Below are 56,443 nucleotides of genomic sequence, written 5' to 3'. Positions count from 1 at the left end.
GCCGTGGGTAATGGAAGGCGGACGCGGCGTGGCCAGCTTGCGTTAGCTGCAAGCGTTACGGCATTCGCAAAATGCGGCGATGAACCGTTCCAGCGGGCTCGACGTGGATAAAGACCTCAGCGCCGGGGAATAGCTCGTCGATGGCGTCCTCGATTCTGTCGGCAACAGTGTGCGAGTGCAGCACTGTCCACTGGCCGGGAACATCCATCGTGAGATACACCAAGCGGTTGCGGCCCGAAGCAACGGTACGACGCGACGTGATCTCCACGTCATGACGCTCCTCCAGTTCGTTAAGGAGGGCATCAAGCTGCGCATGCTCTTCCTTAGGCAGGGACTCCGACAACAGGGAGCTCAGTGATTCTTTGAGCAACTTGTAGCCAGTCCACAAAATATTGAGGCCCACGGCAAACGCGATGACTGGGTCGAGCCACAACCAATCCGTGAGGCTGACCGCGCCGATGCCGAGGAGGACGCCGACGGACGTCCAGACGTCGGTAAGCAGATGCTTTCCGTCCGCCTGCAAAGTGGCCGAACGATGCTGCCTGCCCGCGCGCACAAGCAGAAGGCCCACGCCCAGGTTAAGTAAGGAAGCCACGAGCGACAGCAGGAGGCCAAGCCCAGGTTGCTCCAGCGGCTGCGGATCCAGAAGTCGGCGAATGGCTGTGTAGATAATCATCGCTGCAGCGACGAAGATCATCACACCCTCGACCAGCGCGGACACATACTCGGCCTTGCCGTGACCGAACTGATGGTTCGCATCGGCCGGCTTTGCCGCAATTTTGATAGCCACAAACCCCACAACGGCGGCAACGAGGTTAACGCCGGATTCGAGGGCGTCGGAAAGAAAGCCCACAGATCCCGTCACCGCGGCAGCGATGACCTTGAGCGCAATCGTGGCCACTGCGGTGGTGATAGAGAGCTTCATAAAGCGCTCGAGCAGTAGTTGCTCTGAGCTAAGAGAAGACAACTAAAAACTCCTTCGGTTCGGGTGCGGACCGAAGGTCTCGTTCACGCCGCAGGCAATGCAAACGCTGGCTGGCCGGGCGGAAAAGCCAGTATGTCGACCAGGCATCTCGGAAAGTATCCGAGGGAACTACTCCCCTTCAGGAATATCTAACAATATAGAGGCCTTACGGCGGAAGCAAGACGCAAAAAGCCGCAGGTTGCGCGCCCGCGGCTTTACTAAACATAAGGTTTAGTGCTGGCTCTCTGCGAATTCCTCAACCAACTTAGCGTTGAAGGCTGGGAGATCGTCCGGGGTACGGGAGGAAACCAGACCCTGGTCGCAGTGAACCTCTTCGTCTACCCAGGTAGCGCCGGCGTTACGCAGGTCGGTCCGCAAGCTGGGGAAAGAAGTAAGGGTACGGCCCTTGAGCACATCGGCATCGGTCAGGATCCAAGCACCGTGGCAAATAACGCCCAGCGGGAGATCCTGGGTGACGTGATTGCGCACAATTTCTACAGCGGACTTGTCCAGACGGAGCATATCCGCATTACCGGTACCACCTGGCAAAATGATGCCGTCGAATGGAGAAGCCAGCCTAACGCGATGTTGACGAGTTCGCTACCCCCGGAGAGAACTCGCCTACCACGTCGCTACACTCGATCGCTTTCGCGTTGGGTGCGCGAGTAGCATGTCGACCGCCCCATCATCACCAAGCAGTTCCTAGCTACTCCTTAGGGACATCCTTACGCTGATTCCCCAGATAGGCGTAAGCAGCGGCTATCAGAGCCTGCGTCGCCGTGGTGAGCGTCGGCTGCAGCTCCGGCGCAAAGCGCGGATTGTGGTTAGGAATTGATGCGCCATCGGTACGCCCGCCAAAGCCCCAGAAACAATAGGGAGCGCCGAAGGCATCGGGGATGCGAGAGAAATCCTCCGAGGCGGTCCACGGCTCCATGTCGAGGACGTTGTCGCTACCCAGAACTTCGATAAGCTGCGCGCGCACCTTTTTGGTCACGTCTTCATCGTTGACGGTAAGGGGGTAATTATCACTCTGCACAAACTCTGGCTCGCGCGGGGACATCGCTGCCCGGCACTCCGCCTTAACAATGCGGTGAATTGCCTCTACGATTTGAGCCCGGACGTCTTCGTCATAGGCACGGATGTTGATGCGCAGGGTGGCCGCATCCGGAATGATATTGGCTTTCGAGCCCGCCTGCAGGGCGCCAACAGTCAACACGGCGAAGTGGTGGGGGTCGACCTCACGGGAGACAATTGTCTGCAGCCGCAGAACGATGGAGCTGGCCAGCACCACCGGATCGACGCTGAGGTGCGGCATCGAGCCGTGAGAACCGTGGCCATAGACCGTGACGGTGAGTGAGGTCGCTGTAGACAAGACCGGGCCGGGCGCAATCAGCACGCTACCGGCGGGAGCATTCTTATCGATGAAGATGTGCTGACCAAAGGCCACATCGGAGGTGGGGACTCTATCGGTGAGGCCCGCATCCACCATGGACTGCGCGCCCTCAGCGGTCTCCTCGCCCGGCTGGAATAGAGCGACGAATGTACCGGACCACGCATCGGTTGCTTTCGCCAGCGCTTCCGTGGCACCCAACAAGGCGCTCACGTGGGCATCGTGGCCACAAGCATGCATTGCCTCGCCCGAAGCGGAGTAGTCCAGGCCGGTGTCCTCTGTGATGGGCAAGCCGTCGAAATCGGCACGCTCTAGGACAGTCGAACCTACGCCGTTGCGGAGGATGCCGACGACTCCCCCGCCGAATTCCAGCACCTCGACTCCTGGAAATTCCCGGAGCTTATCCGCGATAACACCGCGGGTGCGCTCCTCCTCCATGCTGAGCTCAGGATGCTGGTGCAGATCCTTGTACAGGGCCTCTTGCCACTGCGTGGCCTCTGCTGCGCGGTCTAGGATGTGGGCGATACTCATGCCCACAGCCTACGCGGAGTGGTGGCTAACTAGCCGCCGATCTTGAAATCGCAGACGTCGCCGTCCTGCATGATGTATTCCTTGCCTTCTTGGCGCACCTTGCCGGCGTTGCGGGCCTCTGCCATGGAGCCAGCGGCGTCTAGGTCATCGAAGGAGACGATTTCGGCCTTGATGAACTTCTTCTCAAAGTCGGTGTGGATAACACCCGCAGCCTGCGGAGCCGCGGAACCTTGCTTGATGGTCCACGCGCGGGCTTCCTTCGGGCCTGCGGTCAGGTAGGTCTGCAGGCCGAGGGTGGCGAAGCCGGCCTTGGCCAACGTCGCCAAGCCAGGCTCTTCCTGGCCCACCGACTCGAGCAGTTCCAGTGCCTCCGCCTCATCGAGCTCAAGGAGGTCGGTTTCGGTCTGGGCATCGAGGAAGACGCATTCCGCAGGGGCGACGAGCTGGCGCAGCTCCTCCTTCTTGGCGTCATCGGTAAGCACGGCCTCATCCGAGTTGAAGACATAAAGGAAGGGCTTCGCGGTCATGAGGTGCAGCTCGCACAGGAGGGATAGGTCGATCTCGTCGCTCTTGGAAGCAGCGAAGAGGGTGCGGTCATCTTCCAAGATGGCCTGGGCCTTCTTGGTCTCTTCCACGGTCTCGGCCAAATCCTTGTTCTTGCGGGCTTCCTTTTCCAAGCGCGGCAAGGCCTTCTCGATGGTCTGCAGGTCCGCGAGGATGAGCTCCGTATTGATGACAGAAATGTCGTGTGCCGGGTTGACTTCACCGTCGACGTGGATGACGTTTTCATCAGCAAAGGCACGCACCACCTGGCAGATGGCATCAGCCTCACGAATGTTGGCAAGGAAGGCGTTACCCATACCTTCACCCTTGGAAGCGCCTTCCACAATGCCGGCGATATCCACGAAGGACACGGTGGCCGGGAGGATGCGCTCGGAGCTGAAGATTTCCGCAAGGCGGTTAAGGCGGGAATCGGGAAGCTCAACGAGGCCGACATTGGGCTCAATCGTGGCGAACGGGTAGTTCGCCGCCAAGATGTCAGAACGGGTCAGGGCATTAAACAAAGTGGACTTGCCCACGTTGGGCAGGCCGACGATTCCAAGTGTAAGACTCACGGGGCCAATCCTAACGCACCCCGGATCTTTTGAGGCAAGATGGTGGGGTGAGTTCTGATCAGCCATCCCCCAACGCCTCTTCCTCTGAGTTCGCCGCCGCGGAGGCAGCGCTCGGCGGGCGTTTCGATGACTCCGTCGATGCTGCTTCGCTGAAGGCTGTCTCTCCGCACCCTCCCGGCAACCAGGTGGATCGTTCTGTGGTGGTCGGCGAGGTCATCAAGTCCACATCGCTGTGGGCACTGCGCCTGACCATCATTGGGATATTCCTTTATGCCTCCTTCCGCATGCTGGGCAACTTCTGGCGCGGCATCCTGCCCGTTCTCATTGCGCTGATTATTTGCACTGTGCTTGCTCCCATTGCCGGTGCCATGCGGCGCAAGGGACTACCCTCAGCCCTCGCTGCGGCAGTGACCATTCTGGTGTCTTTTACTGCGGTGGGCACTCTCTTTATGTTCATCGCACCGGACTTCGCGCGGCAGTCCCAGACGCTATATCTGCAGACTGTCGAAGGTATTCAGCGTTTGCAGCTATGGGCACAGGGCCCTCCGCTCAACCTCGACGCGGATGAGATCGGCGGCTATATCGATGAAATCGCCCTGTGGCTACAGCGCCAAGCAGGGTCCATCGCGGGCTCGGTATTCACGGGCATTGGCACGGCGACCTCCATCGTGGTCACGCTCTTCATCATCGTGGTGCTGACGTTCTTCTTCCTTAAGGACGGCCACAACTTCCTGCCCTGGCTGCGCCAGGCCACGGGACGCCGGACCGGCTGGCACCTCACTGAGCTGCTGACCCGCGTGTGGTCCACGTTGGGCGGTTTCGTACGGGCACAAGCAGTGGTCTCCGCCGTTGATGCTGTCTTTATCGGCCTCGGCCTGGCACTCATCGGTGTACCTTTGGCGATGGCGCTTGCCATCATCACGTTCATCGCCGGATTCATCCCCTTTGTCGGCGCGATCGTGGCCGGCGCACTATCCGTGACCATCGCGCTGGTGTCTTTGGGGTTCACCAAGGCGCTGCTCGTGCTGGGCCTAGTACTGCTGGTCCAACAGCTCGAGGGCAACGTGCTGTCCCCGTGGCTGCAGTCGAAGGCCATGAACCTGCACCCGGTTATCGTGTTGATTTCCGTGACCGTGGGTTCCGCGCTCTTCGGCCTCATCGGTGGTTTCCTCGCCGTCCCGGCCGCAGCGACCATCGCGGTGGTCTACCGCTATTTCCAGGACATGATGATGCTCCAATCGGGCGAAAGAACTGCCGAGGACTTGGAGTTTTCGACCGTCGCTGGTTTCCTCATCGGGCGCTACACGCAGCAACAGGGTGATCACAAGCGCGAGCAGTGGCTGTCCATCCCCGACCACGCCGCACCCGAAGGCGCAGCCGAAGACGTCACCCACAACGGCACGAGCCCTCTGGACCAAAAGATCGACGCGAATGTCGACGTTGATGCGGATTTCAGTGAACGCGATGGAGGAGCACGAGCGGGAATCAAGCGCGCAATTAGCGCTCTCGAACAGATGTTGCAATCAAAGGATAAAGACTAATTCTTCATGTCCGGGACGCATGCCATGATGGCAGGCATGACGTCTTCCCTACCCATAGTGCTCCTATTCCTCGGCCTCATCATTGGAGCCGCATTGGGCTGGCTAGCCCGCGCTTATTCAGCGCAGTCCGCCCAGCCCTCAGAGGAGCACCGCGCCCTGCAAGAGTCCCAGCGCCGCCAAGCAGAGCTCGCCCCGCTGGAGAAAGCCATGGACCGTCTAGGACTACAGCTCCAGGAAATAGAGGAAGATCGAGCGACCTCACTCGCAGCACTCAGCAGCCAGGTCCAGGCGGTAACTCGGACCTCAACACGCCTGTCTGATCGCACGGACAAGCTGGTCGGCGCGCTGCGCTCCCCCAATGTCCGCGGGCGGTGGGGCGAGGTACAACTAGAGCGCGTCGTTGAGCTCGGTGGCATGCGCAAACACGTGGACTTTGATTCCCAAGTCAGTGCCCGCATCAACGGATCGCTGGTACGCCCTGATCTGGTCATTCATTTGGCAGGAGGGCGCAGCATAGTCGTGGATGCAAAGGTGCCCCTCAGTGCCTACCTCGACGCAATGGAGACCGAGGACCCGGAGGAGCGGGCAGGCTATCTTCGCCGCCACGCGCACCTCATGCGTTCCCACGTGCAGGCACTGGCGTCGAAGGACTATATCGAGGCCTTCTCCCCCACGCCACAGTTTGTGATCCTCTTCGTCCCCGCCGATACTTTCGTCGACGCTGCCCTGTCTATCGACGCCGAATTGCTGGAATTCGCCTTCGAGCGCAACGTCGTCATCGCCACCCCAAGCACCCTCTTTGCTCTCTTGCGCACCGTCGCGGTGAGCTGGCAGCACGAGGAGATCTCCGACAAGGCCCGCGAAGTCCAGCGTTTGGGTCGCGAGCTTTATACGCGCTTGAACACTCTTAACGAGCACTACGACAAGGTAGGCCGCGGACTCGAGCGCGCGGTGGAAGCCTATAACGCAAGCTTGGCCAGTTTGGATTCTCGCGTCGGGGTTACGGCGCGGCGGCTCAAGGAGCTGGATGTTCCAGCCCGCGTTGACCGCCTGCCGGTGGAGCCGCGCAGCGTCGGTTCTTGGCCGCGGCGCGCCCAGAATGAATAACGTTTTGGTCACCAACCCCGGTAAGCTTTCTGGGCGTGTCTGTAGCCAAAAATCGTCGCCGCCCTCGCCGCCGCGGGATGCCGCTTAGCCGAGCACTCCTCGTCGCGCTCGTCGTTACGCTTGTGGCCTTGGCGGTCTCCGGCGCTCTGGGCAGCGTGGGGCTGCCCTTCGCCCTGATTTTTGGACTCGGTTCGCTGGCTGTCACCTGGTTGGTGGAAACTCGCGGCCTCTACATGACGGTGATTTCCCTTCCGCTGCTGTACGCATTAGGAACCGTGGGCGGCGGGTTCATCAATTCCACCGCTGGATTGCCGGAAGGTGCCTCGCCCTTTTCCAAAACCGCGATTCTCACCACGGCTTTCCCACTACTGCAGCATTTCCCGGTGCTCATCGTTACGGTTGTGGCCTGCGCGCTGCTCGCGGTTCTGCGCCTGTGGCGCAGCGATAGCCACGCGAAGAACCTTGAGGCTGAAGCTCAAGAAAAGCGCCGCGCCGAAGCTGCCTCCGATCGCCGGAGCCGCTCCGAGCGCCTGTCCGTAGCAGAACTGCTTGCCCGTGAAGCTACGAGCTCGGGCCGAGTCCGTGAGCGCGACCGCGAAGAACGCCGGCGGCTTCAAGCCGAAGAACGCGCGAAGCGCCGACAGGCTTCCCCCAAGGCGGATGAGCGAGAGGACTTCCGTCGCGCCGCCGCTGAGTCAGCAGAGAAGGCGCGGCGTGCACGGGAGCGCTCCCAGCGGTCCTCCCAGCCGCTGGAAGAAAATCTCTACGACGAGGATTAACGCGCAGTACGTGCCGGACGCAGTTCGCGTGGCAGGGAGAAAGTGATGGTCTCCGTGGACGTCGTCACCTGTTCAACATCGTTGTAGCCGCGCTCATCTAGAAACTCCAGCACTTCACGGACCAGCAGCTCAGGCACGGACGCACCACAGGTCACGCCTACAGTGTTCACGCCTTCCAGCCAGGCCTCGTCGATCTCCGAGGCAAAGTCCACCAGGTGTGAAGTCTTAGAGCCCGCCTCCAAAGCAACCTCGACGAGGCGCTTGGAGTTCGAGGAGTTCTCGGAGCCCACAACAATCATGAGATCGCATTTCGGAGCAATGGCCTTGACCGACTCCTGGCGATTCTGCGTGGCATAACAAATGTCATCTGATGGCGGGTTCTCCAAGTGCGGGAAGCGCTCGCGCAGCTTGTTGACGATCTGGATGGTTTCATCCACCGACAAGGTGGTCTGGGACAGCCAGATAAGCTTTTCCTCATGCAGGAAATCGGGCAGCTTGTCGACGCCCTCCAAGCCATCCACCAAGTGGGTAACGTCCGGGGCCTCACCGGCGGTGCCTTCGACCTCTTCGTGCCCCTCGTGGCCGACAAGGAGGATCTGGTAGCCATCGCGCTCAAAGCGCTGGGCCTCCTTGTGAACCTTGGTCACCAGCGGGCAGGTGGCGTCGAGTGTGAGCTGCTTGCGCTCTTGTGCCTCCTTGCGCACGCTCGGCGCGATGCCGTGTGCAGAGAACACGAGATGAGCGCCTTCGGGGGCTTCGGAAGCCTCCTCCACAAAGATGACACCACGCTTAGCCAGGGATTCAACAACGAACCGGTTGTGCACAATCTGCTTGCGCACGTAGATCGGGGCGCCGTACTTCTCCAACGCCTTTTCCACTGTCTCAACAGCACGGTCCACGCCGGCACAGTAGCCGCGGGGAGCCGCCAGGAGCACCTTCTTTGCAGTTTCAGTCATGGCACCCACAGTATCGAAAGTCACGCACATACTGTAGTTCCCGCCCAACCAGCTTGGCCGGTGACACCGGATGTCCGGCGCGCCTCCTAGACTGAGCCATACACTGTTCGGAACAGACCCCAACGAGAAGACCGCTCAAGAGAAAGGACTGCGCGTGAACCAACCGGCCAATTCCGCGGAGACACCGTGGCCCGTCGGCAAGGTCAATGACCAAGTCAAAGGCTGGATCGAGCGTCTCGGCTTCCTCTGGGTGGAGGGGCAAATTACCCAGTTGAACATGAAGCCGACGTGGAAGCTCTCCTATATCACGTTGCGTGATGTCGAGCAGGAAAAGTCTGTTCAGTTGACATGCAACACCTCGCTCATCCGCAATGCTCCCTCACCGCTCAAAGATGGCGACCGCGTCGTGGTGTACGGCAAGCCTGCCTTCTACGCTGGGCGCGGAAGCTTTTCCCTGTGGGTGACCGAAATCCGCCACGTCGGCATCGGAGATCTCCTCGCTCGGGTGGAAATGTTGCGGCAGAAGCTGCGCCAGGAAGGCCTGTGTGATCCCTCGCGCAAGTTGCCGCTTCCCTACCTGCCCAAGAAAATCGGCCTCATCACCGGCCGCGGCTCCCACGCCGAGCGCGATGTCCTGTCTGTAGCACAGGACCGCTGGCCGGCGGTCCAGTTCAACGTCATCAATACTGCAGTACAGGGAGCCACGGCTGTTACCCAGGTGATTGACGCTCTACGGACCCTCGACGCGGACCCAGACGTAGATGTCATCATCATTGCACGCGGCGGCGGTTCAGTGGAGGACCTCCTCCCCTTCTCCGAGGAGGCACTGCAACGCGCCGTGGCGGAGGCCCGCACCCCTGTCGTTTCCGCCATCGGCCACGAGCCGGATCACCCGGTGCTTGATGATGTCGCCGATCTCCGCGCCGCTACCCCCACCGATGCGGCCAAGCGTGTCGTACCCTCCGCCGCCGAGGAATACGCGCTGATCTCCGAAGCACGCTCGCGCATGGCGGCAGCGCTGCGCGGCTGGGTGGACCGAGAGCGCCGCGGACTCGAAAACATCCGCTCCCGCCCGGTTCTTGCAGATCCGATGGTGCCTATCAACGCACGCCGCGAGGAGCTGGAGCGAAATCTCGCGCTGATCCGCCGGGTGATGAGCCATCATCTGGACCGCGAAACCAACCAGGTAGCCTCATTGCGTGCTCGGGTCTCCGCCTTAGGCCCCTCGGCCACCCTCGAACGCGGCTATGCCATCGTGCAAGTCCTTCCGCGCGATGGCAGCGGTCCGGAGGTCGTCACGAGCTACACGCAATCACCACCGGGTTCGCAGCTGCGTATACGTGTGGGCGATGGCTCGATCACCGCTGCTGCAATGGCTTCTCAGGCCGCAGATTAAACAGAACAGTTAATAGTTAAGACGGAACATACAAGAGAAAGAAGATACTTCACCTCATGACTGACACGATTGGCGCCGGCCAGCCCGGCCAGGACGCGTTCCCGCCGGTGGAAGAGCTGAGCTATGAGCAGGCTCGTGATGAGCTCATTGAAACAGTGAAGATCCTCGAGCTAGGACAGATGGGATTGGATGAATCCCTCAAGTACTGGGAGCGCGGCGAGGCCCTAGCTAAGGCCTGCGAGGCGCACCTCGACGGTGCCTCGAAGCGCGTAGAGGAGGCCCTCCGAAAGAACGCAGAGGGCACCGATAGTGCAGCTCACAACGAAGAAGCAGGAGAAGACTAAATGAAGATTTACGGCTACCCGGGAGATCGCGTGGACTTCGTCTCCAAGTCAGGCGGAGCAGGGTCCATGGTCTTCGGTGATTCGCGCCAGCTCGCTGAAGAGTTCTTCGGCCCCCCGCACACCGCGAATGGCGAAGAGATCGGCTACTTCTCCGGCTCCATTGTTCTGCGCTTTAGTGAGAATAAGCTCAGCGAGATTGCCCTCTTCCCCGGCAAGTCCCTCCATGAGAAGGTAGATGTATACCTCGGCAAGACGCGTTTGAGCGGCCTCGATCCAGAGTCCCTCACCAGCGCCGCTGGAGATTCGGTCGAGGTGGAATGGGACGGAACCACACTGCAGAGCGTAACCTTCCGTTAATCAGCGGAACCTAGTCGCTGATGACGCTTCCATCCTCAGCGATCTGGAGTGGCTCGGCCTCAGTAAATGCGGTCAGGGCCGCTTCATAGTCGGCATCGGAGGCAGAGCCGGTGAGGACGAGGCGGGCATCCCCCAAGTCGGTAATCCACAGCGGGCGCACGTCTTTGTCATCGCTACTGAGAATTTCCACGTCCTGGCCCGCTACCTCGCGCCGCTCGGAGTTGGCACGATAATTGGAGTCATAAGCCCCGGGGACATCGCCAAGCGCCAGCTGCGTCTGCACTGACTCAACATAGCCATCGTTAGTGGTCAGCCAGCTCACCACAGCACCAGATTCGCCACCCATCTGCTTGCGCCGCGCGGCTGTGGGCTGCCAGCCCTCCGGCATATCCGGCTCCCTAATGACAGCCCCGCTGCCGCGCGCTTCCATCTCCAAGAAGGTAGCGGCATCCACGTTCTGCACGGGCCCCGACTTTTCGGGGTTGATTGAGCACAGTCCCGTTGCCCCAACCGCGAGGAACATCATGATGAGGATGACGCCCACCGTCAGGGTGATATCGCGCGCGTCCTCAAAAATCTTTGGTTTATCTTCAGATGCCACTCGCCTAGTATGTCACGCCTGCTCCACCACATGCGACAGCGGCCTCCTACCTGCCCTTTTTGGCAGCAATCACCCCCTCATCCCACTTCTGGGGGAGGCATTCGGGCTTGAAACCGGAAGAAAAGTGGAAGAATGGAATATGTATTCCGGGTTGTCCCCCACCCCGGGCCGAGCCACCTGAAAAGAAAGGGACTAATCAAACATGTCTGACAACACGTCTTATATCCCCGACCGCAACCTAGCCATGGAGCTGGTGCGTGTCACCGAGGCGGCAGCACTCGCCTCGGGTCGCTGGGTTGGCCGTGGACAGAAGAATGAAGGTGACGGCGCCGCGGTGGATGCTATGCGCAAGCTCATCAACTCCGTCGAGATGAACGGTGTCGTCGTCATTGGCGAAGGCGAGAAGGATGAAGCCCCGATGCTGTTTAACGGCGAGAAGGTCGGCACCGGCCAGGGCGCCGAGATGGACATCGCCGTCGACCCAGTTGACGGCACCCGCCTGATGGCTGAAGGCCGCCCGAACGCTATTTCTGTCATCGCCGCTGCCGAGCGCGGCACGATGTACGACCCGTCCGCGGTCTTCTACATGAAGAAGATCGCTGTCGGCCCCGAGGCAGTCGGCGCCATCGACCTCAATGAGTCGGTGGAGTGGAACGTGAAATCCGTGGCCAAGGCCAAGGGCATCAAGCCAGCTGACCTGACCGTCGTCGTTCTCGACCGCCCGCGCCACGATGACCTTATCCGGGAGATCCGTGAAGCCGGTGCCAAGGTTCGCCTCATCATGGACGGTGACGTCGCCGGCGCCATCGCCACCTGCCAGGACAGCAACTCCATCGACCTCATGATGGGCATTGGCGGCACCCCGGAGGGCATCATCACCGCCTGCGCTATGAAGTGCATGGGCGGAGAAATTCAGGGCAAGCTATGGCCCAAGGATGAGGAGGAAGCCGAGAAGGCTCGCAAGGCTGGCCACGACCTCGACCGCGTCCTCACCACCAACGACTTGGTGTCCTCTGAGAACTGCTACTTCGCCGCTACCGGTGTGACCAATGGCGATATGCTCCGCGGTGTCTCTTACCGCCCGAACGGTGCCACCACCCGCTCTCTGGTTATGCGCTCCAAGTCCGGCACCATCCGCTACGTCGACTCCATCCATAAGCTGGCTAAGCTGCAGGAATACTCCGTGGTCGACTACACCAACCCCCACGATAAGGAAAGCTAGTTCACTTTCCTAGGAAGAGTGCTACGGTGGCCATGAATGCCGTGCCACGGCACACATAATGAACCCAATAAAACTCATTTCACAGAAAAGGTGAATCCATGACTGAATACCGCATTGAACACGACACCATGGGCGAGGTAAAGGTTCCGGCAAACGCCCTGTGGCGTGCCCAGACCCAGCGCGCCGTGGAGAACTTCCCAATCTCCGGCCGTGGTCTCGAAGATGCGCAGATTCGCGCTCTCGGCCTCCTGAAGGCTGCCTGTGCTCAGGTGAACAAGGACTCCGGCAAGCTGGACGCGGAGAAGGCTGACGCCATCATCGCCGCCGCCACCGAGATTGCAGAGGGCAAGCACAACGATGCTTTCCCGATTGACGTCTTCCAGACCGGCTCCGGCACCTCCTCCAACATGAACACCAACGAGGTCATCGCCTCCATCGCCCACAAGAACGGCGTGGAGATTCACCCGAATGACCACGTGAACATGGGTCAGTCCTCCAACGACACCTTCCCCACTGCAACCCACGTTGCGGCAACGGAGGCTGCAGTAAATGACCTCATCCCGGGCCTCAAGGTCCTGCACAATTCCCTGCTGGCCAAGGCCAAGGAATTCGCTGATGTAGTTAAGTCCGGCCGTACCCACCTAATGGACGCCACCCCGATCACCCTGGGCCAGGAATTCGGCGGCTACGCTCGCCAGATCGAGCTCGGCATCGAGCGCGTTGAGGCCACCCTGCCGCGCTTGGGTGAGCTGGCTATCGGCGGCACCGCTACCGGTACCGGCCTGAACACCGACGCTGAGTTTGGCGGCAAGGTCACCGAGGAGCTCAAGAAGCTCACCGACATTGACCAGCTCTCCGAGGCCAAGAACCACTTCGAGGCCCAGGCTGCCCGCGACGCCCTCGTCGAGTTCTCCGGCGCCATGCGCACCGTTGCTATCTCCCTCAACAAGATTGCCAACGACATTCGTATGATGGGCTCCGGCCCACTCACCGGCCTTGCGGAGATCCATCTCCCGGATCTGCAGCCGGGCTCCTCCATCATGCCGGGTAAGGTCAACCCGGTTCTGAGCGAGGCCGCCACCATGGTGGTCAGCCAGGTCATCGGCAACGACGCCGCTGTTGCTTTCGGCGGCTCCAACGGCCACTTCGAGCTCAACGTCTACATCCCGATGATGGCCCGCAACGTTCTCGAGTCCTCCCGCCTGCTGGCTAATGTTTCCCGCGTCTTCGCTGAGAAGTGCGTTGACGGCATCGAGGCCAACGAGGAGCGCATGAAGAAGTTTGCGGAGTCCTCCACCTCCATCGTCACCCCGCTGAACTCCAAGATCGGCTACGAGAACGCCGCCAAGGCAGCTAAGCACGCATTGAACGAGAAGATCACCGTCCGCGAAGCCGTCATCGACCTCGGCTTCGTCGACGGCGAGAACCTCACCGAAGAGGAACTCGATGAGCGCCTCAACGTTCTCACCATGACCAACCGCGACCGCGATAACTTCTAAATTCGCTTTCGCCCACGCCGCCGCCCTTCGCACCACCTCCTTGAGGTGGCACGCAGGGCGGTTTCGCTGTTTTCTCATCCGCCCTGCGGGGCCAACAACAAGGTCGGGGCAGCAACTGCCCGATCTGCCAAAACCACCGCTCATGACTCAAGATCTGGCAATAACTTCGTCAACTAGGGCAGTTTTGGGCTTGAGAGTTCCTTTCCAAGCCATCACTTCGCGCCCTTCGCGCTCACGGCGAGCCTTAATCAGCCACAGCGCATGCTGCTGGTGAGCGCGAAGGGTAGGGTTGCTACCATCTGCTCCCCCCTTCCTGTGCGCTACGCCATAAAGAGCTCCCCGCCCTCACGAGAATCACCATCATTGCACTTGGTGCAAACTTGCACCGGGTGTAGGATTGCACTCCGTGCAAGAAGAACTGTCATTACGCGAGCAAAAACGCCTGAAAACTCGCCTGCGCATAGAGGATGCTGCCACCCTCTTGGTAGACGAGCATGGCTTTGCCTCCGTCACGGTGGAGGAGATTTGTGAGAAGGCCGGAATTTCCCGGCGCACCTTCTTTAACTATTTCGATTCCAAGGACTCAGCCGTCTTGGGCAACCCCAGCCAAGAGTTCTCCCAGGAGCAAAAGAGCTATCTGCTCGATACTCCTACGGAGAACCTCTTTAAGCTGGCCGTAGGTCTCATCAAGGAACACCTCAATGGGCAGCACGCCAATAAGGAAATTGCTGAACGACGCCGCCGTATCTCCCGCGATGCGGACGCAGCGGCGGCGTCCTTAAGCAGAAAGCGTGCCAAGTCTAACGAAGTACTTGAGCTTCTCACCCAGCGGCTAGAGAAGGAGCCAGCGTTAAAGACCATGCCGGATGTCTCCCCGCACACGGAGGCACTACTCATTGCTGTCACCATCCGTGAGGCTTTTTGGTTGGCCACCACCTCGCCAGACTTCAGCTGTGATATCCCCTTTGAGCAGCGCTTTAACTCCGCACTCGCACTCATCAACAACTATTCGAAAGGACTGTCATGGTAGCTACCGCGAAACCGCCAGTGGCCAACACTGACAATGGCAAGCCGGAAAACAACCTTGCCCTCGTCTTCTCTGCCCTCGTGCTCACCATGTTGATGAGCTCCCTGGGGCAGATGATCTTCGCGTCCGCTCTTCCCACCATCGTCGGCGAGCTCGGCGGTGTCGACCACATGAGCTGGGTTATTTCCGCCTTCCTGGTCACCATGACCATTGCTATGCCTATCTCCGGCAAGCTCGGTGACATGATGGGCCGCAAGTGGCTCTACATCGGCGGTATTGCCACCTTCGTCATCGGGTCCGCCGTGGGCGGCTTCGCCAATTCGATGAATCTGCTCATTATTGGCCGTGCCATTCAGGGCTTCGGCGCTGGTTTCATGATGATCTCCTCCCAGTCCATCATCGCGGAGGTCACCACGGCACGTGAGCGCGGTAAGTTCATGGGCATCATGGGCGGCGTTTTCGGCCTGTCCTCCGTCCTCGGCCCAGTCCTTGGCGGCTGGTTCACTGATGGACCTGGCTGGCGCTGGGGTCTGTGGATGAATATTCCCCTTGGTCTGCTCGCCATGACCGTGTGCGTGCTCGTTCTGCACCTGCGCGTCGGCGATACTGATCTGCGTAAGTTTGATGCCTTGGGAGCCACCTTCATCGCTATCACTACCGCCTCGCTCATCCTCATGACCACCTGGGGCGGCACTCAGTATGAGTGGTCGGATCCCGTCATTCTTACCTTGGCCGTCATCGTTGTGATTGGTGCTGTTATCACGGTCTTCGTCGAGAAGCGGGCCGAGGAGCCCCTGATCCCAGTTCTGCTGTTTAAGAACCGCAACATGGTGCTCACGACGGCCGCCGGCATGGTGCTGGGCTTGGCTATGTTCGGAGTGCTGGGCTACATGCCGACCTACCTGCAGATGGTGCACACCCTCACACCTACCAAGGCGGGTCTCATGATGATCCCGATGATGCTCGGCATGATCGGTACTTCCACCACCATTGGGTTCGTCATCGCGCGCACGGGCCACTACAAGCGCTACCCCATCATTGGCCTCGCCATTACGGCTGGCGCGTTGTTCTGGATGTCGAAGCTGACTGTGGAGACCTCCCTGACTCAGCTTGGCGCGGAGTTCCTCGTCTTCGGCATCGGCCTTGGCTTTGTTATGCAAGTGCTCGTTCTCATCGTTCAGAACTCCTTCCCCGTGGCGCTGGTGGGCACCGCTACTGCGGCTAACAACTTCTTCCGCCAAATCGGCTCCGCCATGGGCGCTTCCCTCGTGGGCTCGCTGTTCATCCACAACATGAAGGACGAGTTAGCTGCCAATATGCCTGCTGCCATTGCTTCCATGGGCAAGGCCGGTGCACCGTTTGCGGAAAAGTTCAACGCCGAGGGCGGTGGTTCCTCCAACCTGACCCCATCGATGGTTGCACAGCTACCGGAGCCGATCCGCGATGTCGTCCTCAACGCTTATAACGATGGTCTAACCCCAGTCATCCTGCTCATGGTTCCGATGGCCATCATCGCTCTCCTGCTTATCCTGCCCGTGCGGGAGGAGCACCTCAAGGAGACCATCGATTAGAGCACTCCCCTAAGGACGCAACAACAAGAAATCCTCGCTACGAAGAATCACGTAGCGAGGGTTTTCTCGTATCAAATTGCCTAGCGCAGGATTCCTAACTGGCGCGCTACCTGCGCAGCCACACCGATGAGTGCCAGCAGACCGGCAATGATGCCCACGATGGTCCCAACATCCGTGCCACCGGTGCTCGAGCTTCCGAGAAGAGACTTCTTGGTCACCTTCACGGTCTTGGTGACTTGGTTGTTTGACAGCTGGGGCTGACCATTACGCAACACATGAGTGTTGAAGGTGATGGTCGCAGTGCCCTCGGACTTGGCCGTGTAGGTTCCGTCCTCGTTGACTTCCAAGACCTCCGGATCGCTGCTGCTTGGCGACGCCACCGGAACCCCCAGCTTTGCTCCCCGGAAGCCGTCGATGCTCAATCCCAGGCTTCCTTGGCTTCCGACGGAAGTGCCACCCGTAGTCATGAGCTCGGCTTTGCCGACTGTGCTTTCCGGCACGGCAATAGGGAACGCGTGGCGGCCGGAAATACGCGCGGGTTGACCGGGCATATCGCGGTTGGAGAAGAAACCAGCAGTCACCTCCCCAACCTGCGCCTGAGCGAATGTTACGTGGGTGGGATCGATAATCGAGTAGAGGTGCCCAGTGCGATCATTGAACTGGCCATGTGAGCGAATGAGCATATCCCACTCGCTTGCCCCCTGGTACTTATCGGTCGACCACGATGCGATCGCGTCCGACATCCCTTTAGTGGTCAGGTTTTCACCGGCCCAGAGGTTGTTAATGACTCCGAAGGGAGGAACCCCTGGCAGTCTCTCATGGTTGAAGTCAAGGTTCTCCTCGGCAGCGCGCTGCAAAACCGCGTGCTCGAGACCGCGATCCCAGGAGATGGAATTCACATAGGCATCGCGGGTGCGGAAACCTGCGGCGCTAGCAGCCTGGCGCAGCGTTTCGCCGTTGAATGGAAGATTATCGTCCCAAGCCTTGCCGCGTAACTGCCGAACCTGGCGGGTAACCAGGTCAATATCGGACTGCATCACGGGCTCAGCAAAGACATAAGCCAAAGCACCATCGGGGTGGTTAACGTCGAGCTCCGCCACAGGGACGGAGCCGGCAGATGGAAACTCAGCAGCCGTGGCAACGGGCGCTGCGAAAGCACCGGTCGACACGGCTACGGCGGTAGAAAGGGCAAGCACAGAGGTGCGGAAAGACATGATTCGCCTTCGATAGAGAGTGGTTGAGAACAGGTTCTATTCTATCCCCACTCCTGCCCTGATATTAGAAAAGTGAGATAATTACTTTCTCTTCTGGTTGGCTTCTGCCTTCTTTTCCTCCGGCTTCGGAAGGAGCAGCTCATAAACATCGGTATCGCGCCACTGGCCGGCAAGCTCACCATAAGTCATCTTTGCCATGTGGGAGTAGGTACCCACCTTGACGAAGCCACGGGATTTGTGGAGACCAGCGGAGCCTTCGTTCTCCGGGAAAATCCACGAATGGATGGCCCACTTGTGCAAGTCGCGGCAGACCTCAATGAGCTGATCCAGCAAGGCACCACCGATACCCCTGCCCTGGGCTTCCTTACTCAGGTAGATGGAATCCTCCACCACGCCGTGGAACACGGTACGGGTGGACGCCTGCGCAGCGCAGACCCAACCGAGAACCTTCGAGTCATCGTCTTCCTCAACAGCGACGAAGACGGACGACATGATCTTGACGTTCTTAAATTCCTCGAAGGTCAACGAGCGGGTCTCATAAGTAGCGTGACCGGTGTTCAGGCCCTGCTCATAGATTTCCCGCATCTGCGGGTAGTCCGCAGCGTTGAAGGGCCGGATGCGGAAATCCTTCTTCTTGTTTTTTGCGTTGTCGCTCATGAAACAATTATTACTGAGCACACTGCGTTAATGCCAAGCTGAGAGCAGGCAGATCGCCATTCGCGAACGCGTTAATTCTCACCCTCCAACAAATCGGTGACGAGCTCCGCAATGGCAGAGCGCTCAGAGCGCTGCAGGGTCACATGCGCAAAAAGCCCATGCCCCTTGAGTTTCTCAATGACCGCCTGCACACCATCGTGGCGGCCAACACGCAAGTTATCGCGCTGGGCAACGTCATGTGTGAGCACCACACGGGAGCCGCGGCCCAGTCGCGAAAGGACTGTGAGCAGCACATTGCGCTCTAGTGACTGGGCCTCGTCGACGATGACGAAGGAATCATGCAGGCTGCGGCCACGGATGTGGGTCAGTGGGAGAACTTCCAAGAGGCCGCGGTCTTGGACTTCCTCCATGACGTTTTCGGATACCAACCCTTCCAAAGTGTCATAGACTGCTTGGGACCAGGGGTTCATCTTTTCGCTCTCCGAGCCCGGCAGGTACCCCAAGGACTGTCCGCCCACCGCATACATCGGGCGGAATACCACGATGCGGCGGTGCTCACCGCGCTCCAGAACTGCCTCCAAGCCAGCACATAATGCCAGCGCGGACTTACCCGTGCCCGCTCGGCCGCCGATGGACATGATGCCCACGGAAGGATCTACTAAGAGGTCCAGTGCAACGCGCTGCTCGGCGGAACGGCCTTGCAGACCGAATACATTGCTATCCCCACGCACCAAGCGAACAGTGCCCTCAGCCGTCATGCGTCCCAGTGCTGATTGCCCGCCTGCCTGCAGAGTCACGCCACAGTGCACCGGCAGGTCTTCGACGCGGGTGCCGGCGGTGGTCACGGAGCCGTCGATAAGCACCTCGCCTTCCCCGTAGAGCTCATCGATGACCTCGGCGCTGGTGGGCACGATGGCCATGCCGGTGTAGCCGGTGAGCACGACATCCTGCGCATGGTACTCATCGGCCTGCAGGCCCACAGCGCCGGCCTTGACGCGCAGCGGGACATCCTTGGTTACCAGAACGGTGTCCTTGCCTTCGTGCTGCAAGTTCAGCGCACACGCGAGAATTCGGTGATCCCCTTCCGGCCCGCGGAAGGCCGCCGGCAGCAAGGATTGATCCTGGTGGTTAAGCTCCACGCGCAGCGTTCCGCCCGCGGCATTGACGGGCAGCGGCTGATCCAGAGCTTCGTAAGTGGCGCGGAGGTCCTCCAAAAAGCGAAGAGCTTGGCGGGCGAACCAGCCAAGCTCCGGGTGATGACGTTTTCCTTCCAACTCAGAGATAACGACGATGGGCAGAACCACATCGTGCTCTGCGAATTTACGCAACGCCCAGGGGTCGGAGAGAAGGACGGAGGTATCGATGACATAGGTCTTGGTTGCCACAGCGGCCTCGTGCGGCTGCTCGGTCAGGACGGAAGGATTGGTCATAGCGGCAGGGTTCTCCCTTTTTATGCCCGTCCCAACTCATCGACCTGGGAGGGCATGGTGAAGCTGGTGATTGTCGAACTGCCCGGAAACTGCACTTAACCTCCGGACACCGTCCACGCTAGAGCGCGAAGGTTGAAATTACATGGGTGCAAGATGAACAGTTTTTAAACGGCATTCACCGCAGTCACACCATTCCCACAAGTTGGGAGTAGTTTATTCTTTCGCGAAGCCGTGACCATGGAAAACAGCGACAGGCTCCGCACCGATCTATCAGTGCGGAGCCTGTCTTAGAAGCTCAACGGGCGGTTAATCCCGCTACATGCGAGCTAAGCCTTTAGTTGATCGTGGCCTCGTACTCGCCGGACTCACCCTGCAGCCAAGAGATAGTGCCGTTGGTGAACTCCTGTACCCAACCGTTGCCCTCGGCCTGCTCCGGGGCAGTCGGCAGGCCTACCTTGCTCTCAAGGCCGCCTTCCTCGGTCCAGGTCTCGGCGATCTTGCCAATGATCGGCTGGGTGCCTTCGCCCTCAGCGAATGCCAGCAGCTTGTCCTTGGCAAAAGTTGCAACGCTGCCCTTGTCGGTGGTCTCGATGGACTCCGGGTCGCCCCACTCAGCAGCCTTCTCCTTGATAGCCTGAGCGAAGTCGGCCGGGACCTCTACATCACCGTTGGCGGTGGATACGCTCTCCTTGTCGCCCTCAGCGCCGCCCTCCGAGTCGGCAGAATCTGCTTCAGAAGAGTCAGCATCCTCTGCACCCTCAGCATCAGAAGGATCTGCGGACTCGGAGTCCTTCATGGAATCCTTGGCGTCCTGAGCAGCAGAGCCGGCAGCACCGGTAGCGTCGGACGCGGCGGACTGTGCGGCGTCGCCAGCATCCTTAGCGGCATCCTCAGCATCCGAGCAAGCAACGACACCCAGGGACAGGGTGGCAGCAGCGAAACCAGCAGCGAAACGACGAGTCATCTTCTTCATTCTTAAACCTTTCTCTTCTAGTTGAGCACTGTTCTAAGTACTTTTGTTGACAACGAAGCCCACCGTAGGCCTAGCCAGCACGTCTTGCCACCATCGAACCTGTGATTTGACAACAAAGAGGTTTATTTATCTACGTTTCCGCTGTTGAGAACCCCTATATCTTTTTGGTAACGGTTTGGAAATCGAGCCCTTGTGAGACTTTCCTTGGGCCTTTCTGCGTTCTTGCTTAGCCTTTGCTTTGTCCCGGGCGCTGCGCTTCTCAGCCGTGTTGCGGGAGGAATTCCGCGTCCTTCCCTTTGCCACCCCGACGAAATCCTGAATCTCGTCACCATCATCAGCCCGGCGCCACACCAAAGCGATTTCTGTGCGCGCAACGGAAGGGTCCTCTAGCCCAAGTGCGACTACCTGCTTCTTGCTCAGCACCTTCAGCAGTGGTCGAGGCGCGATGGCCACGCCCACGTTGGCTGCCACGACCTGGAGGGCGGTGCGCAGGGCTGGAACGTCGACGCTGCCGTCCCGCGCAATCCGGTAGTTCACAATCTCTTCGGCAACATCCGCTGGCGCAATGTCCTCCCCTACCTCCGCATAGACCGAGTCTTTCGGCACCGCAATACCAGGCGCCTCCTCATAAAGACGAACCACATGGAAGCTGTCATCAACCCGCGAATCTGGCAGGCGGGTGAGTGCGAGGTCTGCCTCATGCGCGAGAAGAACCGCCAGCGCATCATCGGCGTCGACGGTCACCAGGGACTCGGGGGAATGCGAGTCACGGTAGCGGCGAAACCACTTACCGGGTTCTGTACCAGTGGAAAAGACAAGGCGGAGCATGCACCTCATACTACGGTGCTGCTAGCGTGGTGAGCGTGACTGATACCCCGAATAAGGAAACCCCCAACAACGAAACCCAGCAGCCTTCCGGTACCGCCATGCGCGCACAAACCGCAGCCAAGAAGCTGGGCATCTACCTGCCGGCCACCCCGGAGGAGTTTCAAGCCAACGCAGTAACCCACGCGCAACTGCGCGACTTGCAGGAGAATCCGCCGGAATGGCTGGCTAACCTGCGTCGAGAAGGCCCCCACCCGCGCCCAGTGGTGGCACAGAAACTGGGAATCTCCGTGACCGCGCTGAAGAAGAACGAGATGGACCGTCCTCTCACCACCGCGGAAATTAAAGAACTCCTCAGCGCGATGCCCGAGTGGCTCGAAGCCGCTCGGAAAGCTCACGCTGAGGAGCGCTCGAATGAGCTCTCCCAAGAAGAGTCAGGAGAGCGCGGGAAAGCTTAGACCAGCTTCCAATCCTCAAGACCGTCGTAGAGCGGGAAGTCTGCGGCGACCTTCTCCACGCGAGCGCGCAGCTTGGCGACGTCCGCGTTCTTACCGTTTGCTAGTGCAGTACCGATGACATCGGCCACCTCGGTGAAGGCCGCCGCGTCGAGGCCGCGGGTAGCCAAGGCCGGGGTACCGATGCGCAGACCAGAGGTAACCATCGGCGGGCGCGGATCATTCGGAACCGCATTGCGGTTCACAGTGATGCCGACCTCGTGGAGAAGGTCCTCCGCCTGCTGGCCATCGAGCTCGGAGTTACGCAGGTCCGCCAGCACGAGGTGCACGTCGGTACCACCGGTGAGGACGTCGACGCCCGCCTTGGTGCAATCCTCAGCGGTCAGGCGCTCAGCCAAAATGCGAGCACCTTCCAGGGTGCGCTCCTGACGCTCCTTAAATTCCTCGGTGGCCGCAATCTTGAGGGCGATAGCCTTTGCCGCGATGACGTGCATGAGCGGTCCGCCCTGCTGGCCCGGGAAGACGTTGGAGTTGATCTTCTTGGCAAAGTCCTGCTTGGCCAAGATGAGGCCAGAGCGCGGGCCACCAAGCGTCTTGTGCACGGTGGAGGACACAACATCGGAGTGCGGCACCGGGGAGGGGTGCAGACCGGCGGCCACGAGGCCCGCGAAGTGCGCCATATCCGTCCACAGGTACGCGCCGACCTCATCGGCGATGGAGCGAAAAGCCTCGAAGTCGATGGTGCGTGGGTAGGCGGACCAACCAGCAATGATCACCTGCGGCTTTTCTGCCAGAGCTTGTTCGCGCACCTTATCCATGTCGAGGCGCATGGTCTCCGGGTCAACCTCGTACGCGGCAACGTCGTAAAGCTTGCCGGAGAAATTCAGCTTCATACCGTGGGTCAGGTGACCGCCATGCGCCAAGGATAGGCCCATGATCTTGTCACCCGGCTGGATCAGCGAAGCCAGCACAGCAGCATTGGCCTGGGCACCGGAGTGCGGCTGGACGTTGGCAAAATCAGCGCCAAACAGCGCCTTGGCGCGATCGCGAGCCAGATCCTCCACGACGTCGACGTGCTCGCAGCCGCCGTAGTAGCGGCGTCCCGGGTAGCCCTCTGCGTACTTGTTGGTGAGAACAGAACCCTGTGCCTGTAGAACCGCGCGGGGGACGAAGTTCTCCGAGGCAATCATCTCGAGGGTATCGCGCTGACGAGCAATCTCACCGGAGATAGCATCGAAGACCTCGGGGTCAAGATCGCGCATCTCCTGGTAGCGCACGTCTGAATTGTTCGTAGTCGTCATGAAAGCGTGGTGTCCCTTCCTAAAGATGGTCAAGATCGCCGGCAGTGCCCGCTCGCAGCACAACACCACCGGCTTGAGAAATCGCCGAAGCTAGTTCTACATCCTAACGCCCGCATCCCCCGCGCGGGGGCCTCTAGGAATCTTTTCATTCGGGGCAATTGCACTAGGCGCCCGATGCAGTGCGACAATAGTCGGCATGGCGCGAATGACCGATGCGAGCCCGTACCTCGATTTTGACCGTGATACGTGGCGTGCCCTACGTAAATCCATGCCACAGGTACTCACGGCAAACGAGGTGGAAAAACTCCGCGGCATTGGTGACCGCATCGACCTCACCGAGGTAGCAGAAGTGTACCTCCCCCTTTCGCGTCTCATTCACATGCAGGTGGAGGCCCGCCAAAAGCTCACCGCAGCCACGGAGGCCTTCTTGGGTAACCCACCGACGCACGTGCCCTTCGTCATCGGCGTCGCTGGCTCCGTTGCCGTGGGCAAGTCCACGACAGCACGCCTGCTCCAAGTGCTCCTTGAACGCTGGGATTCCCACCCGAAGGTCGACTTGGTGACCACGGACGGCTTCCTCTACCCCACCGCCTACCTTAAAGAACACGGGCTAATGCAGCGCAAGGGCTACCCGGAGTCCTATGACCGCCGCGCACTGATGCGTTTTGTTACCGACGTTAAATCGGGCAAACCCCTAGTCACGGCCCCGCTCTACTCGCACGTGTCCTATGACATCGTCCCCGGGGAATTTCAGGAGGTTCGCCAGCCGGACATCCTCATCTTGGAGGGCCTCAACGTCCTACAAACCGGTCCGACCCTCATGGTCTCCGACCTGTTCGACTTCTCTGTTTATGTGGACGCCCGAGTCGACGACATTGAAAAGTGGTACATTGACCGCTTCCTCAAGCTCCGGCACACCGCTTTCCGCGAGCCGGGTGCGCACTTCGCCTCCTTCGCGGACATGACGGATGAGGAAGCCTACGTGCAGGCCCGAGAAATCTGGCAGTCCATCAACCTGCCCAACCTTATTGAAAATATTTTGCCCACCCGAGTGCGTGCTTCCTTGGTTCTACGCAAGGGCTCACACCATTTGGTGGAGCAAGTGCGGATGCGCAAGCTCTAGGCGGGCATTATCGGGCTAGCGCCCAAAACGGCGTGAGCGCTGCGAATAATCGCGCAAAGCGCGCAAGAAATCTACCCGGCGGAATGCGGGCCAATACGTATCCGTAAACCAAATCTCTGAATAAGCAGCCTGCCACAGAAGGAAGCCGGAAAGACGCTGTTCACCGGAGGTGCGGATCACGAGATCTGGGTCCGGCAAACCTTTGGTGTAGAGGTTGCCCGTGATGGCCTCTGCCGTCACGTTCTCCGCAATCTCCTCAGCGCTCAATCCCTTTTCGGCTTCGCTACGAATGAGACTCTGCACGGCATCAACGATTTCTTGACGCCCGCCGTAGCCCACCGCGATGTTAACGATGACGCCCTGGTGATCTTCTGTGGCTTCAGCAGCGCACTGCATTTTGGCGGTAACCTGTTCAGGAAGCAGATCTAGGTGTCCCACGAGACGGATTTGGCAATCCAAATCGCCCTGGGAAAGGTGCGTGACAACATCAGAAATGATGTCAAAAAGCAGCTGCACTTCCTGCTCGCTGCGCTTCAAATTTTCCGTCGACAACAGGTAAATAGTGACGACCTCAATGTCAGTGCCTTGGCACCAAGAGATCATCTCACTAATTTTCCGCGCTCCCTGGCGGTGACCGTGGCTAATATCCGTAAAGCCCGCCTCGCGCGCCCAGCGGCGATTGCCATCCGCCATGATTGCCACGTGGCGTGGCTGCGGTTTGTTCTTAATCTCACGCGTTAGACGCGCCTCATACAGGGGATATAGGAGCTGGCTTAGGAACTTCACGGTGGGGAAACGTCCTCTGCGTTAAAAGATGGACTTCTTACTGTTATCGAGGATGCCGGCTTCCTTCATAGCCGCATCGACCGCCTCATCATCGAAAGGATCAATGCCGTGATCCTGCGCGAACATGGTACGGCGGCGGAAACGCGAGTAGCGGCGGTGAAAATTCCAGCCTGCGAAGAGGACGGCAACGCCCATCAGGGCAAGGATGAGCAAACCGATGGGCGAGGCCTTACCGAACTCTGGTCCTACCGGCCCGCTTTGGCTCCCCTGGGCGAGCAGGGCGACGTCATGCGCCGCGAAGTACAAAGCGTTCATGTTTTAAGCCTCCCCTACTTCCGGGATTCCCGCAAATAAATCATCCTCCGGCAGCGCCGTCGAAACGCGGGTCTTAGCCAGCTCAAATTCCTCCGTAGGCCAGTGCTCCTGCTGGACGGACACCGGAGTCGCAAGAAAGGCACCGGCCGGATCAATTTGGGTGGCGTGTGCGCGGAGAGCGTCCTCCCGATTTTGGAAGTAGTCCGCGCACTCTACCTGCGTGGTCACTCGCGCCATGATGTCACCGAAAGCGGTATCCCACCGCGCAAGCATCGGCTCATAAGGGCTCACCTTTCCTTCCTTCACAAGGAGGTCGTGGAAAATCTTCATCCTTTGATAGACAAAGCCGTGCGTGTAGTAGAGCTTCAGCGGCTCCCACGGCTCCCCCAATTCTGGGTGGTACGCGGAATCGCCCGCCTTGTCCCACGCCAACATAGACGCTCGGTAGACCATGAGATGATCCGGGTGTGGGTAGCCGCCGTTCTCGTCATAGGTAATGATGACGTGGGGGCGGAAGTCACGGATAATCTCCACCAGCTCTTGGGCTACCTCATCATCTTTCTTGAGAGCAAAGCAGCCCTCGGGGAGCAGGTCCTTAATATTAGGCGCAAGCGGGTTGCCGGGAAGGCCCGAATCCACGTGCCCAAGCCAGCGGTGTTGCACGCCCAAAGCGGCGGCCGCTTCCGCCATTTCCTCTCGACGAATACTGCCCATATTCTCAAGGACGCCAGGGCGGTCCATGGCCGGGTTGATAATATCCCCACGCTCACCACCGGTACAGGTGACGACGAGGACCTCCGCCCCTTCCGCAGCATATTTCGCGGTTGTCGCCGCACCCTTCGAGGATTCGTCGTCAGGGTGCGCGTGAATAGCCAACAGGCGCTTTGTACTCACTGGGTGCTACATCTCCCTAGATTGCTTCTTTAAACAGACGCCCAGTCTAGTGGATAGTAGCTTCGCGGCGACCGTTGGATAGAATCAGACTCATGTCTGACGCCCAACCCGCTTCTCGCTCCGCACGTTCACAGTCTCGATACGGTTCCAAGACACGCACCCCGCGTACAGGAGGTTCCTGGACCAATCGGGCACTGGTGCTGGTGTTTTTGGCCATGTTTGTCGCGGCCATCGTCTTTGGCGTTCAGTACTTCCGCAGCCAGCAGAAGGTCAACGCAGATATATCCTATGTCACACACGAGATCCTCTCCGATGACTCCATGCGCATTTGGGTAGACATCACACGCAACCGCGTTGAAGAACCTGCTTATTGCATCGTGCAGGCTTTTGACTACTCCAAAGCGGAGGTCGGCCGCCGCGAAATTGCCGTGCCGGCCGGCGGCGAGTCTGCCCAGCGCGTCGCAGTGGACATCCCCACCAACCACCCGGCTGTCGCCGGTGGCGTCTACGGTTGTTCTGGAAATATTCCTTCTTATCTCGATACCAGCGCAATGGATACAGCGGGTGAGGCAACCGACAACTAAAAGCCCAGCTGTGCTAGTATGTTGAGCGTTCTGAATGGGCCGCGCCACCTGCACTTTTGCGCCCGTTCTTTGAGAAATAAAAGTGTTCATTAGAAACCGTATACGGAAGGTTGCACTATGGCTGAGCAGCAGAAGCAATACATCACCCCGGAAACCAAGGCCAAGCTCGAGGCCGAGCTGCAGGCCCTGATTGACCACCGCCCGGTCGTCGCCGCGGAAATTAATGAGCGCCGCGAGGAGGGTGACCTTAAGGAGAACGCGGGTTACGACGCCGCACGCGAGATGCAGGACCAGGAAGAGGCCCGCATCAAGCAGATCTCCGAGGTTCTGGCTAACTCCACCACCGAGCGCACCGCCGTCCAGGAGGGCGTTGCCCACATCGGTTCGGTGGTCCACGTTTACTACAACGGTGACGAAGAGGACCGCGAGACCTTCCTCATTGGTACCCGCGCTGCTGCTTCCGACAACAAGGACTTGGAGACCTACTCTGAGCAGTCCCCGCTGGGCGCTGCCCTTCTGGGTGCTGCCGAGGGCGAGACCCGCGAGTACACCGCGCCGAATGGCAAGACCTTGTCGGTGACCGTGGTCTCCGCTGCACCTTATGATTCCGCAAAGGCCGCAACTCCGCGCAAGTCCTAATTTATACTGCTCTTAGGTCACCGTTTTTCTGAGAAAGAGTTTTATCCCCATGAAGAAGTTCACTCGTTTCGCTGCTGCTGGTCTGGTTGTCTCTGCTGGTCTTACCCTTGCTGCTTGCCACCCGCCGAGCGAGCAGGATTCCACTGAAAAGGTCGACACCGGTGCTACCTTCACCGGTGAGGCCCCGGGAGCCGGCGCAGCCGAATCCTCCGAGTCTGCAGATGCCACCGACGTCGTTGGCACCGAAGCTGCCACCGAGACCGCAGTAGCTCCGGCTGAATACACCACTGCCCCGGTTCAGCAGTAAGCTCAACGGCATCTTAAAGCGAGAGCGGCGCCCCGAATAATCCGGCGCCGCTTTTAGCTTTTTGAGGGCACTTCCCCTCCACCGCCTTGCACCTAGTTTTCTTCGCGGGCCCAATCCCCAATAACCCCTGGCAGCACCGCAGGGGCTTCGCCTAATAGGTCGCGGCGGTTGGGATCGCGCTCTACCTGCGTGGTAACGGATTTGATTCGCCGTTCACCATCGCCGCCACGTGCCATCCCACCCATCAACGGCATCATGCGCATCCCCGCACCACGGGCATTGCCAACACCCGGCTTCGCACCGTGCGCTCCGCCGGCAGCACCCACGACACCACCGGCGTTGCCGACGGCACCAGGACCGGCCACGCCGCCCATGCCACCCACACCAACGGCACCACTGCCTGCATTACCGCCCAGGAGGCCATTGCCGCTTAGCGACGCCCGCCCCTCCCGCTGCTGACCAGCCCCTGTTACGGCCCCGGGAAGTCCACCGAGTACCGGATGCGTTCCGGTCTGCGGCCCGCCGAAGGAGGAATTCAAGCCGCCCAAGCCCGCCGCGGAAGTGGTTGGATTCGCTGATGCCTCCGGCAAACGACCATTGAGTCCCGCAATTCCTCCGGGAAGCTGGTTGCCACGTCCATCAGCGAGACCGACCGATCCCACCCCATTGAGACCACTCGCCGCATAAGGCGCACCGCCCGGAGCAGTCGTGGCTCCTGTCATCGTGCCGTGAACTGGGTTAAGAGACCCGATTCCCGCACTAGCGGCCGACGTGTTTACCTCGGCTGCATTGATGGGTGCCAGCGCCTCACCAAAGCCTAGGTCGTTGAGGATACTGCGCCCACGATTATGTAAATCACCATGAAGCTTCGCGATATCCTCAGCGCCCATCCCGACGCTTTCAAGCCCTTGGATCTGACCATTGGCGACATTGAAAGACCCAGGCCCCACAGCACCACTCTCGATTGCTTCAGCAATCTTTTGGGGCCAGGCAACCCCATCTGTGTTGTACTGGTTTCCGTCGCCCGCGACGGCTCCAAAATGAGTGCTGGTGTCCCCACCGCCGCTGGGTGGTGCTGCATCCATGAGTGCATGCTGATACGGCATAGCCGAAATCACTTGCTGCTGCAGAACACCCTGCATATAGGTCAATGCTGCTTTTTCAGCAGCTGCGCGTGCAACAGGATCTGGAATTGCGGCCACCTCGAATGCCAGGGCAATGGCTTCGGGCTGTACATTTATGAGCTGCGCTTGGAAGCCAAATAGCTTCTGCTGCATGACATTTGCGTTGGCGATGAAGTGCGTTCCTGCCTGTGCGACCTCACGAATTTTTTGTGCCGCTCGTGTAGTAGCTTCGCTGTCATTCTCCGATTCTAAGGACGCGGCTGAGCGCTCAAGCCCAGCGACGATATCAGCGACTTCCCCACTCAGCGCTCCCCACCGCGCATTCGCTTCGGACACATCCCAGAAGCGAGTGCTGAACAGATTCGATGCCAGGCCCATAATGGACGCGCCGGTGTCCACGATCGGAACAGTAAACCCAAACGGACTATAGCCCGGATCCGGTTGCGAGACTATCGGCATCGACGCTGCCCCGCCTCCCCCGCCAGCATCAGCGACATCCAGCCCCCGGCTGGTAAGTATGTCTTGTGATTCGAAGCTTGCTAATTCGGTTTGAAGTGCCTCCGCTAACCAGGCTAGTTGCGTGTTAAATCCTTTGAGAGAATGCTGGGCAGATCCGGGGTCATTTGTCAGCACGCGCTCGTGGATACCCCCAACATCCTTTATTCCCATCACCGGGGAAAATCCACTATTTAGCGGAGAGCGCACCCCATCCGCAACACCTTTGAGCTGCTCAGACAACCCCTTAATCTCGGATATTTGATTGAAAAGGTTTAAAAAGTTTATTTGCATGTTCGCCCCCGTTAGGTTGTAAGCGTATAAAGAATTTCTTCCCCGATCACGCATCGATCGTGATCTTGAGTGCTACTAAAGCCAGTAGATTCAATCATCAAAGTTCCCCCGATGGTCTCTAGATACACTGTGCAAAATAGACGACCAAAATCAGGATCATTCAGGGCAATAACCGGAAGCTTCTCGCCTTGATAGACCCGTTGTCCCCCATATTGTTTTTCCAACTCCTGAATGCCAACATCGGTTACACCGAGCCCAACGAAACCAGTTTCTCCCTCTGAATTTTCAATCTGAAAACCACAGTGAGAATAGCCAGATTCGCGGATACTCGACTCCAAGCGCGTAGAGAGTCCCGCTTCTTCTAGACGGTTCCTTGGAATCTCCACACAAGGATCAAACAAGTAGAAGCCTTCAGCATGTCGATCAAATTCACCAAGTGGCGGCAGCACCCCATCTCCCGCACGAGGCTCGCCGCGTGAAGCCTGATCCTCTCGCGACCTCGTGGCGGTGGCATCAGCGACCCCCGAGTCCCCTGAGCCACCGCCGGTGTTATCGCCAGGAACATTGTGAAAGTCCCCCGGATTATCACCATGGTCGCGAGCACCTAGACCTAGCGGAGATGCACAGTTTGACAGCACCCCGATACAAACTGCCGCCAGCACTAGGCCCCCGATTCGCTTCATGGTTTCCTTTCAACCAATTTTCCTGACCATCAGAAGCCCCTCGCTGAAGCTGAAAGCTTCGAGCGGCTTCTGCGACCAGAATGCATGAGAACTATCAAGATGTCGCGCCAGAGCCAAATAAGATTCATGCAATATTTCCCGACAGAACGCCCATTCGACGAAATTAATAGAACTTTTATAAATAATCGCTGGTCGTAGCCTGTAAGAAATTTGGACGCCAGCAGTGATCTACATGTGACCGAGCTGCCGATTATAACCAAGTGGGGGTCCCCTAATTACAACACTGTTAACTTTCGGGTGTCGTTTTTCCAATCGGAAAGCAGGAAGCCAACCACCTCAGATGATCCCACTAGACAACATCTCAAGCTCCGCTTAAAAGCCCAGCTAGTTCCATCGACACGCAAGGAAGTGGCAATAGCACAACAACGCAACACTGCGGTTTAGTAACAGTCACACCATTGCCAGCAGACGAGCGGCAACCCGCATAACCCCTGATTGACTTCTCTCAAGCTTCGATAAATCGAACATTTCGCCCATAGCCACCAGGAGAACCTTTGGCTTCACAAGCATAACTACGTGGATGGCCATCCACGTAGCGCGGGGAAAATGACTAACGCACCGAGCGGAATCAATACACAATCACACACGGGACTGTAGGAACATTCGTGCTAACCGCTGTCTAGCTTCAACGGTTTTAGCACTGAGGCGAAAGAAAGAACGCTCTGCCTATAGCCGGCGCTGTGCCCAATAGAAGGTTCGCGGCTCAGAAAAGAAACCGGTGGCCGGAACCACAAAGATTGTGGTTCCGGCCACCGGTTCGCAATAGCGTTATGAGACTGATTAGTCCCTAAAGTAGCTCAGCAGACGAAGAATCTCGGTGTAGAGCCAGACCAAGGTCACAGCCAGACCAAGAGCGATACCCCAGGCGTACTGAGCCGGAGCGCCCTGACGGATAAGGCGATCAGCTTGGTCGAAATCCGTCATGAAGGACAGCGAAGCCAAGACGATGCAGACAAGGGAGAAGATGATGGCGAGCATGCCGCCATCACGCAGCGGGTTGAAGCCGAAGAAAATAGCACCCAACATGTTACCCAGCGCCAACACTGCCACACCGGCAATAAGACCGAACATGATTTTGTTGAACTTCGGGGTGACCTTGACCGCACCGGTCTTGTAGACCATCAGCATGCCGATGAACACACCTACAGTGCCCATGATGGCCTGACCGATAAGCGCCATACCATCGGAGTTACCGAAGGATACGCCAGCGAACATGAGCGAGAAGCCGCCCACGAAAAGGCCCTCAAACACGGCGTAAATCAACGTCGCCGCAGCGGAACCAAACTTCTTGCCAAACGTTGAGACGAGAACAGTAATGAAACCGCCCAGCGCACCAACCAGGGTAAGAATCATCGCAATGCCCGGGTTAATCAACTCACCAATGGCGAAGTTAAGTACGGCCATAACGATGATGACGCCAAGAGTAATACCAGTCTTGGTCACGACATCATCAACCGTCAGCGGACGATCGGCGCTACGGTTTCCTTGGTTAAACGGATTGTCGCTCTGACCGTAGGGGTTAACCTGGGTCTGACTTTGGCTGGACGAGAGGGAACTCATGACGGGGTTGCTAGAACGCACGCGAATCCCGATTCCTTTCACAGTCGTTCTCTAAAAAGCGGCCACTCGGGGCCGCCTTGTCTTTCACTTCACTAGGATCAACGCTCCCCATCGCTAGGAAGTTCCCAAAATCCCAAAATTCGCAAAATTATCCCCGCTTAACAGGGACACGCCGCTGGGCACTGTGTTTGACCGATAGGCGTAGCGGCCGGCGATACTTAGTGCGCGTAGTTATCAGGATCTTAACTTGTTCCTCGCGCACCAATTGCGAAGGGCTACTATTCAATCATCTGGCTATCTCCTTCGCGAAAGAGGACACCCCGTGAAAAAGCTTCCTTTAATGTTCACCGCCATTGCTGTTGCCCTTAGCGGATGTAGCCATGACACTGAGCCTGCTCCTGCCCCAACTAGTACCAGTATCACGAGCACCACCGAGGAATCCTCGACTGCAGGAACAGTTGAATCCACCGAACCATCAATCACGTCTGAGGAATCTCAACCTGAGCCGGTCCATCCTGAAAACGATGCGCCCATAGCCGAGCAGGCCACACTAGAGCCCACCGTTATCGAATGCCTTGAGGGGACACCCGGCCCAGCCCGCTGGTCTGATGGCACTGTGTCCTACTCCCAGTGGTGCTTCGATACCCGAGGCGGCGAGCAGTACCTCGAGAATGAGCACCAAGCCGGACTAGTAGAAACTGAGGAATGCGTTGGACCAGCGGCAGTGTGTGGATACGGCACTGCAGATAATGGCGCCCGAAACCCAACCTCGGGCGAAATTCAGACTTACCATGGCTGTCAAGACGGATACATTAATGACCCATATCTGTGCTCCGCGACAAAAGATGTAGTCCACGCCGCCGACCCAGACGGCTCGATCTATTAGTAGGTAAGTGCATCCGTCGCAATGATGGGTGAAGCTCGTGCCTTTTCCTAGGTTCTCAGAACAAATACGGCAGTTGGACGCTGCGAGGGCGAGTAAAACCAACCTTGCTTGGCATCCCAAGCTAGCACTGAAGGTTTTCCGCCCTTGAGCTGGTCCTTTAAGGGTTGTAGTGGTGCCCCCACTGGGACTCGAACCCAGACTGAATCGATTTTAAGTCGACTGCCTCTGCCGATTGGGCTATGGGGGCCAAACCGTGCTCACTTATCTTAGGGCACGGATAGTCATGAACTGAAAATAGGGTCGGCTTCTGCGTAGCCTTCCGGCCTTAGCCCGCTAATTTTGCTGCAAGGCCAGTAATGATGCCATCGAGGATGTCTTTCTCACTGATGAAGAAAGAACGTGCCTCGCTATTGCGTTCAATCATCGTCATGATGCCCTCGACTGCCACGCATCCACCGCCAATGACATCCGCGCGTCCAGGGTGGATGACGGGGTTGAGAGCGCGAACATCCGAAGGCAGACCAATCATCTGTCGGGTGAGCACCCGCAGGGCGTCGAAACGCAGCTCGGAGCCATGAATGGAATCGGCATCGTAGCGCTCCATTCCCTGGGCCAGCGCGGAAAGAGTCGTAAACGTACCGGCGCAGCCAACGAAGGTCAGGGCTTTATCGATAGGAACGATCTTCTCGACTTCGGCCATGCGCTCAGCCACATAATCCGTAGCGATCTCAATTTCCGCTTCGGTGGGCGGATCATTGCGCATGATGCGCTCGGTAAGACGCACACATCCCATTTGTGCCGAATGGGAGCCGAGAATCTCACCGTCGATGGTGCCAACGACGAACTCCGTCGAACCACCACCCAAATCGATAACGCAATATGGGCCCTCTTCAGAATGCAGGTCCCCCACCGCGCCGGTAAAGGACAGCAGTGCTTCCTCCTCGCCGGAGATAACCTCCGCACGAGCACCAGGCTGGACTTGACCGAGCAGTTCTTCAGTCATGTCAAAGAATTCGCGGTGATTTTTGGCATCGCGGGTGGCTGAGGTGGCCACCATCCGCACGCGCTCAACCTTCTCAAACTTCATCTGTTTGACGTAGCCCTCGAGCGCCGCGCGGGTCCGCGCAAGGGCCTCTGGTTCAAACTCGCCGGTGGCGTCGACGCCCTGTCCGAGACGAACGATCTCCATCGTTCGGGAGATATCGCGGATCTTTCCATCTTCCTGAATCTCACTGATAAGCAGGCGGATGGAGTTGGTTCCGCAGTCGACAGCAGCGACGCGTGTCATAAGGCTAGCCTTTCTCTTAACCGGCGTTAGAAAAATCGAACTGGGCCATATCAATGCCCAGGTCCCCCACGGTGGGCCAATCCTCTGGGATGGCGCTTCCTCGAAGTTTACCGTGTTCTGCGGCCATCGCTACGGCTTCGGTGCCGAAACGTACGCGGCCTGGCCCCTCCGCCAGGGCGTACGCAATGAGGACGTGAAGGCACTTCACGCGCTCAGGCATGCCACCACCGGAAAAGTCAGTACCTAGGTCTTCCATGGCGTTGCGGGTTGCCAGGTAGTGTTCATGCGCGGCTTGATAATCCTTCTGCAGGTCCTCGTCCTCTGCAAGGCGCTGCTCCATCCATTTCATGACATGGGCAACCTCAAGGCGCGATGCCTCAGCAGTCAAGCGCGGATCGGTGAGGTAATAAAGGGTGGGAAACGGGGTGCCGTCGGGAAGCTTAGGCGCGGTCTTAATCACCGCCGGGGCTCCGTCCGGAGTGCGGTATGCAATGTCCACGACGCCGCGTGGGGTGCGGCCCAGTTGTTCGCGGACGACTTCAAGATCAGCATCGGTCACGGTCATAGGAACCATTGTGACACGGAGGAATGGTTGAGTCCTATTCAGCAGGGGCCTGCGGTTGATTCTCTGCTTCTTCCGCTACAGAATCCCACAACACCGCGTACCACTCCCGGTCATCGGTATCCTCGCGGCGCTCCGAGGTTACCGTGTCACCTGAGTCCATGCGCGGATCCATAATGCGGAAGGCCGTTTCACCCTCATCCATCACACCGAACCGGCGACGCGCCTCTTGCTTGACGTACTCCTCCGAGTTGTACTTATCAATCTCGGTGAGGAGCTCATCCTTATGGGCCTGCTTGGCGGAAATAGAGCTTTCTAGGCGGGCAATTTCTGACTGGCCGTGGTAGTAATTGCGCAGCGGGACAGCAATGGATAACAAGACTACGAGAATAACGGCAATGATCACACCGACGCCCAGAATGTCCAGGCCTTTAGGCTGGACCGGGGTCTTCTTCCGCTTGGTGCGCTGCGCATCGCGGGCACGCGTGTGTACCGGAACGGTGTTCCGGCGCTTCGTACGAGGAGAAATAGTGCGTGCCATCGGGAAGCCATTGTATCCCGGACCGGCCCCAGTACTGTGCGGCGCGCGTCGTGTCTCACAAATAACACGTGTCACAGAAGTTCAAAGTCCGTTCCGGTACGTGTGCCGCGTCAACTTGGGCTCTGCGGCTGCCCTCCCAACGCAAAAGGTGCCACAGTTTCCTGTGGCACCTTCTGAACTAGCGCTAGCTCAGCGGACAGTCCGAGAAGACTGCCACTAGAAGCTAGTGGCAAACTTAGCCCTGGAAGCGCGGAAATGCGGAGCGGCCGGCGTAAACAGCGGCATCGCCCAGCTCCTGCTCAATACGCAGCAGCTGGTTGTACTTGGCTACGCGCTCAGAGCGGGCCGGAGCACCCGTCTTGATCTGGCCACAGTTCAGGGCGACTGCGAGGTCAGCAATGGTGGTGTCCTCGGTCTCACCGGAGCGGTGGGACATCATGGTGCGGTAGCCGTTGCGGTGAGCCAGCTCGACGGCATCAAAGGTCTCGGTCAGGGTACCAATCTGGTTGACCTTGACCAGCAGAGCGTTAGCAGCCTTCTTGTCGATACCCTCCTGGAGGCGTGCCGGGTTGGTGACGAAGAAATCATCGCCGACGATCTGAACCTTGTCACCGATAGTCTCGGTGAGCTTCGTGTAGCCCTCCCAGTCATCTTCCTGCAGCGGGTCCTCAATGGACACGATCGGGTACTTAGCAACGAGCTCCTCGTAAACCTTGGCCATCTCCTCAGCAGTGTGCTCGCCGCCCTCGAAGTGGTACTTACCGTCCTTGAAGAACTCGGAGGAAGCAACGTCTAGTGCCAGAGCAACGTCCTTGCCCGGCTCGAAGCCAGCCTTCTTGATTGCGTCAACGATGAGGTCGAGCGCTGCCTTGGTGGACTCGACAGACGGAGCGAAGCCGCCCTCGTCACCCAGACCGGTGGACAGGCCCTTGTCCTTGATGACGTTCTTGAGTGCGTGGTAAACCTCAGTGCCCTGACGCAGCGCCTCGGAGAAGGACTCCGCGCCAATCGGAGCGATCATGAACTCCTGGACGTCCACGCCGGAGTCAGCGTGGGAGCCACCGTTGAGAATGTTCATCATAGGAACGGGCAGGACGTGGGCGTTCGGGCCACCGACGTAACGGTAGAGCGGCAGGCCAGCGGACTCGGCAGCGGCCTTAGCTGCTGCGATGGAAACGCCCAGGATGGCGTTGGCGCCGAGGCGAGACTTGTTCTCAGTGCCGTCCAGCTTGATCAGGGCCTGGTCAATGAGACGCTGGTCATCGGCCTCGAAGCCGGCAAGTTCATCAGCGATCTCTTCGTTGACGTTCTCAACGGCCTTAAGAACGCCCTTGCCCAAGTAGCGGTCACCACCGTCGCGCAACTCGTGAGCCTCGTGAACACCGGTGGAAGCGCCAGACGGAACGCCGGCCACACCGCGTGCGCCATCGTCGAGGAAGACTTCAGCCTCAACGGTGGGGTTGCCGCGGGAATCAAGAATTTCGCGTGCCATTACGTGGATGATGTCAGCCATGCTGCTTTCACTCCTATAGAGCCAAATTGATCTTGGTTTGTGTTCTGGGAGGTGCTCCCAAACCACCTGCAGCCAATTGTTCCAGAAAACTTCGGAACGTGTCGGGCTTAAACGGACAACGTGACAAAGATCTAGGAAGAGACTAGGACGTCGCAGGCTGTTCAATGGCGTAGGAATTTGCCGCTGCCGCCACTTTACGCAGGTAGTCCTCCGATTGGTTGTAGTTGAGGACGGCTGAGCGCCAGCCTTCCGGCGTGGAAAGGTCCCTATCCCCAAAACACAACAATGCGGCGGCACCTAGCGCAGCATCATCAATCTGGTTGGGATCAGCCACCCCATCGCCATTGGCATCACGACCTAAATGCTCCCACGAAGAAGCGATAAATTGCATCGGTCCGACGGCGCGATCAAAGTCGGTATCGCCGTCAATCACGCCGCCATCACTATCCGGAACCATGGTGGTGTTGTTCGTACCATCGAGAGGTATACCCACGATGGGTGGGTCGGGGTAGCCGTTCTCATCGAGTGTAGAACGGTGAAAGAGATTGCCGTTATAGGTCCCGTGACGGCTTTCAACCCAACCGATCCCCGCAAGGGTATTCCAGCGCAGATTACAGTTCGGCCAGGACTCCCGCGCAATCAACTCCGCATTGCCATAGGCCCGCAAGGCTTGATCGGGGATGCTGGTGGCATCAGCAAGCTGGTCGGACCACCACGTCAATTTATCCGCCGTGCGCCCCGGACCGTCGACATCAATATTGGGCACTTCTGCCCCGCCGACCGGTGGAAGATCCTCTGGGACAGGGGAAAGCTGCCGGAACGGGGATGGCTTACCCAGGAAGGAAAGACTCCAGGCCACCAGGGAAATGATCAGAATGATGGCTAAGACAATTCCAAGGCCACAGCCCCCGATCCTCCTAAGCCCCTGCGTCATAAAGGTGAATACTACAGCCCGTTGCGCGAAGGGGGTCTAGCGACACAGAGGGCACCACGAGGCGACTATATAGGCACGCCCTACGAAATTTGCGAAACAAAAGTTATGTCAAAATGTTCCCATGCGTAACATTCTGCGCTACACTGCAGCGTTGAACATAGAGCCGAGGCCCCGCTGGTGCTCCACGTTCTATCACTGTCCGTTCTAGAAACGTGCTTTTCTCTTAGTCAAGGAGTTCCATGTCCATCCGTCGTATCCTCGCTACTGCTTCCGCCATTGTTACTCTGGGTGCCATCGCACCCGCTACCGCCTCCGCCGCTTCCCTCACTGAGCTGGGCGGCTTCCTTTCCCAGGGCATCCAGTCCGCTGACTGCAACGCCCTGCGCAGCACCCTCACACTCATCGATCGAAGCACTGAAGTCGAGCTTCTGACTCCGGATACCACCCGCAACCAGCTTTCGAAGAACCTCACTGCACTGGGCACCACCGAGGAACTCGGCCCGCTGGCCTTTGCCGCGGTGAAGTACGCCGGCCAGACCGCTGACCGCGCTCTCGAGTGCAAGATTGTCAAGGAAGACACCATCGCCACCGGCGGCACGGGCCTGTCCTCCAAGATTGCGGACTACGCTCCCCTACTGTCCTCCATGATCCAGAAGGGCTAGTCCTTCTTTTCTCGGGCCTTACCTTCGGCCCACAAGCGCTCCTGTTCCTCTACCCCCACGATGTCCTCTGAGCCATCAAAAAGGTAGGGCGCGCGGGAGCGCATTTTGTTGACGAAAGACATCGCAACATCATCAAGGTTGAAGGCCCCACGGCGCGCCGCGATTTCGGCGTGGAAGAGGATCTGCAGGAAGACATCGCCCAATTCCTTAAGCAACTCAGCATCCGAAGCATGCTCCCGCACCGCCTCGGCAAACTCACCGGACTCTTCCTCCATATATGGCAGCAGGGTCTCGTGGGTTTGGTCGCGCTCCCACTCCCCTATGCGCCACGCGCGCATCATCACCTCGCGCGCCTGCCACATCGGATCCTCCAAGGAAGGGGCGAGGATGAGCTCCGCGTGGGCGTCGATAAGCGCGCGCACCTGCGGATGGGAGGGGTCCGTGCTCACCACAACACCGTGGCCTGCAGGATCCTCACCGCTCAGTAACTGGTCGAAGTCCCAGCGAACTTTCACAGGAACTTCATCGGTAAAAACAACAGGTCCCTGCAGTTTTCCAACGGCCTCCATGGGTATTAGGGTGGGCCAGCGCGGATCTAACAACAGGACAGTCATAAACAACGAGTATAGGTCCCGGGCCCTATGAACATTCGCTGCAGTTGCACAAAAGCCCGCCTAAAGGGGTACTTTTAACCAATGACCACTTCCAATCTCACCGAATCGCCGCGCACGCACTCCGTGACGCTGTGGACGCTCGTCGCGCTCATCATCGGTTCCACGGTGGGCGCCGGAATCTTCTCTCTTCCGCAAAACATCGCCTCCGTGGCCGGCCCTGGTGCCATGCTCATCGGCTGGCTCATTGCTGGCGTGGGCATGCTCTCTGTTGCCTTCGTTTTTCAGATCCTGGCTCACCGCAAGCCACATCTCGACTCCGGCGTGTACTCCTATGTCCGTGCCGGCTTGGGTGATTTCATCGGCTTTACCTCTGGTTGGGGCTACTGGCTCGGCTCCGTGATGGCGCAGGTGGGCTACGCCACCCTATTTTTCAACACTATCGGCCACTACGTCCCTTTCTTTGACGCCGACCACCGCTGGGTTTCTGCCATCGCAGTGTCTTTGTTGTCCTGGGGTATCTTTGCTGTTCTCGCACGCGGGATTAAGCAGGCGGCCATCATGAACATGGTGACGTCCGTAGCCAAGATTGTGCCCATCCTGGCCTTCATCATCATCCTCGCTTTCGTGGGTTTCAGCTGGGACAAGTTCACCTTGGATATCTGGGGCAAGACTTCCGATAAGTCCCTCTTCGAGCAGGTACAGGGCATCATGCTTTTTACCGTGTGGGTCTTCATCGGCGTAGAGGGTGCATCCGTGTACTCGAAGCAGGCCCGCACCCGTTCCGACGTCGGCCGTGCCACCGTCATCGGCTTCATCAGCGTCTTGGCGCTGCTGGTCTCCGTGTCCACGCTGAGCTTCGGTGTACTCACCCAGGAGGAGCTCGCCGCGCTGCCGGATAACTCGATGGCCTCCGTGCTCACCGCCGCCGTGGGTGAATGGGGTGGTGCGCTCATCTCGCTTGGTCTGTGCCTTTCTGTGCTTGGTGCCTACGTGTCCTGGCAGATGCTGTGCGCAGAGCCAATCGTCATGATGGCTGTCGATGGCCTTCTCCCCCGCAAGATCGGAACCGTGAACATTGCCGGCGCGCCATGGGTAGCGCAGCTGATTTCAACGCTGACGATTCAGCTCTTCGTCATTATCTTTTTCCTCAACGAGACCTCTTATAACGCCATGGTGCAGCTAGCTACAATCATGTACCTGCTGCCCTACATCTTCTCCTCGCTGTACCTAGTTCTCTTGGCCGTGCGCGGCAAGGGCCTAACGCACCCACATGCCGGGGTGCGTTTCGACATCTCGGGCCCGGAGGTGAGCCGCCGCGAAAATCGCCGACACTTTTTCATCGGCTTGGTCGCCTTCATCTACTCACTGTGGCTCATCTACGCTGCTGACCCGGTCTACGTGCTGCTTGGTGCACTGGCCGTGGTCCCCAGCATGATTCCTTACGTGGCTACCCGCCTGTACAAGAAGGAACGCGTATTCAACACTTTTGAGTGGTTCGTGGTGGCACTGGTGATTATCGGCGCGGTGGCCGCGGTGTGGGGCTTGGGCACCGGCCGTTTGGTGCTTTAGAAGGCCTCGGGTTCCGAGCGATGTGACAGTACTGCATACGCGATGCAGGTGGTCAGCCAGAGCACGTGGCCGATGGCGCTGATAACGAGGAAAATGCCGCCGGTAATTTCGGCCGCTTCCTCGTTGCCGGACCACCACGTCGGCACGGTGGCTGGCCCAATGTCCCCGAAATCGGGCAGGTTGGCATTGCCCACAATGAAGCCGATAAACAGCAATGCCATTGACACCCACGCCCACTCCAACCGGCTTGGGTAATCAGCGCGGATGAATAGCGGGAGTAACCCGAGCAACACCCAAATGCCAACTAGGAAGATCCCAAACATCACCAACATGAAGGTGAGCCAGCCGCCATTCTCACCGCTGAACTTGATAACCAGGGAGACGGGGATACTGAACAACGCCGCGAACATCCACACCACCATCATGATGATTCGGGGATTAGCTCTACTCGGCCCACTGTGGTTGTTCGCGGCGTTCATTATTTTTCTCCTACGCTAATGACGTTCTTTTTAGTCTTAGCACCGCTGACGTCAACGCGCTCGAGTTCGAACATCGATGCCAAGAAATCCGCCATCCACTGCAGGAGTTCAATGTCTCGCAGCTTGGGGTCAGTGACATTGCGGCCGGCCTTGGGGAAGTTGAGCTGGATGGCCTTGGCCGCCGCGCGGTAATTGGAGCCCGGGAAGAGGCGTTTGAGGCGTACCTGTTTGGAATCCGCCAGCTCCACCGGGTGAACCTTGATGCGGGTGCCCTGCACGGTAATATCGCTGACCCCGGCCCGGCGGGCCTGGTGGCGCAGGCGCGCTACCGCGAGAAGGCGTTCCACAGGCTCCGGGACAGGCCCGTAACGGTCCTGCATTTCTTCCACCACGTGTGCCAGGTCCGCGTTGTCCTTGGACGTTGCAAGCTTGCGGTAAACCTCCAGGCGCAGCCGCTCGGAGTTGATATAGGACTCCGGAATATGTGCGTCCACCGGCAGGTCGATGCGGATTTCCTTTGGCCCTTCGTCCGTGACCACGGGGGTCTCACCGCGGGCAAGCGCTTTGAAGGTCTCTACGGCCTCGCCGACGAGGCGCACGTAGAGATCGAAGCCCACGCCGGCGATGTGGCCGGACTGCTCGGCGCCCAGCACGTTGCCGGCACCGCGCATCTCAAGGTCCTTCATAGCCACGGCCATGCCCGCGCCCAGATCGTTGTTCTGGGCGATGGTGGCCAGACGGTCATAGGAAGTCTCCGTCAGCGTGGCGCCCTTCGGGTAGAGGAAGTAGGCGTAGCCGCGCTCGCGGGAGCGGCCCACGCGCCCGCGCAGCTGGTGGAGCTGGGACAGGCCCATGTGGTGAGCGTTTTCCACGATGAGGGTATTTGCGTTAGCGATGTCCAGGCCGGTTTCCACGATGGTGGTACACACCAGGACGTCGAATTCGCGGTCCCAGAAACCTTGGACGGTGCGCTCAAGCACGTCCTCGTTCATCTGGCCATGCGCGACGACGATGCGCGCCTCCGGCACTAGGTCCCGCAGTTCGCGGGCTTTCTTTTCGATGTCAGCAACTTTGTTGTGGATGAAGAAAACTTGACCGTCGCGAAGCAGCTCACGGCGGATAGCTGCGGCCACCTGCTTATCCTCGTACGCACCCACATAGGTCAGGACCGGGTGACGGTCCTCCGGTGGGGTCAAAATCGTAGACATTTCACGGATGCCCGCCATGGACATCTCCAAGGTGCGCGGAATCGGGGTCGCGGACATGGTGAGCACGTCCACGCTGGCCTTCAGCGCCTTGATGTGCTCCTTGTGCTCCACGCCAAAGCGCTGCTCCTCATCCACCACAATGAGGCCTAGGTTCTTCCAGTGCACGCCTGTTTGCAGCAGGCGGTGTGTGCCGATGACGATATCCACGGAACCATCCGCCAAACCGGCGAGAATCTCCTTGGACTCCTTGGCCGAAGTAAAGCGCGAGAGCACCTCGATATCCACTGGGAAGCCCTGCATGCGCTCGCGGAAGGTATCGGCGTGCTGTTGCGCCAGCAGGGTCGTGGGCACAAGGACCGCCACCTGCTTGCCATCTTGCACCGCCTTGAAGGCTGCGCGCACTGCCACCTCGGTCTTGCCATAGCCCACATCACCGACGACCACGCGGTCCATCGGCACCGTGGATTCCATGTCTTCCTTGACGGCATCGATGGCCAGCATTTGGTCTTCCGTCTCGATGAAGGGGAAGTTATCCTCCATCTCCGCCTGCCACGGGGTATCGGGCCCAAACTGGTGGCCCGGTGCTGCCTGGCGCTTGGCATAAAGCTCCACCAGCTCACCGGCGATCTCGCGCACCGCGGCGCGCGCCTTCTTCTTGGTGTTCTTCCAATCCGAGCCGCCCATCTTGGACAGCGTCGGTGCCTCACCGCCGGTGTATTTGCTTAGCAGGTCCAGCGAATCCATGGGTACCCACAGCTGGTCGGCAGGCTGCCCGCGCTTGGATGCCGCATACTCCAGCACGATGTACTCGCGACGGGAGGTCTCATCACCGGATTGGACGGTGCGCTCGGCCATCTTGAGGAATTTACCGATTCCATGGGTCTCATGCACCACGTAGTCGCCCTGCTTCAAGGCGAGGGGATCCACGCGGTTGCGGCGCTTTGCTGGGCGACGCTTCGCCCCCGCAATATCGCCCACACGGTTACCCGTGAGATCCGTTTCCGTGATGACGACCAACGGCAACACCTCAGCGTCCTTGAGCTTACGCACCTTCGGGAACACCAGACCCGCATGGGACAAGGCCTGGTAGAGGGTGACCTCACCAGGGCTCGGCTCCCACCCAGGAGTGGCCACCTTGGTGGGAATGCCCTTTTCCGCGAAGCGCTCCACCATGCGTTTGATCGCACCCTGCGCAGGGGCAATGAAGGCGGCACGTCCGCCGGCGGTAGTGTGCGCCAGAAGCTGCGCCATCATGGCATCTATCTCTGGGATATCACCACGCGGAGTAGGTCCGGGCTCAAAGTCCAGTGGCAGGGTCTCCGATTCGGCGGCGGCGAACATCCCCGGCGGGGCAAAAGTCCACAGCGGGGACTCGATATTCCGGCACGTCGCCTCCAACGACTCATAGGAGCGGTAACTCGACGCCGAGGTGTCCAAGCCCTCGGCCGCCAGTGGACCATCCGCGCCCATCGCAGCAGCCTCCCAGCCGGCAGCCAAGAACTCCGCATCGGTGGATTCCAGGTCTGCAATGCGGGTGCGGATCTTTTCCGGTGCCACGAGCAACACATGGGTGCCTGCTGCAAGGAGCTCGGGGAGGGTGACGAAGGGCTCGGCGGCAAGCACCGCCAGCACAGCTTCCATACCTTCAGCCGGGATGTGCTCCCCTACTTTGGTCAACAGTTCTGCCAGCGCCGCATTGCCGCCGAACTTCTGCGCCAACTCGCGGGCACGTGCGGCGACCTCATTAGTGATCGGCAGCTCCCGGGCGGGATAGATGGCAACCTCGCCGACCTCAATCTCCGGGATGGCGCGCTGGTCCGCCACGGAGAATTGGCGAATATCCGTAATCTCATCGCCCCAGAACTCCACACGCACCGGGTAATCCGAGGTGGTGGGGAAAACATCGAGAATTCCGCCGCGCGTGGCGTATTCACCGCGCTTGGCCACCATATCCACGTGCTTATAGGCGCGAAACTCCAGCTCCGACAGGATATCAGAAAGCTCGTGCTCATCTTCTTCCTTCAGGAAGATGGGTGCACGCCCCTCCACCTTGCTCAGGATGGGCTGGCAATACCCGCGGGCAGAGGTCACCACCACCTGGGCTTTGCCCGCCCCCACCAGGTCGAGCACACGCGCGCGCTTGCCGACGATATCCGGGGCCGGCGACAACCTCTCATGTGGAAGCGTCTCCCAGGCTGGGAAGTAGGCGACCTTATCCCCCAGCATGGCCGTCAGCTCCGCGGTGAGGTCCTCCGCCTCACGCCCGGAGGCAGTCACCACCAGCACCGGCGCATGGTGTGCCAGCGTACCGATCGCCCACGGGCGCGCCTGGTCAATGCCAGTAATGTGCAATGAGGCTTCCCCCACTTGGGAGGCGAGGCCTTTAAGTTTCGGATCTGAGGCGGCTACCTTGAGCAGCCCGCCCAGCATCGGCGTTGCCACCTACTTAGCTCCCTTCAACTTCGGTGCTGCTTCCATGCCGGAAAGACCATTCCAGCACAAGTTAACGATGTGTGCTGCGACGGTCTCCCGCGAAGGCTCGCGCACGTCCAACCACCACTGCGCTGTGGTGGCCACCATGCCGACGAGCGCCTGGCCGTAGAGCACCGCCAGCTCGGGGTCGAGACCACGGTGTTCGAAGGCCTCACCGAGGATATGCGCAATCTGATTTACCGCCGTGTTCAACAACGTGGAAAAGCTACGCTCCTCTCCCGGCTTGGAGTCACGCACGAGGATCAAGAAACCATCGGTCTCCTCCTCCACGTAGGTCAGCAAGGCGACGACCCCCTGCTCGATGCGCTCGCGCCACGACCCCGTCTGCAGTGAATCCGTCACAACCTTCTCTAACGCGACAAGCTCGCGGTCGATGACGACAGCATAGAGGCCTTCCTTGCCTCCAAAGTGCTCATAGACCACCGGCTTGGACACACCAGCGCGTGCTGCAATGTCCTCAACGCTGGCGCCTTCGAAGCCACGTTCTGCGAAGGCCGCACGTCCTATGGAGATCAACTGCTCACGGCGCTCACGCCCGGTCATCCTTTGTCGAACCATGCCTTCTACTGTATCTCCCCCACTGGACATGGCCCGCACCAGCTAAAAGTAAGCCGCAAGCAACGGGAATGCGAGTCTTGGCCACCTGTTTAGGTCTGATACGCACCCGTCGGGTAACATGTCCCCCAGCGCTCATAATGTGAGCGCGTTTCCCCATGGTGTAATCGGCAACACTACGGTTTTTGGTACCGTCATTCTAGGTTCGAGTCCTGGTGGGGAAGCCGATTAGGATAGCCCGTCTACCTGTTTCTTTGCAGGTTGCGGGCTATTGCGCTGGCGATATCTCGGAACCTGTGGAAACCGCTCCGGGCATTTACAGACCAACAGGTAATCGCATTTGTAGCGCGCCGCACCAATAAAATGCTCGCCCACTGGGCAGAAACCTTTGACGACGTGCTCGAACGTGAATATATCCCGTATCCTACCCCATGTCCGGTGCCTCTGTTTCACTGCAGGGTGAGGATGACAGCGCTGTCCGCGAGCTAGATCGCGAGCCGAACAAATTCGCTGCCGACTCGTCACTAAACAAGCAGGAAGTACGAGAAAACGAGGAGAGGATACCATTGACTGCCCCCGACCAAGTCGCTATGTACACCACCCAAGATGGTAAAGCACACGTAAGACTCCAACTAAAAGACAACGACGCCTGGCTCACCCAGAAGCAGATGGCCGATCTCTTCGACGTCACCACAGCTTCCGTCTCGCATCATATTCAGTCAATCACACGCTCAGGCGAATTAGGTGCAGAAGCTACTTTCAAACAACTTTTGAAAGTACCAGGTCAAACCAGGTCCGTTAATCACTACAACCTAAACATGATTCTCGCCGTTGGCTACCGCGTACGAAGTCCACGCGGCTCACAATTTAGAAAATGGGCCACAGAAGTTCTACGCGAATACCTCACCAAGGGTTTTGCTATCGACGCTCAAAAACTCAAAAACGAAGGTGCTGACACCCACTTCGACGAATTACTTGAAACCATTCGAGAGATTCGAGTCTCCGAACGCCAATTCTTCCGCAAAATCTGTGACGTCATAGCCGCAACCAGCGCTGACTACCAAGAAAAGAAATCATTTAAAGAAGTCCAACAATTCTTCGCAGGGATTCAAAACCGACTTCACTTCGCCACCCACGGCCGAACCGCAGCAGAGCTAATCTGGGAGCGCGCAGACCGCACCAAGCCATACGCTGGGCTCACGACGTGGGGCGGAGAATCGCCTCACAGGAGCGACATGGGCATTGCGAAAAACTTCCTTACCGAAGACGAAGCTAGGCGTATGCGCAGGCTCACCACAATGTATTTAGACTATGCAGAAGACCAAGCCGAGATGGGAAAGACCATGCTCTTGAAAGATTGGGTGGAAAAAACGGAATCCTGGCTCGTCTTCAATGAACGCGAAGTCCTCAAAGGATACGGGAAGAGGAAGCACAAGCAGGCAGTAAACAAAGCTGAGGAAGAATGGAATGCCTACCAGAGCCAACTCGATTATAAGGTCAACGAAATAGACATGAAAGCTCTAGAAGCCGAAATCAAGACCTTGAAACAGGATAAGGATTAAATTGATTAATCTTGATGTCCTGGTTTATGCAGCGCAGGTCCGAAACTGTACCCTCCTCACAAGCTACGCAACAAGGGGTGGATAACGACATCTAGCTATGCGCCCCCTAAGATACATGAGCATCACGCGGTGGCAGTCGCCCGAGAAGTGATCGAGAAGCAGGTTGAGCGCAGTAAAGATCTTGGTCCGAAAGCACTATCGCGGACCAAACAGCGTAGCGGGCAGCTGCGTGCCCCGGGCACCGTGCATGGTTCGACGGAGCGATGACGCGTATGTTGAAAAGCGAAGGAACACATCGAGAAAGCGCTGGACGAGGGCCTCTGGGGCCGCGTGGTACTGACCGTATTGAGCAAGTCATAGGTTCAAATCTCACGAGAACCTATTTGCGTTTTCTGTTCCCTCGCCTAAAGCCCCTAATTTCAGCTTTCCGCGCTATCGATGCCACCTGCGCCGCGGTGTAGTTCAAGGGAGCAATGCCGGCTCGCGGAAGCACCCATCCGCGCCAATACGCCATAACTGCTAGGCCAAAGCCCACGAAGGGCGAGATGACCATGCCGAGGGCAAACTGGTCGAAATACGCGAAGGATGCCATCACGATTCCTGTAAGCACCGCCGGCACGGCATAGAGCGGGCTGCCGCCAAAGACCGAGGGAATCTGGCCGGAAGCAACATCGCGCACCATTCCGCCACCCACTGCGGTCAAGACGCCCAAGAATACGCAGGCAATAAACGGCATTCCATGAGTCAGCGCCTTCACGCAGCCAGTTGTGCACCACACGCCCAAGATGACAGCATCCGCGTGCTCGAGGAAGATCTCCCAGGCCTTGCCCTTTAGGTCCGTCAAGAAAGCAATGAGCGCACCCACACACGCCAGTGTGAGATACAGCGGATCAGAGATAGCCGCTGCCGGGCCGCTAGCGATCAGCATGTCACGGATCATGCCGCCAGCCAGCGCCGAAAAGAGCGCCAGGAAGACGAAGCCAATAATGTCGAATTCCCTACGGCGTGCAATCGTTCCACCGATAATGCCATTGAGCACCACACCGATGAGGTCAAAGACCTGGTACAGGGAATGGATGAGGGGGTCGACGTCCTGAATCACAGATACTGACCCTAGCGTACTGCTCACATCATGATGGTGAATTTGATTCAGTTCACTATCCCCGTGCCGCCTCAGTGTGATTCAAAGGAACCCTACTGACGGTCGTCTTTACCAAATGTGCAGACCTGGAAGTACAGACCCCCAGGTGGGCGTCGTGAAGCACCAACACATTGCTTGGCGACGCACGGGGCGAGTCTGCACTTTGGCAAGTTTCAAGCTCCTCCGCATCGGCACCCCGCTGGCACAGCTCAGCGCTAGCCGGCCGTGCCTACGAGCGAATCGTGAAAGGTTAGGCCCTCGCCTCCGGCGTCGCATAGGGGCTGCGGGAGGAGTCCACCACCTGTCCCGCGTGGGCGGAGTGGGCGGTGGCGGTTTGGTCGAAGACTAAGGCGGCGGGTTTGACGCGCACGTCGGGTTTCTCGCCTTTATTGACCATGACGTACTGCCCCATCATTCCCTCGTCCTCATGCAGCAGCATGTGGCAGTGGTACATATACGGAATGGTCTTATCCGGGAAGTGGCCGAACTCCACCAGCAGGCGCGCGGTTACCTTCGGCGGAAGGTTCACAATGTCCTTCCACCCGGAGTTGAAGACATCCATTTTCTCATCGCCGTCCCAGTCAAGAACCTTGAAGCGGGCGTTGTGGATGTGGAAGTTGTGCGGCCAATCAGAGTTCTCATTGGTCACGGTCCAGATCTCCGGGGCATCGTGGTCGATGACGGTATCCACGCGTGCCATGTCCATCTGCTCACCGTTGATCATGAAGGTGTTGAGCACGAACTCACGCTCTTCAAGGCCCTGCGTGGACGGGGTCTTCGCCGCAGCGGGGTCAAGCGTTGCCGGCAGGGCGGGGGCTTCGGGCGCGGACTCTTCCGGCCCGGAAATGGTGAGCAGGTCGAAGGAATCTTGGAAGCCGAAGTCAGCCGCATCCTTGTCCTTGGGCACCCCGAAGTTATCCTTGCGCGGCACCGAGCGCAGCTGTACCTCCTCGCCGGGCTCCAGGTCCACGATGATTTCGGCGCGCTCGCCGGGGCCGAGGAAGAGGGAGTCGACTTCCACGGGGGCGTCGAGAAGCCCCGTGTCCGTGGCGATGACGTGGAAGGGGCCGTTTGTAAGCTCCAGTGTGTAGAAGCGCATCGAAGCGCCGTTGAGCAGGCGCAGGCGGACCCGGCGCGTGGTGGCGTCGAAGCGCGCATTGGTGATGCCGTTGACCAGAGGCGTGGTGCCCAGAAGGCCCAGGGTGTTATCGCTCTTTTCATCAATCTGGCCGTCATCGGTAAACTTGGCATCCATGATGACTACCGGGATGTCATCCACGCCGTAGTCCTGTGGAATGTCGAGGTTATCGGCCACATCGTCATCGATAAGGAACATGCCCGCCAACCCGCGGTAGGCATGCGTGGCCGTGGCCATGTGCGGGTGCGGGTGGTACCACAGCGTGGCCGCGGGTTGGATGATCTCCCACTCGGGCTTCCAGGTCTTGCCCACCTCAATCGGCGAGTGCGGGCCGCCATCCGAGTAGGCCGGCAGCTTCATGCCATGCCAGTGCACCGTGGTCATTTCAATAAGGTCGTTGGTGATCTCCGCGCGGACTTTTTCACCGCGGCGGGCGCGCAGCGTGGGCCCCAGGAAGGCGCCGTTGAAGCCCCACGTCCGCGTGCGGTCGTTGCCGGGGAGGATCTCCGAGTAGCCGTCTTGGACGGTGAGCTTGAATACGCGTGTGCCGTCGACAACCTCTCCTTCCTCCACGGGCGGGATGGGCAGAGCGCGCGGCTCGCCGTCGTAGCCCAGCGGCTCCGGCTGATTCTTCGATCCCGAGGTGGAACAGGCGCTCAGCCCCATCACGGCGGCACCGGCGACAGTGAGCACGGAACCCTGGACGAACATACGGCGGGATACTGTAGGGCGAGCGGAGATAGACATGCCTCCCAGGATAGAGATCAGGTGAACCTTAGGGCCCAGATAAGGCCGAGCCGGGCTTAAGATCACAGTCATGGCTTCGCGTTCTGCATCTCCCCACGGCTCCTCACCCTCCAACGAGTCCGCCAATGCCCGCCGCTTCGTCTGGTCGAACGGCCTGCAGGGCGTGGGCGATCAATTGCTCTCTGGAAAGACAGTCCTGCCCTGGCTGTTCAGTGTGGCCGGGGTCCCAGGCTTCTTCACCGGCCTGCTGGTGCCCTTGCGCGAGTCCGGTTCCATGCTCCCCCAAGCCGCCTGGACTCCGTGGGTGCTCACCCACCCAGCTCGCAAGCGCCTGTGGGTGCTGGGCTCGGTGGGCCAGGGTCTGTGCGCGGCGATCATCGCGGCGGCTGCCGTGCTTGTCGAAGGCCCCCTCCTCGGCCTCATCGTCTGCCTCGCCCTTGCGGCGCTTGCCGTACTCCGCGCGCTGTGTTCACTGACCGGCAAGGACGTGCAAGGCCGCACCATCTCCAAGGGGCACCGCGGAGTGGTGACCGGTCGCGCTACACAGCTCGGCGGCGCAGTCACCCTTATTACTGGTGTCATCCTCGCTGTACTAGGTGAGCTCCCGCGCTGGGGTTTGGCGGCGTTGCTGGCCATCGGCGCAGCCACGTGGTTCCTGGCGGCAGCGGTCTTTCGCGGCATCGAGGAGCCGGTGCCAGAAAACTCCGGCCGGGAAGGTATGAACCGCAGCTGGTGGAAGGATACCTGGCAGCTATACACCCAGGATGCGCGCTTCCGCAGCTTCGTCAACGTTCGCGCCCTGCTGCTGGTGTCTGCCCTATCCACCTCCTTCATCGTGGTGCTTTCACAGAGCATCGGCTCGCAGGCTTTGAGTGGGCTCGGTGGCTTCGTCTTGGCCTCGGGCTTGGCCAGCCTCGTGGGCGGCCGTGTATCCGGTGTGCTCTCTGATAAGTCGTCGCGCTTGGTCATGTCCTGGGCCGCAGGTGCCGCGGCGATCATCTTGCTGGCCATCGTGGCCTGTGCGGCGTGGGCACCGACAGCGGTAAGCATGTGGGCGCTTCCCCTCGGATTTTTCCTGGTCAACCTGGCGCACGCTGCCATTCGCGTAGCGCGCAAGACCTATGTGGTGGATATGGCGGGCGAGGATAAACGCACCCGCTACGTCGGGGCCGCGAACACCATGATGGGCGTCATCCTCCTCGTGATCGGCGGTATCTCCGCCGTGATCGCTTTGGCTGGCCCCTCGGCGGCCATTTTGTTCCTGGCCTGCATCGGGCTACTTGGAGCATGGCGTGCCCGCGCACTTCCGGAGGTATCACGCGGAAAATAGGACGTACGCGTTATGATGAAAAAAGTAAGTCCTGACATCCCCAATCACAGGAGAAGCACACACTCGTGGCTGAAGTAACTAACTGCGCCGCCATCGTCCTTGCTGCAGGCGCAGGTACCCGCATGAAATCCTCAACCCAGAAGACGTTGCATGAGATTGGCGGGAGGTCACTTCTCGGCCACGCCCTCCACGCAGCCGCTGGCCTGCACCCAGAGCACCTCGTGGTCGTCGTGGGCCACCAGCGCGACCAGGTCTCCCCTGCCGTCGATGCCATCTCCGAGGAGCTGGACTGCGCGGTCTCCCAGGCCATCCAGGAAGAGCAGAACGGTACCGGCCACGCCGTGCAGTGCGGCCTGAGTGCATTGCCTGATTTCGATGGCACCGTCATCGTGACTAACGGTGACGTTCCCCTGCTACGCCCGGAGACCCTGCGTCAGCTGCATGAGGCCCACACCGGCGAAGCTAACGCCGTGACCGTGCTGTCCATGACTCTGGAGGATCCCACCGGTTACGGCCGCGTGCTGCGCGCCGAGGATGGTTCTGTCACCGCCATCGTGGAGCAGAAGGATGCCTCCGAAGAGCAGCGCGCGGTGCGCGAGGTCAACTCCGGCGTCTTCGCATTCGATGGGGCCGTGCTTCGCGACGCCCTGACGAAGCTCAACTCCGATAACGCCCAGGGTGAGCTCTACATCACCGATGTGCTGGAGATCGCCCGCGAGGCCGGCCACCGCGTCGGCGCGCACGTTGCTGCTGATCCGGAGGAGCTCTCCGGTGTCAACGACCGCGTGCAGTTGGCCGCGGCCGGCCGCCTTCTCAACCGCCGTGTGGTCGAGGAAGCCATGCGTGGCGGCGCCACCATCGTTGATCCCGATACCACTTGGATCGGCGTCAACGTGACCATTGGCCAGGACGTTGTCATTCACCCCAATACCCAGCTGTGGGGTGCGACGACCATCGCCGATGGCGCCGAGATTGGCCCCGACACCACCCTGACCAATATGCAGGTCGGAGCAGGTGCCAGCGTGGTGCGCACGCACGGCTTCGACTCCGTCATTGGCAGCAATGCGCAGATTGGCCCGTTCACCTACATCCGCCCCGGCGTCATCGTGGGTGAAGAAGGCAAGCTGGGCGGCTTCGTCGAGGCGAAGAAGGCCCAGATTGGCCGCGGTACCAAGGTTCCCCACCTGACCTATATCGGCGATGCAACCGTGGGTGACTACTCCAACATTGGTGCCTCCTCCGTCTTCGTCAACTACGACGGCGTCAACAAGCACCACACCACCATCGGCAGCCACGTGCGCACTGGTTCGGACACCATGTTCATTGCTCCCGTTACCGTCGGTGATGGCGCCTACTCCGGTGCGGGTACAGTAATTAAGGACGACGTTCCCCCGGGAGCGCTCGCGGTCTCCGGCGGCAAGCAGCGCAACATCGAAGGTTGGGTACAAAAGAAGCGCCCGGGCACGCCGGCAGCGGAAGCAGCCGACAAGGCACAGGACGCCAAGGCTGACGACCAGACCACTAACTAACGACAAGTAAAGGGATATCTACTGATGACTGGCAAGGTTACCGGCAGCAGCAAGAACATGATGCTCTTCACCGGGCGCGCTCACCCGGCGTTGGCTGAGGCTGTGGCCAAGGAGCTCAAGACCGATCTGGTTCCGACCACCGCCCGCGATTTCGCCAACGGTGAGATCTTCATTCGCTTCGAGGAGTCCGTCCGTGGTGCAGACTGCTTCGTGATGCAGTCCCACACCCAGCCGCTCAACAAGTGGCTGGTAGAGCAGCTCATCATGATTGACGCGCTCAAGCGCGGCTCCGCCAAGCGCATCACCGCCATCCTGCCCTTCTACCCGTACGCACGCCAGGACAAGAAGCACCTGGGCCGCGAGCCTATCTCCGCCCGCCTAGTGGCAGACTTGCTGGCCGCTGCCGGTGCCGACCGCATCGTGTCCGTGGACCTGCACACCGACCAGATTCAGGGTTTCTTCGATGGCCCGGTTGATCACATGCACGCGATGCCGATCCTGACCGACTACATCAAGTCCAAGTACCCCATGGACAACCTGGCCGTGGTCTCCCCCGACGCCGGCCGCGTGAAGGTGGCGGAGAAGTGGGCACACGAGCTTGGTGACGCTCCACTCTCCTTCGTTCACAAGACCCGCTCTACCACCGAAGCCAACAAGACTGTGTCTAACCGCGTCGTCGGTGACGTGGAGGGCAAGGACTGCATCCTGCTCGATGACATGATTGATACCGGCGGCACCATCGCGGGCGCAGTCCGCGTGCTCAAGGAAGCCGGCGCCAAGTCCGTGGTTATTGCCTGTACCCACGGTGTCTTCTCCGACCCGGCTCGCGAGCGCCTGTCCGAGTGCGGCGCTGTCGAGGTCATCACCACCGATACCCTGCCGCAGTCCACCGAGGGCTGGGACAACCTTACGGTGCTGTCCATCGCCCCGCTGCTGGCCCGCACCATCCACGAGATTTTCGAGAACGGTTCTGTGACCACGCTGTTTGAGACTCACTAGATTTGGTTCTGCGACAACGCTGCTGCTAAAATCTTGTGCGTCTCGGCGAGGGAGAAATCCGTTATCGACGCGATAGCACAAGTTAAGCAGTGAATCTTGTATTTAAGCCTGCGATGACTCGTCCAAGACGTCCATCGGCAGGCTTTTGTCGTATCTACACGGTCCTTCAACAGCCCTTGCCGCACAACGATACTTTTAAGGAGATTTACTTATGGCTTCTGAGCGCCCCGTAGTGAAGGCTGAAGTCCGTTCTGAGTTTGGCAAGGGCTTCGCTCGCCGTCTGCGCGCTGCCGGCAAGGTCCCGGGCGTTGTCTACGGCCACGCCGTCGACGTTCTGCACTTCGCCGTTGACCGTCTGGAAATGACCGCAGTCGTCCGTAACCAAGGTGTTAACGCCGTGTTCGAGCTGGAGCTCGAGGGCGAGCAGCACCTCGTCATGGTCAAGCACATCGACCAGAACGTCCTGACCTTCAACATCGACCACATCGACCTGCTCTCCATTAAGCGTGGCGAGAAGGTTGAGGTTGAGGTTCCGCTCGCCATCGAGGGCGAGCCGGCTCCGGGCCTCATGTTCATCCAGGATGCCGACGTGCTGCTGGTCGAGTCCGACGTACTCAACATTCCGGAAGAGATCGCCGTGTCCATCGAGGGTCTCGAGGATGGCACCGTGGTCACCGCTGGCGACATCACCCTGCCGGAGGGCACCACCCTCGTGGCCGAGGAAGACACCGTCATCGTCTCCATCTCCGAGCCGGAGGTTGATGAGGACGTCGAGGCTGCTGCTGAGGCTGCCGAGGAAGGCGGCGCTGAGGCTGGCGCCGAGTCCGTAGATGAGGGAGCTTCCGAGGAGAAGAAGGACGAGGAGTAAATCCTCCCCCCTCACCTATTTAGCGCACCGCGCCTGTTCCCCTACTTTCTGGGGCGGGCGCGGTTCGCCGTTTTAGCCCTCGCGCTGTTTAGAATGGGCAGCGTGAATTCTTCTCCCTTTCTCGTCGTTGGTCTAGGAAACCCCGGACCGAAGTACGCCGGTACCCGCCACAACATTGGCTTTGACGTGGCTGATGAACTAGCCCACGAGCTGCTGACTTCCTTTTCCGTTCATAAGAAGACAAACACGGATGTCGCCGAAGCGCGGCGTGGGGACGCCAAGGTGATCGTCGCCAAGCCGCGCAGCTTTATGAACTTGTCCGGCGGCCCCACCAAGGCCCTTGCCCAGTACTTCAACGTTCCGCATGATCACATCATCGTTGTCCACGATGAGCTGGAGCTTGACTTCGCCGCCATCAAGCGACGCCTCGGCGGCGGAGACCACGGCCACAATGGCCTGCGTTCCACCACGAAGTCTTTGGGTACTAAGGACTATCAGCGACTTTCAGTGGGTATAGGCCGACCACCTGGCCGCATGGACCCAGCCGCGTTTGTTCTCAAGCCGTGGAGCAAACAGGAAGCCCAAGAGATTCCCATCGTCTGTGCTGATGCGGTAGATGAGATTCTTCGCGCGTTAGACTAGCCGGCATGAAGCTCGCTACTCTCCGCACCAGTTTTGGCACCTGCGCTATCCGTATTGACGGCCCCAACGTGGGCACCGAACTGGATTATGAGGATGTCGGCGAATTGCTGGCCAGTCCAGACTGGCGTAAAGCCGCGCAGCTCTCCGGCGAGCCGGTGGTTTTTGACAACGCCGACCTCGCCCCCGTCCTCCCGAACCCGGGCAAGATTATCTGCGTTGGCGTCAACTACGCCAAGCATGCGCGGGAGATGGGGAGAGAACTTCCCACACAGCCCACGCTCTTCATCAAGTTCCCGGAGGCTCTGACCGGCCCCTTCGACGATGTCTATATTCCGGACTATGCCACGAAGAAACTGGACTACGAAGGAGAGCTCGCCGTAGTCATGGGCCGCCGCGCGCACCGGGTGAGCGTGAAAGATGCGCTGGATTACGTGGCTGGCTATGCCATTATGAACGACTACACTCTGCGGGATTATCAGCGCGCAACTACGCAGTTCCACGCCGGCAAATCCTTCTACCGCACCGCTGGATTTGGACCATGGTTGACCACGGCTGATGAATGGGCCCCGGGCAAAGCCGCACGGCTTAGGACGAGCGTCGACGGCGACGTGCGCCAAGATGACAACACTGATGATCTCATCTTCTCCGTGGCCGAGCTCATCGCCTTCTGTTCCTCCCTCTACCCTCTTAATCCGGGCGATGTCATTGCCACCGGAACCCCGGAAGGCGTGGGCTTCGCGCGCGGTGACCAGGCGCTGCTGGGCGACGACTCCCGCACCCGCATCAGCATCGAAGGTCTTGGGGAAATCGAAAACATCACGCGCTTCGGTGAGCCACCCGCTGCTGGTGGCTGCGGCGACGACTGCTCTTGTCACGGCCGTTAACATTCAGGCCACATACAGGATCTTCAGCGAACACGGCCTGATTTCGATACGGTGGAGCCCACATTTCCCCCGATTAACTGAGAAGGATGAGCCTTAGTGACTCTTCGTTCCCGCTTTACCGCCGCCGGCATCGCGCTCTTCGTGAGCACCGCGCTGGTTGCGTGCTCTTCAAATAAAGAG

At 59.2% G+C, this 56,443-nt stretch carries 54 protein-coding genes, 1 tRNA gene and 1 pseudogene (2 of these 56 running past the window's edge); 26 read left to right on the top strand and 30 right to left on the bottom strand.

Going from position 1 to position 56,443, the window contains the following annotated elements; all coding sequences use genetic code 11:
* Positions 1 to 46, top strand: the final stretch of a protein-coding gene (locus tag HMPREF2943_RS02840) for a hypothetical protein (RefSeq protein WP_070447012.1). It extends 263 nt beyond the left edge of the window; only the last 46 of its 309 coding nucleotides appear in the window; its start codon lies beyond the left edge, outside the window; the stop codon is at positions 44 to 46.
* A 9-nt stretch (positions 47 to 55) separates the two neighbouring features.
* Here HMPREF2943_RS02840 and HMPREF2943_RS02835 read toward each other — a convergent pair whose 3' ends face one another.
* From HMPREF2943_RS02835 to ychF, 4 genes and pseudogenes are all read right to left on the bottom strand, one after another.
* On the bottom strand, positions 56 to 967 hold the full coding sequence (locus HMPREF2943_RS02835; protein ID WP_070447014.1) for a cation diffusion facilitator family transporter: 912 nt from the start codon (positions 965 to 967) through the stop codon (positions 56 to 58).
* Between the two features lie 228 nt (positions 968 to 1,195).
* Positions 1,196 to 1,528 (bottom strand): annotated as a pseudogene (locus tag HMPREF2943_RS02830) (DJ-1/PfpI family protein); the annotation flags it as partial.
* A 142-nt stretch (positions 1,529 to 1,670) separates the two neighbouring features.
* Positions 1,671 to 2,885, bottom strand: a complete 1,215-nt coding sequence (locus HMPREF2943_RS02825; protein ID WP_070710732.1) for an amidohydrolase — start codon at positions 2,883 to 2,885, stop codon at positions 1,671 to 1,673.
* Between the two features lie 29 nt (positions 2,886 to 2,914).
* Complete coding sequence (gene ychF, locus HMPREF2943_RS02820; protein ID WP_070710731.1) at positions 2,915 to 4,000, bottom strand: redox-regulated ATPase YchF; 1,086 nt, start codon at positions 3,998 to 4,000, stop codon at positions 2,915 to 2,917.
* A gap of 47 nt (positions 4,001 to 4,047) precedes the next feature.
* Here ychF and HMPREF2943_RS02815 point away from each other — a divergent pair, with 47 nt between their 5' ends.
* From HMPREF2943_RS02815 to HMPREF2943_RS02805, 3 genes are read left to right on the top strand one after another with little or no spacing between them, the layout of a single operon-like run.
* Positions 4,048 to 5,541, top strand: a complete 1,494-nt coding sequence (locus HMPREF2943_RS02815; protein ID WP_070447020.1) for an AI-2E family transporter — start codon at positions 4,048 to 4,050, stop codon at positions 5,539 to 5,541.
* Between the two features lie 6 nt (positions 5,542 to 5,547).
* A complete protein-coding gene (locus HMPREF2943_RS02810; protein WP_371325755.1) occupies positions 5,548 to 6,648 on the top strand; it encodes a DNA recombination protein RmuC in 1,101 nt (366 codons plus the stop codon).
* A 35-nt stretch (positions 6,649 to 6,683) separates the two neighbouring features.
* Positions 6,684 to 7,427 carry a DUF6542 domain-containing protein gene (locus HMPREF2943_RS02805; protein WP_246817255.1) on the top strand — a complete coding sequence of 248 codons (744 nt, stop codon included), beginning with the start codon at positions 6,684 to 6,686 and terminating at the stop codon, positions 7,425 to 7,427.
* Here the strand turns inward: HMPREF2943_RS02805 and HMPREF2943_RS02800 are convergent.
* On the bottom strand, positions 7,424 to 8,383 hold the full coding sequence (locus tag HMPREF2943_RS02800; protein ID WP_201828430.1) for a 4-hydroxy-3-methylbut-2-enyl diphosphate reductase: 960 nt from the start codon (positions 8,381 to 8,383) through the stop codon (positions 7,424 to 7,426). The two genes, HMPREF2943_RS02805 and HMPREF2943_RS02800, sit on opposite strands and share 4 nt — an antisense overlap.
* Positions 8,384 to 8,537: 154 nt before the next feature.
* On the opposite strand from HMPREF2943_RS02800, the gene xseA reads away from it, so the two are divergent.
* Genes xseA through HMPREF2943_RS02785 form a run of 3 tightly spaced genes read left to right on the top strand, consistent with a single transcriptional unit; the run spans position 8,538 to position 10,480 of the window.
* Entirely contained in the window at positions 8,538 to 9,779 is a 1,242-nt protein-coding gene (gene xseA, locus HMPREF2943_RS02795) for an exodeoxyribonuclease VII large subunit (RefSeq protein ID WP_070710729.1), read from the top strand.
* Positions 9,780 to 9,835: 56 nt separating this feature from the next.
* Entirely contained in the window at positions 9,836 to 10,123 is a 288-nt protein-coding gene (locus tag HMPREF2943_RS02790; RefSeq protein WP_010187330.1) for an exodeoxyribonuclease VII small subunit, read from the top strand.
* Positions 10,124 to 10,480: a hypothetical protein gene (locus HMPREF2943_RS02785; protein ID WP_070447028.1), complete on the top strand. Its 357-nt coding sequence runs from the start codon at positions 10,124 to 10,126 to the stop codon at positions 10,478 to 10,480.
* A 10-nt stretch (positions 10,481 to 10,490) separates the two neighbouring features.
* Here HMPREF2943_RS02785 and HMPREF2943_RS02780 read toward each other — a convergent pair whose 3' ends face one another.
* A complete protein-coding gene (locus HMPREF2943_RS02780; protein ID WP_070447031.1) occupies positions 10,491 to 11,081 on the bottom strand; it encodes a DUF4245 domain-containing protein in 591 nt (196 codons plus the stop codon).
* Between the two features lie 202 nt (positions 11,082 to 11,283).
* Between HMPREF2943_RS02780 and glpX the strand changes: the two genes are divergently transcribed.
* The 4 genes from glpX (at position 11,284) to HMPREF2943_RS02760 (ending at position 16,400) form a co-directional block, all read left to right on the top strand.
* Complete coding sequence (glpX, locus tag HMPREF2943_RS02775; protein ID WP_070646322.1) at positions 11,284 to 12,303, top strand: class II fructose-bisphosphatase; 1,020 nt, start codon at positions 11,284 to 11,286, stop codon at positions 12,301 to 12,303.
* A gap of 98 nt (positions 12,304 to 12,401) precedes the next feature.
* Entirely contained in the window at positions 12,402 to 13,802 is a 1,401-nt protein-coding gene (locus HMPREF2943_RS02770) for a class II fumarate hydratase (protein ID WP_070710728.1), read from the top strand.
* Between the two features lie 406 nt (positions 13,803 to 14,208).
* Positions 14,209 to 14,832, top strand: a complete 624-nt coding sequence (locus HMPREF2943_RS02765) for a TetR/AcrR family transcriptional regulator (protein WP_070710727.1) — start codon at positions 14,209 to 14,211, stop codon at positions 14,830 to 14,832.
* On the top strand, positions 14,826 to 16,400 hold the full coding sequence (locus HMPREF2943_RS02760) for an MDR family MFS transporter (RefSeq protein ID WP_070710726.1): 1,575 nt from the start codon (positions 14,826 to 14,828) through the stop codon (positions 16,398 to 16,400). The genes HMPREF2943_RS02765 and HMPREF2943_RS02760 overlap by 7 nt, the downstream gene beginning before the upstream one ends.
* An 80-nt stretch (positions 16,401 to 16,480) precedes the next feature.
* On the opposite strand, the gene HMPREF2943_RS02755 is transcribed toward HMPREF2943_RS02760, so the two are convergent.
* The 5 genes from HMPREF2943_RS02755 to HMPREF2943_RS02735 all read right to left on the bottom strand — a co-directional run bounded on the left by HMPREF2943_RS02755 (position 16,481) and on the right by HMPREF2943_RS02735 (position 21,502).
* Complete coding sequence (locus HMPREF2943_RS02755; RefSeq protein ID WP_070710725.1) at positions 16,481 to 17,614, bottom strand: hypothetical protein; 1,134 nt, start codon at positions 17,612 to 17,614, stop codon at positions 16,481 to 16,483.
* Between the two features lie 81 nt (positions 17,615 to 17,695).
* Entirely contained in the window at positions 17,696 to 18,271 is a 576-nt protein-coding gene (locus HMPREF2943_RS02750) for a GNAT family N-acetyltransferase (RefSeq protein WP_070710724.1), read from the bottom strand.
* A gap of 71 nt (positions 18,272 to 18,342) precedes the next feature.
* Positions 18,343 to 19,701, bottom strand: coding sequence for a PhoH family protein (locus HMPREF2943_RS02745; RefSeq protein WP_070710723.1), 1,359 nt, complete (start codon positions 19,699 to 19,701; stop codon positions 18,343 to 18,345).
* A 334-nt stretch (positions 19,702 to 20,035) separates the two neighbouring features.
* Positions 20,036 to 20,674, bottom strand: a complete 639-nt coding sequence (locus HMPREF2943_RS02740; RefSeq protein WP_070710722.1) for an LGFP repeat-containing protein — start codon at positions 20,672 to 20,674, stop codon at positions 20,036 to 20,038.
* Positions 20,675 to 20,800: 126 nt separating this feature from the next.
* Positions 20,801 to 21,502, bottom strand: a complete 702-nt coding sequence (locus HMPREF2943_RS02735) for a LysR family transcriptional regulator substrate-binding protein (protein ID WP_070710721.1) — start codon at positions 21,500 to 21,502, stop codon at positions 20,801 to 20,803.
* 98 nt (positions 21,503 to 21,600) lie between these two features.
* Between HMPREF2943_RS02735 and HMPREF2943_RS02730 the strand changes: the two genes are divergently transcribed.
* Positions 21,601 to 21,957 carry a DUF5997 family protein gene (locus HMPREF2943_RS02730; protein ID WP_210384596.1) on the top strand — a complete coding sequence of 119 codons (357 nt, stop codon included), beginning with the start codon at positions 21,601 to 21,603 and terminating at the stop codon, positions 21,955 to 21,957.
* On the opposite strand, the gene glyA is transcribed toward HMPREF2943_RS02730, so the two are convergent.
* The gene (gene glyA, locus HMPREF2943_RS02725; protein WP_010187360.1) at positions 21,954 to 23,255 is read right to left on the bottom strand and encodes a serine hydroxymethyltransferase; all 1,302 of its coding nucleotides are present in this window, start codon (positions 23,253 to 23,255) and stop codon (positions 21,954 to 21,956) included. The two genes, HMPREF2943_RS02730 and glyA, sit on opposite strands and share 4 nt — an antisense overlap.
* 196 nt (positions 23,256 to 23,451) lie before the next feature.
* On the opposite strand from glyA, the gene coaA reads away from it, so the two are divergent.
* Positions 23,452 to 24,378 (top strand): type I pantothenate kinase, encoded by a 927-nt coding sequence (gene coaA / locus HMPREF2943_RS02720; protein ID WP_070447050.1) that lies wholly within the window; start codon positions 23,452 to 23,454, stop codon positions 24,376 to 24,378.
* 15 nt (positions 24,379 to 24,393) lie between these two features.
* Here the strand turns inward: coaA and HMPREF2943_RS02715 are convergent, their stop codons facing one another.
* The 3 genes from HMPREF2943_RS02715 to mca are packed head-to-tail and all read right to left on the bottom strand — an operon-like array spanning position 24,394 to position 26,373.
* Positions 24,394 to 25,164 carry an isoprenyl transferase gene (locus tag HMPREF2943_RS02715; protein ID WP_070447051.1) on the bottom strand — a complete coding sequence of 257 codons (771 nt, stop codon included), beginning with the start codon at positions 25,162 to 25,164 and terminating at the stop codon, positions 24,394 to 24,396.
* 21 nt (positions 25,165 to 25,185) lie between these two features.
* Complete coding sequence (locus tag HMPREF2943_RS02710) at positions 25,186 to 25,479, bottom strand: hypothetical protein (protein ID WP_010187365.1); 294 nt, start codon at positions 25,477 to 25,479, stop codon at positions 25,186 to 25,188.
* Positions 25,480 to 25,482: 3 nt separating this feature from the next.
* Complete coding sequence (gene mca, locus HMPREF2943_RS02705) at positions 25,483 to 26,373, bottom strand: mycothiol conjugate amidase Mca (RefSeq protein ID WP_070710720.1); 891 nt, start codon at positions 26,371 to 26,373, stop codon at positions 25,483 to 25,485.
* Between the two features lie 92 nt (positions 26,374 to 26,465).
* Here mca and HMPREF2943_RS02700 point away from each other — a divergent pair, with 92 nt between their 5' ends.
* From HMPREF2943_RS02700 to HMPREF2943_RS02690, 3 genes are all read left to right on the top strand, one after another.
* A complete protein-coding gene (locus HMPREF2943_RS02700; protein WP_070447054.1) occupies positions 26,466 to 26,957 on the top strand; it encodes a DUF4307 domain-containing protein in 492 nt (163 codons plus the stop codon).
* 117 nt (positions 26,958 to 27,074) lie between these two features.
* Entirely contained in the window at positions 27,075 to 27,596 is a 522-nt protein-coding gene (gene greA, locus HMPREF2943_RS02695; RefSeq protein ID WP_010187368.1) for a transcription elongation factor GreA, read from the top strand.
* Positions 27,597 to 27,645: 49 nt separating this feature from the next.
* Positions 27,646 to 27,903 carry a hypothetical protein gene (locus tag HMPREF2943_RS02690; RefSeq protein WP_070447056.1) on the top strand — a complete coding sequence of 86 codons (258 nt, stop codon included), beginning with the start codon at positions 27,646 to 27,648 and terminating at the stop codon, positions 27,901 to 27,903.
* 92 nt (positions 27,904 to 27,995) lie between these two features.
* On the opposite strand, the gene HMPREF2943_RS02685 is transcribed toward HMPREF2943_RS02690, so the two are convergent.
* The 9 genes from HMPREF2943_RS02685 to HMPREF2943_RS02645 form a co-directional block, all read right to left on the bottom strand.
* Complete coding sequence (locus HMPREF2943_RS02685) at positions 27,996 to 29,486, bottom strand: hypothetical protein (RefSeq protein ID WP_070710741.1); 1,491 nt, start codon at positions 29,484 to 29,486, stop codon at positions 27,996 to 27,998.
* Positions 29,487 to 29,827: 341 nt separating this feature from the next.
* Positions 29,828 to 30,499: a hypothetical protein gene (locus HMPREF2943_RS12335; protein WP_141756073.1), complete on the bottom strand. Its 672-nt coding sequence runs from the start codon at positions 30,497 to 30,499 to the stop codon at positions 29,828 to 29,830.
* 840 nt (positions 30,500 to 31,339) lie between these two features.
* Positions 31,340 to 32,140, bottom strand: coding sequence for a Bax inhibitor-1/YccA family protein (locus HMPREF2943_RS02675; protein ID WP_070646298.1), 801 nt, complete (start codon positions 32,138 to 32,140; stop codon positions 31,340 to 31,342).
* A 1,035-nt stretch (positions 32,141 to 33,175) separates the two neighbouring features.
* Positions 33,176 to 33,252: transfer RNA gene (locus tag HMPREF2943_RS02670), tRNA-Leu, on the bottom strand.
* A 78-nt stretch (positions 33,253 to 33,330) separates the two neighbouring features.
* Positions 33,331 to 34,293, bottom strand: a complete 963-nt coding sequence (locus HMPREF2943_RS02665; protein ID WP_070646294.1) for a Ppx/GppA phosphatase family protein — start codon at positions 34,291 to 34,293, stop codon at positions 33,331 to 33,333.
* Positions 34,294 to 34,309: 16 nt separating this feature from the next.
* Positions 34,310 to 34,858, bottom strand: coding sequence for a DUF501 domain-containing protein (locus HMPREF2943_RS02660; protein ID WP_070447070.1), 549 nt, complete (start codon positions 34,856 to 34,858; stop codon positions 34,310 to 34,312).
* A 34-nt stretch (positions 34,859 to 34,892) separates the two neighbouring features.
* Complete coding sequence (locus tag HMPREF2943_RS02655; protein ID WP_070447072.1) at positions 34,893 to 35,396, bottom strand: FtsB family cell division protein; 504 nt, start codon at positions 35,394 to 35,396, stop codon at positions 34,893 to 34,895.
* Between the two features lie 235 nt (positions 35,397 to 35,631).
* Entirely contained in the window at positions 35,632 to 36,909 is a 1,278-nt protein-coding gene (gene eno / locus HMPREF2943_RS02650) for a phosphopyruvate hydratase (protein ID WP_070447074.1), read from the bottom strand.
* Between the two features lie 142 nt (positions 36,910 to 37,051).
* The gene (locus tag HMPREF2943_RS02645; protein WP_070710718.1) at positions 37,052 to 37,843 is read right to left on the bottom strand and encodes a lysozyme family protein; all 792 of its coding nucleotides are present in this window, start codon (positions 37,841 to 37,843) and stop codon (positions 37,052 to 37,054) included.
* 239 nt (positions 37,844 to 38,082) lie between these two features.
* On the opposite strand from HMPREF2943_RS02645, the gene HMPREF2943_RS02640 reads away from it, so the two are divergent.
* Positions 38,083 to 38,505 carry a hypothetical protein gene (locus HMPREF2943_RS02640; RefSeq protein WP_070646285.1) on the top strand — a complete coding sequence of 141 codons (423 nt, stop codon included), beginning with the start codon at positions 38,083 to 38,085 and terminating at the stop codon, positions 38,503 to 38,505.
* Here the strand turns inward: HMPREF2943_RS02640 and HMPREF2943_RS02635 are convergent.
* Positions 38,502 to 39,119, bottom strand: a complete 618-nt coding sequence (locus tag HMPREF2943_RS02635) for a MazG nucleotide pyrophosphohydrolase domain-containing protein (RefSeq protein WP_070710717.1) — start codon at positions 39,117 to 39,119, stop codon at positions 38,502 to 38,504. The genes HMPREF2943_RS02640 and HMPREF2943_RS02635 overlap by 4 nt on opposite strands.
* 81 nt (positions 39,120 to 39,200) lie before the next feature.
* Here HMPREF2943_RS02635 and HMPREF2943_RS02630 point away from each other — a divergent pair, with 81 nt between their 5' ends.
* Positions 39,201 to 40,688, top strand: a complete 1,488-nt coding sequence (locus HMPREF2943_RS02630) for an amino acid permease (protein ID WP_070646282.1) — start codon at positions 39,201 to 39,203, stop codon at positions 40,686 to 40,688.
* Here HMPREF2943_RS02630 and HMPREF2943_RS02625 read toward each other — a convergent pair.
* The 3 genes from HMPREF2943_RS02625 to HMPREF2943_RS02615 are packed head-to-tail and all read right to left on the bottom strand — an operon-like array spanning position 40,685 to position 45,426.
* Positions 40,685 to 41,167, bottom strand: a complete 483-nt coding sequence (locus HMPREF2943_RS02625) for a hypothetical protein (RefSeq protein ID WP_070710716.1) — start codon at positions 41,165 to 41,167, stop codon at positions 40,685 to 40,687. The genes HMPREF2943_RS02630 and HMPREF2943_RS02625 overlap by 4 nt on opposite strands.
* Positions 41,167 to 44,805 (bottom strand): transcription-repair coupling factor, encoded by a 3,639-nt coding sequence (gene mfd / locus HMPREF2943_RS02620; protein WP_070710715.1) that lies wholly within the window; start codon positions 44,803 to 44,805, stop codon positions 41,167 to 41,169. Before mfd ends, HMPREF2943_RS02625 begins: the two co-directional genes overlap by 1 nt.
* 12 nt (positions 44,806 to 44,817) lie before the next feature.
* A complete protein-coding gene (locus tag HMPREF2943_RS02615; RefSeq protein ID WP_070646275.1) occupies positions 44,818 to 45,426 on the bottom strand; it encodes a TetR/AcrR family transcriptional regulator in 609 nt (202 codons plus the stop codon).
* A gap of 428 nt (positions 45,427 to 45,854) precedes the next feature.
* Here HMPREF2943_RS02615 and rhuM point away from each other — a divergent pair, with 428 nt between their 5' ends.
* Positions 45,855 to 46,985: a RhuM family protein gene (gene rhuM / locus HMPREF2943_RS02605; protein WP_083315637.1), complete on the top strand. Its 1,131-nt coding sequence runs from the start codon at positions 45,855 to 45,857 to the stop codon at positions 46,983 to 46,985.
* A 379-nt stretch (positions 46,986 to 47,364) separates the two neighbouring features.
* On the opposite strand, the gene HMPREF2943_RS02600 is transcribed toward rhuM, so the two are convergent.
* Positions 47,365 to 48,084 (bottom strand): trimeric intracellular cation channel family protein, encoded by a 720-nt coding sequence (locus tag HMPREF2943_RS02600; RefSeq protein ID WP_210398915.1) that lies wholly within the window; start codon positions 48,082 to 48,084, stop codon positions 47,365 to 47,367.
* Between the two features lie 292 nt (positions 48,085 to 48,376).
* Positions 48,377 to 50,011, bottom strand: a complete 1,635-nt coding sequence (locus tag HMPREF2943_RS02595; RefSeq protein ID WP_070710713.1) for a multicopper oxidase family protein — start codon at positions 50,009 to 50,011, stop codon at positions 48,377 to 48,379.
* A 70-nt stretch (positions 50,012 to 50,081) separates the two neighbouring features.
* Between HMPREF2943_RS02595 and HMPREF2943_RS02590 the strand changes: the two genes are divergently transcribed.
* From HMPREF2943_RS02590 to HMPREF2943_RS02560, 7 genes are all read left to right on the top strand, one after another.
* Positions 50,082 to 51,341, top strand: coding sequence for an MFS transporter (locus HMPREF2943_RS02590; protein WP_070710712.1), 1,260 nt, complete (start codon positions 50,082 to 50,084; stop codon positions 51,339 to 51,341).
* Between the two features lie 65 nt (positions 51,342 to 51,406).
* The gene (gene glmU / locus HMPREF2943_RS02585; protein WP_070646267.1) at positions 51,407 to 52,870 is read left to right on the top strand and encodes a bifunctional UDP-N-acetylglucosamine diphosphorylase/glucosamine-1-phosphate N-acetyltransferase GlmU; all 1,464 of its coding nucleotides are present in this window, start codon (positions 51,407 to 51,409) and stop codon (positions 52,868 to 52,870) included.
* Positions 52,871 to 52,894: 24 nt separating this feature from the next.
* Positions 52,895 to 53,869 (top strand): ribose-phosphate diphosphokinase, encoded by a 975-nt coding sequence (locus tag HMPREF2943_RS02580; RefSeq protein ID WP_070529220.1) that lies wholly within the window; start codon positions 52,895 to 52,897, stop codon positions 53,867 to 53,869.
* A 211-nt stretch (positions 53,870 to 54,080) separates the two neighbouring features.
* A complete protein-coding gene (locus tag HMPREF2943_RS02575; protein WP_070646264.1) occupies positions 54,081 to 54,737 on the top strand; it encodes a 50S ribosomal protein L25/general stress protein Ctc in 657 nt (218 codons plus the stop codon).
* Between the two features lie 93 nt (positions 54,738 to 54,830).
* Positions 54,831 to 55,379 (top strand): aminoacyl-tRNA hydrolase, encoded by a 549-nt coding sequence (gene pth / locus HMPREF2943_RS02570; RefSeq protein ID WP_070646261.1) that lies wholly within the window; start codon positions 54,831 to 54,833, stop codon positions 55,377 to 55,379.
* A 5-nt stretch (positions 55,380 to 55,384) separates the two neighbouring features.
* Positions 55,385 to 56,263, top strand: a complete 879-nt coding sequence (locus tag HMPREF2943_RS02565) for a fumarylacetoacetate hydrolase family protein (RefSeq protein ID WP_070646260.1) — start codon at positions 55,385 to 55,387, stop codon at positions 56,261 to 56,263.
* A gap of 96 nt (positions 56,264 to 56,359) precedes the next feature.
* Positions 56,360 to 56,443, top strand: the 5' portion of a protein-coding gene (locus tag HMPREF2943_RS02560) for a PepSY domain-containing protein (RefSeq protein ID WP_246817254.1). 360 nt of this gene lie beyond the right edge of the window; the window shows 84 of its 444 coding nt (coding positions 1-84); its start codon is at positions 56,360 to 56,362; the stop codon falls past the right edge of the window.

It is taken from the genome of Corynebacterium sp. HMSC072D12, assembly GCF_001813925.1.
Lineage (GTDB): Bacteria > Actinomycetota > Actinomycetes > Mycobacteriales > Mycobacteriaceae > Corynebacterium > Corynebacterium aurimucosum.
The sequence above is the reverse complement of the archived record's forward strand: the minus strand, read 5'-3'. Positions and strand labels throughout refer to the sequence as shown.

Bases quoted from the DNA above. Each gene is read 5' to 3' on its own strand.
- HMPREF2943_RS02825 (WP_070710732.1), bottom strand. From the start codon at position 2,885: ATGAGTATCGCCCACATCCTAGACCGCGCAGCAGAGGCCACGCAGTGG.
- HMPREF2943_RS02810 (WP_371325755.1), top strand. From the start codon at position 5,548: ATGTCCGGGACGCATGCCATGATGGCAGGCATGACGTCTTCCCTACCC.
- HMPREF2943_RS02800 (WP_201828430.1), bottom strand. From the start codon at position 8,383: ATGACTGAAACTGCAAAGAAGGTGCTCCTGGCGGCTCCCCGCGGCTAC.
- HMPREF2943_RS02790 (WP_010187330.1), top strand. From the start codon at position 9,836: ATGACTGACACGATTGGCGCCGGCCAGCCCGGCCAGGACGCGTTCCCG.
- HMPREF2943_RS02785 (WP_070447028.1), top strand. From the start codon at position 10,124: ATGAAGATTTACGGCTACCCGGGAGATCGCGTGGACTTCGTCTCCAAG.
- glpX (WP_070646322.1), top strand. From the start codon at position 11,284: ATGTCTGACAACACGTCTTATATCCCCGACCGCAACCTAGCCATGGAG.
- HMPREF2943_RS02770 (WP_070710728.1), top strand. From the start codon at position 12,402: ATGACTGAATACCGCATTGAACACGACACCATGGGCGAGGTAAAGGTT.
- HMPREF2943_RS02760 (WP_070710726.1), top strand. From the start codon at position 14,826: ATGGTAGCTACCGCGAAACCGCCAGTGGCCAACACTGACAATGGCAAG.
- HMPREF2943_RS02755 (WP_070710725.1), bottom strand. From the start codon at position 17,614: ATGTCTTTCCGCACCTCTGTGCTTGCCCTTTCTACCGCCGTAGCCGTG.
- HMPREF2943_RS02750 (WP_070710724.1), bottom strand. From the start codon at position 18,271: ATGAGCGACAACGCAAAAAACAAGAAGAAGGATTTCCGCATCCGGCCC.
- HMPREF2943_RS02745 (WP_070710723.1), bottom strand. From the start codon at position 19,701: ATGACCAATCCTTCCGTCCTGACCGAGCAGCCGCACGAGGCCGCTGTG.
- HMPREF2943_RS02740 (WP_070710722.1), bottom strand. From the start codon at position 20,674: ATGAAGAAGATGACTCGTCGTTTCGCTGCTGGTTTCGCTGCTGCCACC.
- HMPREF2943_RS02735 (WP_070710721.1), bottom strand. From the start codon at position 21,502: ATGCTCCGCCTTGTCTTTTCCACTGGTACAGAACCCGGTAAGTGGTTT.
- HMPREF2943_RS02730 (WP_210384596.1), top strand. From the start codon at position 21,601: ATGCGCGCACAAACCGCAGCCAAGAAGCTGGGCATCTACCTGCCGGCC.
- glyA (WP_010187360.1), bottom strand. From the start codon at position 23,255: ATGACGACTACGAACAATTCAGACGTGCGCTACCAGGAGATGCGCGAT.
- coaA (WP_070447050.1), top strand. From the start codon at position 23,452: ATGGCGCGAATGACCGATGCGAGCCCGTACCTCGATTTTGACCGTGAT.
- HMPREF2943_RS02710 (WP_010187365.1), bottom strand. From the start codon at position 25,479: ATGAACGCTTTGTACTTCGCGGCGCATGACGTCGCCCTGCTCGCCCAG.
- HMPREF2943_RS02700 (WP_070447054.1), top strand. From the start codon at position 26,466: ATGTCTGACGCCCAACCCGCTTCTCGCTCCGCACGTTCACAGTCTCGA.
- greA (WP_010187368.1), top strand. From the start codon at position 27,075: ATGGCTGAGCAGCAGAAGCAATACATCACCCCGGAAACCAAGGCCAAG.
- HMPREF2943_RS02690 (WP_070447056.1), top strand. From the start codon at position 27,646: ATGAAGAAGTTCACTCGTTTCGCTGCTGCTGGTCTGGTTGTCTCTGCT.
- HMPREF2943_RS02685 (WP_070710741.1), bottom strand. From the start codon at position 29,486: ATGCCGATAGTCTCGCAACCGGATCCGGGCTATAGTCCGTTTGGGTTT.
- HMPREF2943_RS12335 (WP_141756073.1), bottom strand. From the start codon at position 30,499: ATGAAGCGAATCGGGGGCCTAGTGCTGGCGGCAGTTTGTATCGGGGTG.
- HMPREF2943_RS02665 (WP_070646294.1), bottom strand. From the start codon at position 34,293: ATGACACGCGTCGCTGCTGTCGACTGCGGAACCAACTCCATCCGCCTG.
- HMPREF2943_RS02660 (WP_070447070.1), bottom strand. From the start codon at position 34,858: ATGACCGTGACCGATGCTGATCTTGAAGTCGTCCGCGAACAACTGGGC.
- HMPREF2943_RS02655 (WP_070447072.1), bottom strand. From the start codon at position 35,396: ATGGCACGCACTATTTCTCCTCGTACGAAGCGCCGGAACACCGTTCCG.
- eno (WP_070447074.1), bottom strand. From the start codon at position 36,909: ATGGCTGACATCATCCACGTAATGGCACGCGAAATTCTTGATTCCCGC.
- HMPREF2943_RS02645 (WP_070710718.1), bottom strand. From the start codon at position 37,843: ATGACGCAGGGGCTTAGGAGGATCGGGGGCTGTGGCCTTGGAATTGTC.
- HMPREF2943_RS02640 (WP_070646285.1), top strand. From the start codon at position 38,083: ATGTCCATCCGTCGTATCCTCGCTACTGCTTCCGCCATTGTTACTCTG.
- HMPREF2943_RS02635 (WP_070710717.1), bottom strand. From the start codon at position 39,119: ATGACTGTCCTGTTGTTAGATCCGCGCTGGCCCACCCTAATACCCATG.
- HMPREF2943_RS02630 (WP_070646282.1), top strand. From the start codon at position 39,201: ATGACCACTTCCAATCTCACCGAATCGCCGCGCACGCACTCCGTGACG.
- HMPREF2943_RS02625 (WP_070710716.1), bottom strand. From the start codon at position 41,167: ATGAACGCCGCGAACAACCACAGTGGGCCGAGTAGAGCTAATCCCCGA.
- mfd (WP_070710715.1), bottom strand. From the start codon at position 44,805: ATGCTGGGCGGGCTGCTCAAGGTAGCCGCCTCAGATCCGAAACTTAAA.
- HMPREF2943_RS02615 (WP_070646275.1), bottom strand. From the start codon at position 45,426: ATGGTTCGACAAAGGATGACCGGGCGTGAGCGCCGTGAGCAGTTGATC.
- rhuM (WP_083315637.1), top strand. From the start codon at position 45,855: ATGTCCGGTGCCTCTGTTTCACTGCAGGGTGAGGATGACAGCGCTGTC.
- HMPREF2943_RS02595 (WP_070710713.1), bottom strand. From the start codon at position 50,011: ATGTCTATCTCCGCTCGCCCTACAGTATCCCGCCGTATGTTCGTCCAG.
- HMPREF2943_RS02590 (WP_070710712.1), top strand. From the start codon at position 50,082: ATGGCTTCGCGTTCTGCATCTCCCCACGGCTCCTCACCCTCCAACGAG.
- HMPREF2943_RS02580 (WP_070529220.1), top strand. From the start codon at position 52,895: ATGACTGGCAAGGTTACCGGCAGCAGCAAGAACATGATGCTCTTCACC.
- HMPREF2943_RS02575 (WP_070646264.1), top strand. From the start codon at position 54,081: ATGGCTTCTGAGCGCCCCGTAGTGAAGGCTGAAGTCCGTTCTGAGTTT.
- pth (WP_070646261.1), top strand. From the start codon at position 54,831: ATGGGCAGCGTGAATTCTTCTCCCTTTCTCGTCGTTGGTCTAGGAAAC.
- HMPREF2943_RS02565 (WP_070646260.1), top strand. From the start codon at position 55,385: ATGAAGCTCGCTACTCTCCGCACCAGTTTTGGCACCTGCGCTATCCGT.